The 56,124-nt window shown below is 59.0% G+C and carries 58 protein-coding genes, 1 tRNA gene and 1 other RNA gene (1 of these 60 cut by a window edge); 28 read left to right on the forward strand and 32 right to left on the reverse strand.

The genetic code is table 11. The features are described from left to right. Positions 1-52: 52 nt before the first annotated feature. From GS605_RS01390 to GS605_RS01415, 6 genes are all read left to right on the forward strand, one after another. Positions 53-925, forward strand: a complete 873-nt coding sequence (locus GS605_RS01390) for a MurR/RpiR family transcriptional regulator (RefSeq protein WP_171630773.1) — start codon at positions 53-55, stop codon at positions 923-925. A gap of 93 nt (positions 926-1,018) precedes the next feature. Next, positions 1,019-1,092 (forward strand) — tRNA-Gly (locus tag GS605_RS01395). Between the two features lie 129 nt (positions 1,093-1,221). Further along, entirely contained in the window at positions 1,222-3,042 is a 1,821-nt protein-coding gene (locus GS605_RS01400; protein WP_171722845.1) for an ABC transporter transmembrane domain-containing protein, read from the forward strand. A gap of 160 nt (positions 3,043-3,202) precedes the next feature. Next, entirely contained in the window at positions 3,203-5,092 is a 1,890-nt protein-coding gene (locus GS605_RS01405; protein ID WP_171722846.1) for an acyl-CoA synthetase, read from the forward strand. A gap of 12 nt (positions 5,093-5,104) precedes the next feature. Next, positions 5,105-6,028 (forward strand): alpha/beta hydrolase, encoded by a 924-nt coding sequence (locus GS605_RS01410; protein ID WP_171722847.1) that lies wholly within the window; start codon positions 5,105-5,107, stop codon positions 6,026-6,028. 98 nt (positions 6,029-6,126) lie between these two features. Beyond that, positions 6,127-6,930 (forward strand): methyltransferase domain-containing protein, encoded by an 804-nt coding sequence (locus tag GS605_RS01415; RefSeq protein ID WP_171722848.1) that lies wholly within the window; start codon positions 6,127-6,129, stop codon positions 6,928-6,930. 23 nt (positions 6,931-6,953) lie between these two features. Here GS605_RS01415 and GS605_RS01420 read toward each other — a convergent pair whose 3' ends face one another. The 15 genes from GS605_RS01420 to GS605_RS01490 all read right to left on the reverse strand — a co-directional run bounded on the left by GS605_RS01420 (position 6,954) and on the right by GS605_RS01490 (position 22,255). Next, positions 6,954-7,790: an alkaline phosphatase family protein gene (locus GS605_RS01420; RefSeq protein WP_171722849.1), complete on the reverse strand. Its 837-nt coding sequence runs from the start codon at positions 7,788-7,790 to the stop codon at positions 6,954-6,956. Between the two features lie 154 nt (positions 7,791-7,944). Further along, positions 7,945-9,582, reverse strand: coding sequence for an ABC transporter ATP-binding protein (locus GS605_RS01425; RefSeq protein ID WP_171722850.1), 1,638 nt, complete (start codon positions 9,580-9,582; stop codon positions 7,945-7,947). Beyond that, on the reverse strand, positions 9,579-10,394 hold the full coding sequence (locus GS605_RS01430) for an ABC transporter permease (protein WP_171630787.1): 816 nt from the start codon (positions 10,392-10,394) through the stop codon (positions 9,579-9,581). The genes GS605_RS01425 and GS605_RS01430 overlap by 4 nt, the downstream gene beginning before the upstream one ends. After that, positions 10,391-11,347: an ABC transporter permease gene (locus GS605_RS01435; protein WP_152458791.1), complete on the reverse strand. Its 957-nt coding sequence runs from the start codon at positions 11,345-11,347 to the stop codon at positions 10,391-10,393. Before GS605_RS01435 ends, GS605_RS01430 begins: the two co-directional genes overlap by 4 nt. Positions 11,348-11,362: 15 nt before the next feature. Continuing rightward, a complete protein-coding gene (locus GS605_RS01440) occupies positions 11,363-12,949 on the reverse strand; it encodes an ABC transporter substrate-binding protein (RefSeq protein ID WP_171167064.1) in 1,587 nt (528 codons plus the stop codon). A gap of 237 nt (positions 12,950-13,186) precedes the next feature. Continuing rightward, a complete protein-coding gene (locus GS605_RS01445) occupies positions 13,187-14,290 on the reverse strand; it encodes a glycerate kinase (RefSeq protein ID WP_171722851.1) in 1,104 nt (367 codons plus the stop codon). Further along, the gene (dtd, locus tag GS605_RS01450) at positions 14,290-14,727 is read right to left on the reverse strand and encodes a D-aminoacyl-tRNA deacylase (RefSeq protein WP_171722852.1); all 438 of its coding nucleotides are present in this window, start codon (positions 14,725-14,727) and stop codon (positions 14,290-14,292) included. The genes GS605_RS01445 and dtd overlap by 1 nt, the downstream gene beginning before the upstream one ends. A 42-nt stretch (positions 14,728-14,769) precedes the next feature. Beyond that, positions 14,770-15,438 (reverse strand): nitroreductase, encoded by a 669-nt coding sequence (locus GS605_RS01455; RefSeq protein WP_171630793.1) that lies wholly within the window; start codon positions 15,436-15,438, stop codon positions 14,770-14,772. A 99-nt stretch (positions 15,439-15,537) separates the two neighbouring features. Continuing rightward, positions 15,538-16,653: a TFIIB-type zinc finger domain-containing protein gene (locus GS605_RS01460; protein ID WP_171722853.1), complete on the reverse strand. Its 1,116-nt coding sequence runs from the start codon at positions 16,651-16,653 to the stop codon at positions 15,538-15,540. 7 nt (positions 16,654-16,660) lie between these two features. Beyond that, positions 16,661-16,978: a CPCC family cysteine-rich protein gene (locus GS605_RS01465; RefSeq protein WP_171722854.1), complete on the reverse strand. Its 318-nt coding sequence runs from the start codon at positions 16,976-16,978 to the stop codon at positions 16,661-16,663. A gap of 9 nt (positions 16,979-16,987) precedes the next feature. Further along, entirely contained in the window at positions 16,988-18,136 is a 1,149-nt protein-coding gene (locus tag GS605_RS01470) for an SPFH domain-containing protein (RefSeq protein ID WP_171630798.1), read from the reverse strand. A 22-nt stretch (positions 18,137-18,158) separates the two neighbouring features. Continuing rightward, positions 18,159-19,079, reverse strand: a complete 921-nt coding sequence (locus tag GS605_RS01475) for a DUF2927 domain-containing protein (RefSeq protein WP_171630800.1) — start codon at positions 19,077-19,079, stop codon at positions 18,159-18,161. Between the two features lie 49 nt (positions 19,080-19,128). Next, positions 19,129-20,319: a toxic anion resistance protein gene (locus GS605_RS01480; RefSeq protein WP_171722855.1), complete on the reverse strand. Its 1,191-nt coding sequence runs from the start codon at positions 20,317-20,319 to the stop codon at positions 19,129-19,131. Positions 20,320-20,349: 30 nt separating this feature from the next. Further along, positions 20,350-21,264 (reverse strand): 5-bromo-4-chloroindolyl phosphate hydrolysis family protein, encoded by a 915-nt coding sequence (locus GS605_RS01485; protein ID WP_171722856.1) that lies wholly within the window; start codon positions 21,262-21,264, stop codon positions 20,350-20,352. Between the two features lie 175 nt (positions 21,265-21,439). Then, complete coding sequence (locus GS605_RS01490; RefSeq protein ID WP_171722857.1) at positions 21,440-22,255, reverse strand: pseudouridine synthase; 816 nt, start codon at positions 22,253-22,255, stop codon at positions 21,440-21,442. Between the two features lie 62 nt (positions 22,256-22,317). Here GS605_RS01490 and GS605_RS01495 point away from each other — a divergent pair, with 62 nt between their 5' ends. Next, positions 22,318-22,782 carry a nucleoside deaminase gene (locus GS605_RS01495; protein WP_171722858.1) on the forward strand — a complete coding sequence of 155 codons (465 nt, stop codon included), beginning with the start codon at positions 22,318-22,320 and terminating at the stop codon, positions 22,780-22,782. Positions 22,783-22,797: 15 nt separating this feature from the next. Here the strand turns inward: GS605_RS01495 and GS605_RS01500 are convergent, their stop codons facing one another. After that, positions 22,798-23,490, reverse strand: coding sequence for a metal-dependent hydrolase (locus GS605_RS01500; RefSeq protein WP_171630810.1), 693 nt, complete (start codon positions 23,488-23,490; stop codon positions 22,798-22,800). A 60-nt stretch (positions 23,491-23,550) separates the two neighbouring features. On the opposite strand from GS605_RS01500, the gene GS605_RS01505 reads away from it, so the two are divergent. Beyond that, the gene (locus tag GS605_RS01505) at positions 23,551-24,222 is read left to right on the forward strand and encodes a ceramidase domain-containing protein (protein WP_171722859.1); all 672 of its coding nucleotides are present in this window, start codon (positions 23,551-23,553) and stop codon (positions 24,220-24,222) included. A 70-nt stretch (positions 24,223-24,292) separates the two neighbouring features. On the opposite strand, the gene GS605_RS01510 is transcribed toward GS605_RS01505, so the two are convergent. Beyond that, the gene (locus tag GS605_RS01510; RefSeq protein WP_171722860.1) at positions 24,293-24,856 is read right to left on the reverse strand and encodes a DUF4202 domain-containing protein; all 564 of its coding nucleotides are present in this window, start codon (positions 24,854-24,856) and stop codon (positions 24,293-24,295) included. 156 nt (positions 24,857-25,012) lie between these two features. Then, a complete protein-coding gene (locus tag GS605_RS01515; protein WP_170343617.1) occupies positions 25,013-25,171 on the reverse strand; it encodes a hypothetical protein in 159 nt (52 codons plus the stop codon). 228 nt (positions 25,172-25,399) lie between these two features. Here GS605_RS01515 and gatC point away from each other — a divergent pair, with 228 nt between their 5' ends. The 5 genes from gatC (at position 25,400) to rnpB (ending at position 29,106) form a co-directional block, all read left to right on the forward strand. Further along, the gene (gatC, locus tag GS605_RS01520; protein WP_117868236.1) at positions 25,400-25,687 is read left to right on the forward strand and encodes an Asp-tRNA(Asn)/Glu-tRNA(Gln) amidotransferase subunit GatC; all 288 of its coding nucleotides are present in this window, start codon (positions 25,400-25,402) and stop codon (positions 25,685-25,687) included. Positions 25,688-25,690: 3 nt separating this feature from the next. Next, a complete protein-coding gene (gene gatA / locus GS605_RS01525) occupies positions 25,691-27,178 on the forward strand; it encodes an Asp-tRNA(Asn)/Glu-tRNA(Gln) amidotransferase subunit GatA (protein ID WP_171630817.1) in 1,488 nt (495 codons plus the stop codon). 38 nt (positions 27,179-27,216) lie between these two features. Next, positions 27,217-27,921, forward strand: a complete 705-nt coding sequence (locus GS605_RS01530; protein WP_171722861.1) for a hypothetical protein — start codon at positions 27,217-27,219, stop codon at positions 27,919-27,921. Then, complete coding sequence (locus GS605_RS01535) at positions 27,872-28,582, forward strand: N-acetylmuramoyl-L-alanine amidase (protein WP_253283230.1); 711 nt, start codon at positions 27,872-27,874, stop codon at positions 28,580-28,582. The genes GS605_RS01530 and GS605_RS01535 overlap by 50 nt, the downstream gene beginning before the upstream one ends. 124 nt (positions 28,583-28,706) lie before the next feature. Then, positions 28,707-29,106: RNase P RNA component class A (gene rnpB / locus GS605_RS01540), an RNA gene on the forward strand. A 6-nt stretch (positions 29,107-29,112) separates the two neighbouring features. On the opposite strand, the gene GS605_RS01545 is transcribed toward rnpB, so the two are convergent. From GS605_RS01545 to GS605_RS01555, 3 genes are all read right to left on the reverse strand, one after another. Then, the gene (locus GS605_RS01545; protein WP_171722862.1) at positions 29,113-29,445 is read right to left on the reverse strand and encodes a GYD domain-containing protein; all 333 of its coding nucleotides are present in this window, start codon (positions 29,443-29,445) and stop codon (positions 29,113-29,115) included. 67 nt (positions 29,446-29,512) lie between these two features. Beyond that, positions 29,513-30,355 (reverse strand): DUF2182 domain-containing protein, encoded by an 843-nt coding sequence (locus GS605_RS01550; protein ID WP_171630822.1) that lies wholly within the window; start codon positions 30,353-30,355, stop codon positions 29,513-29,515. Positions 30,356-30,368: 13 nt separating this feature from the next. Further along, entirely contained in the window at positions 30,369-31,004 is a 636-nt protein-coding gene (locus tag GS605_RS01555) for a DUF1326 domain-containing protein (RefSeq protein WP_171630824.1), read from the reverse strand. 279 nt (positions 31,005-31,283) lie between these two features. Between GS605_RS01555 and GS605_RS01560 the strand changes: the two genes are divergently transcribed. From GS605_RS01560 to GS605_RS01570, 3 genes are all read left to right on the forward strand, one after another. Next, positions 31,284-31,991, forward strand: a complete 708-nt coding sequence (locus GS605_RS01560; protein WP_171630826.1) for a DUF533 domain-containing protein — start codon at positions 31,284-31,286, stop codon at positions 31,989-31,991. 127 nt (positions 31,992-32,118) lie between these two features. Then, entirely contained in the window at positions 32,119-32,286 is a 168-nt protein-coding gene (gene rpmG / locus GS605_RS01565; protein ID WP_037309480.1) for a 50S ribosomal protein L33, read from the forward strand. Positions 32,287-32,494: 208 nt separating this feature from the next. Beyond that, positions 32,495-33,001 (forward strand): hypothetical protein, encoded by a 507-nt coding sequence (locus tag GS605_RS01570; RefSeq protein ID WP_171630828.1) that lies wholly within the window; start codon positions 32,495-32,497, stop codon positions 32,999-33,001. A gap of 120 nt (positions 33,002-33,121) precedes the next feature. Here GS605_RS01570 and GS605_RS01575 read toward each other — a convergent pair whose 3' ends face one another. Together GS605_RS01575 and GS605_RS01580 are read right to left on the reverse strand one after the other, a co-directional pair. Next, positions 33,122-33,898 (reverse strand): Bax inhibitor-1/YccA family protein, encoded by a 777-nt coding sequence (locus GS605_RS01575; protein ID WP_171722863.1) that lies wholly within the window; start codon positions 33,896-33,898, stop codon positions 33,122-33,124. A gap of 184 nt (positions 33,899-34,082) precedes the next feature. Then, positions 34,083-34,292, reverse strand: coding sequence for a DUF1127 domain-containing protein (locus GS605_RS01580; RefSeq protein WP_171630833.1), 210 nt, complete (start codon positions 34,290-34,292; stop codon positions 34,083-34,085). Positions 34,293-34,416: 124 nt separating this feature from the next. Here GS605_RS01580 and GS605_RS01585 point away from each other — a divergent pair, with 124 nt between their 5' ends. Further along, positions 34,417-35,298, forward strand: coding sequence for a LysR family transcriptional regulator (locus GS605_RS01585; protein ID WP_171630835.1), 882 nt, complete (start codon positions 34,417-34,419; stop codon positions 35,296-35,298). A 6-nt stretch (positions 35,299-35,304) separates the two neighbouring features. Here the strand turns inward: GS605_RS01585 and GS605_RS01590 are convergent, their stop codons facing one another. Next, positions 35,305-36,261 carry an NADPH:quinone oxidoreductase family protein gene (locus GS605_RS01590; RefSeq protein WP_171722864.1) on the reverse strand — a complete coding sequence of 319 codons (957 nt, stop codon included), beginning with the start codon at positions 36,259-36,261 and terminating at the stop codon, positions 35,305-35,307. A gap of 339 nt (positions 36,262-36,600) precedes the next feature. On the opposite strand from GS605_RS01590, the gene GS605_RS01595 reads away from it, so the two are divergent. The 3 genes from GS605_RS01595 (at position 36,601) to GS605_RS01605 (ending at position 39,253) form a co-directional block, all read left to right on the forward strand. Further along, positions 36,601-36,972 carry a helix-turn-helix domain-containing protein gene (locus GS605_RS01595; protein WP_152458749.1) on the forward strand — a complete coding sequence of 124 codons (372 nt, stop codon included), beginning with the start codon at positions 36,601-36,603 and terminating at the stop codon, positions 36,970-36,972. A gap of 40 nt (positions 36,973-37,012) precedes the next feature. Beyond that, positions 37,013-37,804: a histidinol-phosphatase gene (gene hisN / locus GS605_RS01600; protein ID WP_171205361.1), complete on the forward strand. Its 792-nt coding sequence runs from the start codon at positions 37,013-37,015 to the stop codon at positions 37,802-37,804. A 114-nt stretch (positions 37,805-37,918) separates the two neighbouring features. Continuing rightward, positions 37,919-39,253: an 8-oxoguanine deaminase gene (locus tag GS605_RS01605; protein ID WP_171722865.1), complete on the forward strand. Its 1,335-nt coding sequence runs from the start codon at positions 37,919-37,921 to the stop codon at positions 39,251-39,253. Here the strand turns inward: GS605_RS01605 and guaD are convergent. Continuing rightward, the gene (guaD, locus tag GS605_RS01610) at positions 39,250-40,536 is read right to left on the reverse strand and encodes a guanine deaminase (protein ID WP_171722866.1); all 1,287 of its coding nucleotides are present in this window, start codon (positions 40,534-40,536) and stop codon (positions 39,250-39,252) included. The genes GS605_RS01605 and guaD overlap by 4 nt on opposite strands. A gap of 136 nt (positions 40,537-40,672) precedes the next feature. On the opposite strand from guaD, the gene mgtE reads away from it, so the two are divergent. Both mgtE and GS605_RS01620 read left to right on the forward strand, forming a co-directional pair. After that, positions 40,673-42,067, forward strand: coding sequence for a magnesium transporter (gene mgtE / locus GS605_RS01615; protein WP_171630845.1), 1,395 nt, complete (start codon positions 40,673-40,675; stop codon positions 42,065-42,067). Beyond that, positions 42,064-42,621 (forward strand): 5-formyltetrahydrofolate cyclo-ligase, encoded by a 558-nt coding sequence (locus GS605_RS01620; RefSeq protein WP_171722867.1) that lies wholly within the window; start codon positions 42,064-42,066, stop codon positions 42,619-42,621. Before mgtE ends, GS605_RS01620 begins: the two co-directional genes overlap by 4 nt. A 3-nt stretch (positions 42,622-42,624) precedes the next feature. Here GS605_RS01620 and GS605_RS01625 read toward each other — a convergent pair whose 3' ends face one another. Continuing rightward, complete coding sequence (locus GS605_RS01625; protein ID WP_224853568.1) at positions 42,625-42,852, reverse strand: DUF333 domain-containing protein; 228 nt, start codon at positions 42,850-42,852, stop codon at positions 42,625-42,627. 133 nt (positions 42,853-42,985) lie between these two features. Here GS605_RS01625 and GS605_RS01630 point away from each other — a divergent pair, with 133 nt between their 5' ends. From GS605_RS01630 to GS605_RS01640, 3 genes are all read left to right on the forward strand, one after another. After that, positions 42,986-43,801: a TIGR00282 family metallophosphoesterase gene (locus tag GS605_RS01630; protein ID WP_171722868.1), complete on the forward strand. Its 816-nt coding sequence runs from the start codon at positions 42,986-42,988 to the stop codon at positions 43,799-43,801. Between the two features lie 87 nt (positions 43,802-43,888). Then, on the forward strand, positions 43,889-45,667 hold the full coding sequence (locus GS605_RS01635; RefSeq protein WP_171630849.1) for an SLC13 family permease: 1,779 nt from the start codon (positions 43,889-43,891) through the stop codon (positions 45,665-45,667). Between the two features lie 95 nt (positions 45,668-45,762). Beyond that, positions 45,763-46,500: a YbaY family lipoprotein gene (locus tag GS605_RS01640; RefSeq protein ID WP_253283231.1), complete on the forward strand. Its 738-nt coding sequence runs from the start codon at positions 45,763-45,765 to the stop codon at positions 46,498-46,500. Between the two features lie 13 nt (positions 46,501-46,513). Here the strand turns inward: GS605_RS01640 and GS605_RS01645 are convergent, their stop codons facing one another. From GS605_RS01645 to GS605_RS01660, 4 genes are all read right to left on the reverse strand, one after another. Next, on the reverse strand, positions 46,514-48,175 hold the full coding sequence (locus GS605_RS01645; protein WP_171722869.1) for an FAD-binding dehydrogenase: 1,662 nt from the start codon (positions 48,173-48,175) through the stop codon (positions 46,514-46,516). 10 nt (positions 48,176-48,185) lie between these two features. After that, positions 48,186-49,043, reverse strand: coding sequence for a bile acid:sodium symporter family protein (locus GS605_RS01650; RefSeq protein WP_171722870.1), 858 nt, complete (start codon positions 49,041-49,043; stop codon positions 48,186-48,188). Between the two features lie 73 nt (positions 49,044-49,116). Beyond that, positions 49,117-49,851, reverse strand: a complete 735-nt coding sequence (locus tag GS605_RS01655) for a glutamine amidotransferase (RefSeq protein WP_171722871.1) — start codon at positions 49,849-49,851, stop codon at positions 49,117-49,119. Between the two features lie 16 nt (positions 49,852-49,867). Next, a complete protein-coding gene (locus GS605_RS01660) occupies positions 49,868-51,640 on the reverse strand; it encodes an SLC13 family permease (protein ID WP_171722872.1) in 1,773 nt (590 codons plus the stop codon). A 110-nt stretch (positions 51,641-51,750) separates the two neighbouring features. Here GS605_RS01660 and GS605_RS01665 point away from each other — a divergent pair, with 110 nt between their 5' ends. Beyond that, positions 51,751-52,491, forward strand: a complete 741-nt coding sequence (locus GS605_RS01665) for a YebC/PmpR family DNA-binding transcriptional regulator (protein WP_152458737.1) — start codon at positions 51,751-51,753, stop codon at positions 52,489-52,491. A 149-nt stretch (positions 52,492-52,640) separates the two neighbouring features. Next, on the forward strand, positions 52,641-53,918 hold the full coding sequence (locus GS605_RS01670; protein ID WP_171722873.1) for a permease: 1,278 nt from the start codon (positions 52,641-52,643) through the stop codon (positions 53,916-53,918). A gap of 11 nt (positions 53,919-53,929) precedes the next feature. On the opposite strand, the gene GS605_RS01675 is transcribed toward GS605_RS01670, so the two are convergent. Both GS605_RS01675 and GS605_RS01680 read right to left on the reverse strand, forming a co-directional pair. After that, positions 53,930-54,619, reverse strand: coding sequence for a nitroreductase family protein (locus tag GS605_RS01675; RefSeq protein ID WP_171722874.1), 690 nt, complete (start codon positions 54,617-54,619; stop codon positions 53,930-53,932). A 26-nt stretch (positions 54,620-54,645) separates the two neighbouring features. Continuing rightward, positions 54,646-55,539, reverse strand: coding sequence for a LysR family transcriptional regulator ArgP (locus GS605_RS01680; RefSeq protein ID WP_171722875.1), 894 nt, complete (start codon positions 55,537-55,539; stop codon positions 54,646-54,648). An 87-nt stretch (positions 55,540-55,626) separates the two neighbouring features. On the opposite strand from GS605_RS01680, the gene GS605_RS01685 reads away from it, so the two are divergent. Beyond that, positions 55,627-56,124 carry the 5' portion of a LysE/ArgO family amino acid transporter gene (locus tag GS605_RS01685; RefSeq protein ID WP_171114801.1) on the forward strand. 102 nt of this gene lie beyond the right edge of the window, so the window shows 498 of its 600 coding nt (coding positions 1-498); the start codon lies at positions 55,627-55,629; the stop codon falls past the right edge of the window.

Below are 56,124 nucleotides of genomic sequence, written 5' to 3' on the forward strand. Positions count from 1 at the left end.
CAAAATTTCAAACGAACATATTCTGTAACAAATTCAAGAAACGAGGGCGCCGATGGCCACCGTTGCCAAACTTGTCAAACAGCGGATTCAGGATGAACTGGACGATCTGACACGGTCTGAACGTCAATTGGCCTCGGTCCTGTTGCAGGATTATCCCATGGCCGGTTTGCAATCGATCACCAAGCTGGCCGCTGCGGCGCAGGTTTCGACCCCGACCGTCATTCGCATGGCGCGCAAGCTTGGGTTTGACGGGTTCCCCGACTTGCAGGATGCGCTGCGCGAAGAGGTTGCGGCGCAGATCAAAAAGCCGATCTCGAAACGGGACGCCTGGGTTGTGGATGATGAGGCAGAACATCCGACAACGCGCTTTGCCCAGGCCGTATGGACCAACATGCGCCACACGCTGGAACGTTTGGACAAAGAGATGTTCGATGCCGTCGCGCGTCTTTTGGCCGAGACAGAGCGCCATCTTTATGTCGTTGGTGGCCGCATCACGCGGTCAAATGCGGATTATCTGTTCAATCACATGCAGATCATCCGGCCCAACGTGACGATGCTGGGCAATTCGGCGAATGTCTGGCCGCAATACCTTTTGGATATGGATAAATCATCCGTTCTGGTGATCTTCGACATCCGCCGCTACGAGGCGCATCTGGAGAAGCTGGCACAGGTTGCCTCGGGCCGCGGCGTCACCGTTGTTCTGTTTACGGACCAATGGGGATCGCCGATCGGAAAGACCGCCAATTATTCCTTCCACGCATTGGTCGAGGCGCCATCCAGTTGGGATTCGACCATTGCCTTGCAGTTGATCTCGGAAACGCTGATTGCCGAAGTGCAGGAGGCGCGTTGGGAAGAAAGCAAGGAGCGGATCGAAGAACTGGAGCGGTTCTTTTCCTCGACCCGGATATTTCGCAATCAGGACTGACGGGCCGAGCCGTGTCGGAAAAATTGCGCCACTAAATTTGCCACTTCCGGCTTGACGATCCCGAAAGCATGACTTAACCAGCGCAAACCATTTGCGGGTATAGCTTAATGGTAAAGCCCCTGCCTTCCAAGCAGGCTATGTCGGTTCGATTCCGTCTACCCGCTCCACGCCTTCCCTGAAATTCTGCGTCAAATGGCCCTTTCGACCTGCCGATTGCGGTTGTGATGCTTGACCATACCTGCCGCTACCTCCAAGAAAGCGGTCACTCAGTACGGTTCAGGACACAAGGGCCAGACATGGCAAGACAAGCCGCCAGCAAGCCAACGCATATCGCCGCGCCCGGAGCTTCCGAGGAACGCGCCCGTTCAAAGAAGATTGGGGTTCTGGCCTCGCTTTGGCCGTTCATGAAACCCTACAAATTCCTGATGATCGGCGCGACGCTGGCGTTGATTCTGACGGCCAGCATGACCCTCACGCTGCCATTGGCGGTGCGGCGCGTGGTCGACAATTTCCGAATTCAGGATGGAGAGCTTCTGGATTGGTATTTTCTGGCCGCGCTGGTCATCGCTGCCGTTCTGGCCGTGGGCACCGGTATTCGGTATGCGCTTGTGACCCGTCTGGGCGAACGGGTGGTGGCCGATATCCGCAAGGCGGTGTTTGATCGGGTCATCGGTATGAGCCCGGAATTCTATGAGCGAATCATGACCGGAGAGGTGCTGAGCCGGATCACCACTGACACGACGCTGATCCAATCTGTTCTCGGCTCGTCCGTGTCCATTGCCCTGCGAAACATGCTGATGTTCATTGGCGGACTGGTTTTGATGCTGCTGACATCCGCCAAGCTGACCGGGCTGGTGTTGTTGCTGATCCCAGTGGTCATCGTGCCGATCCTTGTACTTGGTCGCCGTCTGCGCGTGATCAGCCGCGAGAATCAGGACTGGATCGCGGCGTCCTCGGGCAATGCGGGCGAGGCGCTGGGGGCGGTACAGACCGTGCAGGCCTTTACCCATGAACAGGCCAGCCGGAGGCAATTCGGCGAGATGACGGAAACCTCGTACAGAGTTTCTCTGCGCCGTATTCAAACCCGCGCGGTGCTGACCGTCATCGTAATTTTTCTGGTCTTTTCCGGCATTGTCGGCGTTCTGTGGATGGGTGCCAATGACGTACGCAATGGCGTGATGACCGAAGGTGTTCTGATCCAGTTCGTCATCTATTCGATCATCATGGCGGGTTCGGTCGCCGCCCTGTCCGAAATCTGGAGCGAACTTCAGCGTGCCGCGGGGGCCACCGAACGTCTGGTCGAGCTACTGCATGCAGAAGATACCGTGACCGACCCTGCCAATCCCAAAGCGCTTCCCAAGAACATTCAGGGCGAAATCCGGTTTGAAGATGTCAGCTTCCGCTATCCCGCGCGGCCCGATACGGTTGCACTGGATCATCTGTCGCTTCTGGTGAAACCTGGCGAGACGGTCGCATTCGTCGGGCCATCCGGGGCGGGAAAAACAACCGTGATCCAACTGATCCAACGGTTCTATGATCCGAACTCGGGCCGCGTGACGCTGGACGGTCTTGATCTGCGCGACATCAACCGGTCTGATTTCCGCCGCCACATGGCTCTGGTGCCTCAGGATCCTGTGATCTTTGCCGCATCCGCGCGGGAAAACATCCGCTTTGGCCGTCTGGACGCCTCGGATGCAGAAGTTGAGGCCGCCGCGCGGGCCGCTGCCGCGCATGATTTTATCGCGGCCTTGCCGCAAGGATATGACAGCTTTGTCGGCGAACGCGGTGTCATGCTGTCTGGGGGGCAGAAGCAGCGTATTGCCATTGCCCGCGCAATCCTGCGCGACGCGCCGGTTCTACTGCTGGACGAGGCGACTTCGGCGCTGGATGCGGAAAGCGAACGCGCAGTGCAGGGCGCGGTGGACAAGATGCGCGCCGGCCGCACGACCCTAATCGTCGCGCACAGATTGGCGACGGTTAAGAAAGCCGACCGCATCGTCGTGCTGGAGGAAGGCCGCATCGTGGCACAAGGCCGCCATGAGGATCTGGTGTCTCAGGACGGGCTGTATGCACGCCTTGCCCGGTTGCAGTTCACCGATGGTGTCGCCGCAGAATAAGAGTGACGCTCCGGCACTTGCGAATTCGCCGTAGCGTCATTCTACATTTTACTCCCCTTGAAGGCTAAGGCCTCGCTTGCGCGAGGTTCGTTTTGCTTCCATCTTGGTTGCGAACAACAAGCCCGCGCAAAACGCGGGAGAATAATACGGGAGGAACCACATGGCCTTTGTGGGTTTGGAAGACAAGAAGCGCATGGAACAGGAAATGCCGTGGGAGGATCGGGATTTGCCTGTCACCTTCCACCAGCTTTTGTCGCGCACCGCAGGGAAGTTCCCCAACCACAATGCCATGAGCTTCCAACTGTTCTCGGGCCCGACGGACAAGGCCGAGACCCTGACCTGGTCGCAACTTCTGGCTCAGGTCAACCAGGCGGCGAACCTGTTCCGCTCGCTGGGTGTGGGTGAAAAGGACGTGGTCGCCTATGTGCTGCCCAACTGCAACGAGACACTGGTCACGATGATGGGCGGCGCGGTTGCGGGGATCGTGAACCCGATCAACCCCTTGCTTGAACCGGAACAGATTGCCGCGATCCTGCGCGAGACCGGTGCCAAGGTCGTGGTGACGCTGAAATCTTTTCCGAAAACAGATGTCGCGCAGAAGGTCGAAGAGGCGGTGCGCCACGCACCCAAGGTCAATACCATTCTGGAAATCGACCTGAATCGGTATCTGACCCCGCCCAAATCATGGCTGGTGCCGTTCCTGCGCCCCAAGATGGGCGACAAGGAAAAGCTTGCCCATGCGGATTACAAGAACTTCCACACGGAACTGGCCAAGCAACCGACGAAGCTGACGTTTGAAGACAGCAAGGAAGATCGTGTCGCCTGTTATTTCCATACCGGCGGTACCACGGGTATGCCGAAGGTGGCGCAGCACAAGTATTCCGGCCTGATCTACAACGGCTGGTTGGGGAACACGCTTCTGTTTGACGAAAACGACGTCATCATGTGCCCGCTGCCCATGTTCCACGTTTTTGCGGTGCATGTGATTGTGATGGCGGCCGTATCATCCGGTGCCCATGTGGTTTTCCCGACGCCACAGGGATATCGCGGCGACGGGGTGTTCGACAATTTCTGGAAGCTGATCGAGCGTTGGAAGGTGAGCTTCATCATCACCGTGCCAACCGCGATTTCAGCCAAGATGCAGCGCCCGGTCGATGCCGATATCTCAAGCGTAAAAACGGCCTTCTCGGGCTCGGCTCCGCTGCCCGTGGAACTGTTCCGCCGCTTTGAAGAAGCGACCGGCGTCACCATTGTCGAAGGATACGGTCTGACAGAGGCCACGTGTCTGGTTTCGTGCAACCCGGTGGATGGTGAGAAAAAGATTGGATCGATCGGTATTCCGTTCCCCTATACAGACGTCAAGATCTTGCAGGATGGGCCAGATGGACCGACCGAGTGCGACACTGATCAAATCGGTGAGATCTGCATCTCGAACCCTGGTGTCTATGCGGGCAATACTTACACTGAGGCCGACAAGAACGTTAACCTGTATCACTTCGACAAGTACCTGCGCACGGGCGATCTGGGGCGCTTCGACGAAGATGGATATCTGTGGATCACCGGTCGCGCCAAGGACCTGATCATTCGTGGCGGTCACAACATCGACCCTGCCGAGATCGAAGAGGCTTTGCTGGGTCACGAGGCCGTTGCTTTTGCCGGTGCCATCGGCCAGCCGGATGCGCATTCCGGTGAAGTTCCCTGCGCCTTTGTCGAGCTGGTCGAGGGCGCGTCTGTCACCGAGAAAGAGCTGATGGATTACTGCAAGGTTCACGTGCATGAACGCGCGGCGCAACCCAAGCACATGACCATTCTGGATGAGCTGCCCAAAACGGCCGTTGGCAAGGTGTTCAAGCCTGATCTGCGGAAACAGGCCATCACTCGTATCTACAACGGTGCCCTCGAGGATGCCGGTTTGGCGGCGCGAGTGGTTTCTGTCATTGATGATAAGAAACGCGGCCTCGTCGCGCAGCTTGACGCGAACGGATCTTCGGAAGACGATGTTGCAAAAGTGCTGGGCGTATACACCCGGCCATGGGAGTGGTCTGAATAAGCCGGAGGGACAATGGACTATGAACGCCTGATCGACGAAGAAACCTGGGCGTTCATACGTCGCACGGCCGAAAGCTATCCCGATGACGCTGTCGAGCTGTCGATCGAGGATCAGCGCCGTTTCTATGACACCATGTGTCAGGACTTTCGCCAACCACGCCCGGCTGGCGTGGAAACAGAAGACCGGGCGGCCGATGGTGTTCCGGTTCGAATTTACTCTGCCGGGCAACCAACCCGAACCGTCATCTATTTTCATGGTGGCGGTTTCGTTGTTGGTGGTCTGGAAAGTCACGACGATGTTTGCGCTGAATTATGCGCCCAAACCGGGTATCGGGTCGTCGCCGTCGATTACCGGCTGTGCCCTGAACATGTGCACCCGGCACAGTTTGACGACTGTTGGAGCGCTGCGAACTGGGCCGCAAACGAATTCGGAGACCCTTTGATTTTGGCCGGTGACAGCGCCGGTGGAAATCTGGCTGCTGCTGTATCCCACTACGCGCGCGGGCGTTTGGACGGGATTCTTGGGCAGGTGCTGATCTATCCGGGCCTCGGAGGGGACCGCAGTCAGGGGTCCTACCAGGAACATGCCCAGGCCCCCTTGCTGACGCTGGACGAAATCAGGTTCTATGAAACCATCCGATGCGCGGGCGATCCGCCCCAGGGCGATCCGACCTATGCGCCATTGCAGGACAGTGACTATTCAAACCTGCCACCGACCGTGGTTGTAACGGCTGATTGCGATCCGCTGCGTGACGACGGGCAAGTTTATTGCAGTCGGATCAATGCGGCGGGCGGGCAGGCCCACTGGATCAATGAATTCGGTCTTGTGCACGGATATCTGCGCGCACGAACTGCGGTGAAACGTGCGGCCGACAGTTTTGAGCGTATTTCGGTTGCGATAGAAGCGCTGGGGCAGGGGATCTGGTCCTACGACTGATGCAGTGAATTGAAGGCTCAGGTCCTTTTGGGGCCTGTATGCCGAAAACCGGCTGGCTGTGGTAAGCTCACTCAAAATTTCCGAGGAGATCTTACCTTATGGCCGACCCCTTTCAGAACGTCGATGCCGCAGGGCCGGAATTCATCAAGCTGTTTGCGGATTCGATGGACCAGCGGCAAGCGGACCCGACGATGGAACAGATCGTTGCCGCGTATCTGGGTCACCTGAACGTCACGGATGCATCGACGGTTGTTGAGGTTGGCGCCGGTGCAGGCGCCGTTACACGTCGCATCGCATCACACTGCCACCCGGCGAACGTCATAGGTTTCGAGCCTTCGCAAGGATTTGTCTCGGAAGCCAGCACTCGGGCCAAAGAGCATTCGAACCTGACTTTCAAGGTTGCCGACGGTGCCGCGCTTCCGCTGGAGGATGATGCCGTCGATGCGGTCATCATGCACACGGTGCTCACGCATGTAGAAGACCCCAAATCGTTGGTTGCCGAGGCCTTCAGAGTGCTGAAACCCGATGGGATCTTGATCGTCTGTGACGCTGATTTCTCAAAAGCGACCTTCAGTGCTTTTCCGAATGATCCACTGGATATGTGTGCAAAGGAATTTGTACGCGAGTTTGTGACCGATCCTTTTGTCGTCGCAAAACTCAGGTCAATGATTTCCGATGCCGGACTTTCCGTGCAACATTTCGACGTGCAGAGCAGAGTTGTCTCGACACCCGAGCAGATGTTGCCTTGGGTCGACCTGACCACCAAGCAAATGTACGAGCGGGGTGATATCGGAAAAGAACTGGCAGAGGGGCTCGTAGCCGAGCACGAAAGACGTGCTCGAAACGGGTCACTTTATGGATATCAGGTGTTTGCGACAGTGGTGGCTGCGAAGGCCGCATAAGTGACCCCGAAGCTGCGTGCGCATTACCGCAGAAACGGTTCGGCCTTCATTGTCTCAGCAATGGGGGCACCCATTCGGCTCAGGATGGTCGGGGCCAATTGCAACTGGCTTATGACGGTATCTGCGTCTGGCCCTTCGGCGTCGCCGAAATAGTACAGCGCCGTTTCCTGTTGCAGCGGGCCGCGCCCGCCGTGGTGCCCACGCTCGTCCTGGCCGTGATCCGCGGTGACGATCACTTCATATCCCAACTGGCGCCAGCGGGGGATGAAAGGGGCGAGCATTTCGTCGGCGACAAAGCAAGCGTGATCCATTTCTTCACAATCGTGGAAGAAACGGTGGCCCATACTGTCCAGCGTGCAGGTGTGCAGAATGCCATAGTCCAGCCCGAAACGCAGGCACAGATTGGTCAGAGTGGCATACAGGTCGACATCGGATGGCGTCATCTGGTTGGCTTTGCCATAGCCCGTCATGCTGTGAAAACGGCCATGGTTGATCGTCGCGCTTTCGGGTTCGTCATATTCGATGTCGCGGACGTAATCGAAGGGATGACGGTTGAAGAATTGCGACCAATAGCTGTGTGTGACCGCCCCGGTCACACCACCGGCTTCACGCACCTGGCTGAACACGTCCTTGTGGTTCAGCCGGAAGACGTTTCCATTTCCGGTGCAGCCATGCTCTTGCGGCGTCACGCCGGTGTGGATCGACGCATAGCAACTGGCCGATGTCGAGGGCAGCACGGCATGCAGTTTCCAGACGCGTGCTTCTCCGCTGTCGACCCAGCCTTCGAGATTGCCGAACAGGCGGCGAAAGTTGCGATAGGGGACTCCGTCCAGAATGATAAGGAGTAGCTTGCGGTCCATGTCGAGGCCCTTCGAGAGACATTGCATTCCGGCGACCCTAAGAGATTCGACGTCCTCGGGCTGCCACTTTGCGCCTCCAATAGCAAAATCCCGACACCTGTCTTCACACAAGGTGCCGGGATTTCAAACCTTCATCGAAATGTCACGAACCGGATCAGTTGCCGGCGCTTTCCATCTTGCGATGGGCGACAACCTCTTCCAGCCAGCCCAGGTGCATTTCAGGCACCGAACTGAGCAGCAGGTCGGTATAATCGTCGAAGGGCGGGCTCAGCACCTGGCTCTTCGAGCCATAACGGGCCACGCGACCCTGATACATCACCGCGATGCTGTCGCTGATCGCGCGGACCGTCGCCAGATCATGGGTGATGAACAGATAGGCCACATCTTCGATCTTTTGCAGGTCCAGCAGCAGCTTGAGGATCCCGTCTGCCACCAGCGGATCCAGAGCCGAAGTGACCTCGTCACAGATGATCATCTTGGGCTTGGCTGCCAGTGACCGGGCGATACAGACACGCTGTTTCTGACCTCCGGACAGTTCCGCAGGATAGCGGTCGATGAACTTTTCGCCCAACTCGATCTCATCCAACAGCTCGATGATCCGCTTGCGCTTTTCGGCGCCGCGCATGTTGAAATAGAATTCCAACGGGCGGCCGATGATGGTGCCGACGGTTTGGCGTGGGTTCATTGCCACGTCTGCCATCTGATAGATCATCTGCAACTCGCGCAGATCCTCCCGAGAACGCCCCGCAAGGTCCGGCGACAGCGTGCGACCGGCAAAACGGATCTCGCCATCGCGCGGCGGCAACAGGCCGGTGATCACCCGGGCCAGCGTGGATTTGCCCGAACCGGATTCGCCCACGACCGCCAGCGTCTGCCCCGGATGAAGCTCGACATTGACGTTGTGCAGCACGTCGAAGTTCAGCCCCTTGTAGCGCGCGGTGATCCCGTCAACGGTAAGCAGCGGTTCCGGTGTGGGCTGCTTTTCTTCGTGCTCGATCGAACGCACCGAGACCAAAGCCTGAGTATATTCTTCCTGTGGGTTGTTGATGATCTGATCGGTGCTGCCGTATTCGACTGTGTCACCCATCCGCAAAACCATGATATCGTCGCTGACCTGCGCAACCACGGCCAGGTCATGGGTGATGTACAAAGCGGCAACGCCGGTGTCGCGTATGGCATCCTTGATCGCCATAAGAACATCGATCTGGGTGGTAACATCCAGCGCCGTGGTCGGTTCGTCGAACACCACCAGATCGGGTTCAGGACACAGTGCCAATGCGGTCATACAACGCTGCAACTGACCGCCCGAAACCTGGTGCGGATAACGGTTGCCGATGTTGTCAGGGTCAGGCAAACCCAGCTTTGCGAACAGCTCGCGCGCGCGGGACTCGGCCTCTTTGCGCGAAAACTTCTTGTGCTCGACAGCCGCTTCGACAACCTGATCCATGATCTTCTTGGCCGGGTTGAACGACGCGGCGGCAGATTGCGAGACATAGGCAACCTCGCCCCCGCGCAGATTCCGAATATCGCCATGCGATGATTTCAGGATGTCGCGCCCGTTGACCCAGACTTCGCCGCCGGTGATTTCAACGCCACCCCGGCCATAGGCCATCGAGGCAAGACCGATGGTGGATTTCCCAGCGCCGGATTCACCGATCAGACCCAATACCTTGCCGCGCTCGAGGTCAAAGCTGACCCCGTGCACGATTTCGATGTCATGGGGTTTCTCACCCGGTGGGTAAACGGTTGCACCGATCTTGAGGTCACGGACCTTGAGAAGGGAATCACTCATCCCCGACCTCCTTTCAGCGATGTAGTACGGTTCAGGATCCAGTCAGCCACAAGGTTGACCGAGATCGCGAGCGTCGCGATGGCCACCGCGGGGTACAGGGCCGCGCCAATGCCATACACGATGCCGTCCTTGTTTTCCTTCACGATGCCACCCCAGTCGGCCAGCGGCGGTTGAACGCCAAGACCCAAGAAAGACAGGGTAGAGATGAACAGCACCATGAAGATGAACCGCAGGCCGAACTCGGCCACCAGCGGTGACAATGCGTTCGGCAGGATTTCCCGGAAGATGATCCATGTCCGCCCCTCACCACGCAGTTTCGCGGCTTCGACATAATCCATCACGTTGATGTCCACGGCGACGGAGCGCGAAAGGCGATAAGGGCGTGTCGCATCCAGAAGGCCCATGACGAGGATCAGGATCGGGACAGTTACCGGAACGATGGCCAGAATGACCAGCGCAAGGATCAGGGTTGGGATCGACATGATCAGATCGACCGTCCGGCTAAGCGCCTGATCCGCCCAACCGCCCAGAACGGCGGCCAGAAGACCAAGCGATGTACCGGTCAAGAAGCTGAGCAATGTCGCGGCGGCGGCAATGAAGATCGTCGTGCGCCCGCCATAGATCATGCGGGTCAGCAGGTCGCGGCCGATATTGTCGGTGCCCAGCAGGTGTTCGGCGCTGGCCGGCTCCCATACATCGCCGACCACTTCTGCCATCCCGTAAGGCGCGATCAACGGGGCAGCAATGGCCACGAAGAAATAGGCGCCGGTGAATATGAGGCCAATCAGAGCCGAAAGAGGGATGTTTTTCATTTCGGATGCCTCAGTCTTGGGTTGGCGAGGATCGAGACGATATCCGCGACCATGTTCAGGCCGATGTAAACAGCCGCGAATACCACGCCGCAGGCCAGAACAACCGGCACGTCACGCTTGGTCACGGCGTCCACAAGGTACTGCCCCATGCCGGGATAGACGAACACCACTTCAACCACTACGACGCCAACAACGAGGTAGGCGAGGTTCAGCATGACAACGTTCACGATGGGTGAGATTGCGTTGGGAAAGGCATGCCGCGCGATGACCTGAAATGTGCTCAGGCCCTTGAGTTCGGCCGTTTCGATATAGGCTGATTGCATGAGGTTCAGAATTGCAGCGCGGGTCATCCGCATCATCTGCGCGAGGACCACCAGTGTCAGAACGAAGGCCGGCAGCGCAATCGCGTTCAGCTTTTGCCAGAACGACATCGAGTCGTTGATCATCGCAAGCGAGGAAAACCATCCCAGCTTGACCGAGATGTAGTAGATCACGACGTATCCGATCAGGAACTCGGGGATGGAAACCGTTGTCAGCGTGACGGCGGAAATCAGTTTGTCGGGCCAGCGATTGCGGAACCGGACAGCCAGCAGACCCAGAAAGATCGCAAGCGGGACGGATACGATTGCCGCGACACAAGCCAGGAACAACGTGTTTCCGAGGCGTTTTCCGATGCTCTCGGCTATATCAAGCTTGTTGGTCAGCGATTGGCCAAGGTCGCCCTGAACGATGCCGCCCAGCCATTCAAAATAACGGGTCAGGGCCGGGCGGTTCAGGCCCATTTCTTCGCGAAGGTTGGCCAAGGCCTCGGGGGTTGCGGACTGCCCCAGGACGGCTTGCGCGGCGTCTCCGGGAAGAGCTTCGGTCAGGCCAAAAATCAAGGCCGAAGCGCCGAACAGCAATAGAATTCCCAGCGCGAGGCGCTGGGAAACCAGTTTTATGATAGGATGCATTATCCGATGCCCGTATCAGACGAACCACATTTTGCGGGACATGTTGCCGTTCATCATTTCCTGTGTCGGGTCGCTTTCCCAACCATCCAGTTGGTTGCTGACACCTTCAACAAAATCGTTGAACATCGGGCAAATCAGACCGCCTTCATCACGGACCATGCGGCCCATCTGGCTATAGATGCCCTTGCGTTTCTCGACATCCAGTTCTGCACGAGCCGCGAACAGCAGGTCGTCAAATGCCTGAACTTTGAAACGTGTATCGTTCCAGTCCGCCGTCGACAGATACGCGGTCGAGTACATCTGGTCCTGTACCGGACGACCGCCCCAGTAAGAGGCGCAGAAGGGCTGCACATTCCAAACCTCGGACCAGTAGCCGTCATTCGGCTCGCGCTTGATTTCCAGCGGAATTCCAGCCTGGGCGGCTGTCTGTTGGAACAGGGCTGCAGCATCCACCGCGCCCGGGAAGGCGCCGTCTGCAACACGAAGGACAATCGGCGAGCCGTCATGACCGGACTTCTTGTAGTGCTCGGCTGCTTTTTCCACGCTGAACTCGCGCTGTTCGATTGTCTCATCAAACAGTGGATAGGCTGCGTTAATCGGCATGTCGTTACCGATCGAGCCATAACCGCGCAGTACTTTGTCCACCAGATCCGCACGGTTGATGGCATACTTCAGGGCCGTGCGCAGTTCGTTGTTGTCGAACGGTGCGGTATCGCAGTGCATGATAAAGACATAGTGGCCGCGGCCAGCGGTCGAGTGCACGGTCAGATTGGGTGCGCGCCCCAGCAGGTCCGCGACCTTTGGTTCAACACGGTTGATGGCGTGGACCTGACCCGATTGCAATGCAGCGGTACGCGCAGTTGCGTCATTGATAACCACAACTTCAACACTGTCGAAGTTACCAAAATCAGAGTTCCAGTGGTTCTCGTATTTTGTGAACAAGTGGCGCACACCGGGTTCGTCCACTTCCACCTTGTACGGTCCGGTTCCGATACCTGCTCCGGGATTGTCCATGCCGCCATCGGGCTGAATGATCAGGTGGTAGTCGGCCATCAGATACGGAAGGTCAGCGTTTGGCTCGGACAGAGTGACCTGGAAATTGTCGCCATCGGCTTTCATTGACTCGATGCCCTTCATGATACCAAGGGCACCGGACTTGGAGTCTTCGTTCGAGTGGCGCTGCATTGTCTTCAGCACGTCCTCGCTGGTCATGGTTTTGCCGTTGTGGAATTCGACACCCTGACGCAGTTTGAAGGTCCAGACCTTGGCATCCGCGCTGCCTTCGACGCTTTCCGCCAGGCGCGGTTCGATGGACCCATCTGGTGCAACTTCTACAAGCTGGTCACCAAACTGCTTGCCGTTCTGGAACGGAACCGAGCTGGCATAGGTCGCCGGATCCAGCGAGTTGGTCGACTCACCGCCTTGCAGACCGAACTTCAGATCACCACCCTTTTTCGGGCCTGCTGCGCGTGCTGCGTCCGCGAACATCGTGCTGGCCACGGCAGCCGAAACGCCCAGGGCCGCGGCTTTCCCCATGAATTCGCGGCGAGTCATCTTCCCGGCTGTGACCTGACCGGCCATATGCGTTATTTGTTCATTCATTGAGTGTTCTCCCTATTGAGTGGTTCCAGCCCCTTTGGGGGCTTTTTGTTGACGCATGAGTCAACGTTGGCTTATTTCCGCGAACCGGGCAAGGTTATTTCTCTTAAATACCGAAGGCCAAAGCCATCGCTTTGTTGTCCGGTGTGCGGCAATTGCTGAGTGGGTGTTCAGGTACATTCTGCATTTTCGGGTAGTTTCCGGTCGATTGCGGGCCAAAGCGGCATGATAAGCGTCAAATCATCCACGTATCGCGACAACCAGGTCCATGACGTTGGTGCCGGTTGGTCCGGTTGTCAGCAGGCCGTGCGCTTTTTCCAGGAATGATCCGCTGTCGGCTTTGTGAAGAGCGCGTTCGGCGCCATCACTCCAAGTCTTTCCTGTTATGATTCCACCCGCCGCATTTGTCGGGCCATCCGTGCCGTCGGTGCCGCCCACGATCACCGCGAGATCCGTCTGCCCCGCGATCTCTTTTGCCAAAGCAAGCGCAAGGGCTTGATTTCTGCCGCCACGTCCCGGGTGATCAGGCAAGACCACGGTCGGTTCTCCGCCAAAGATCATCACGCCCTTTTCCATTCCACGCAGCAAGGGCCCAAGACGCGCCGCGACCTGCAAATAGTCGTCGTGCAGAGACTCATCATTGATCAAGACCCTCAGCCCCATTGTTTCCGCTGCTTTGGCAGCGGCACTGCGGGCATGCGCGTTCGAAGCAACGATCCGGGTGCTGGCGGCAAAGGAATGATTGTCGGGCAATGCTCCGATTCCCGAACCGATGACGTTCAGATCGTCTCCGGGCACATCCGATATCGCCAGAACAGTGGCACGGTCTCCGGCGAAATGGGACAGCAGGCCGCCGCCCTTGATGCGCGACAGCTTGCGCCGCTCGGCATTCATTGCGCGGATATCCAGCCCTTTGGACAGCAGTTCGCGGTTCAACGCCTCGAGATCCGCCAGCGATGTTCCGGGAAGCAGGTCTTCGGCCAGGGATGACGCGCCGCCCGAGACCAGCAGCAGAACATGTGATCCGGGCCCCATCTGATCCATGGCCAGGCGCAGCGCCCGCCCGCCCGCCACGCTGCGGTCGTCCGGAACGGGGTGTGATGCTTCGATCACCTCGACCCCAGCCGGCAGGTCGTGGCCATGCCCGTCTTTGGTGACCACAAGCGTGGGGATGGCGCCGAAATGTTCCAGCGCAGCCCGCGCCATGGCTGCGGCGGGTTTGCCCACGGCCAGAATACGGTCTGGTTTCGGGACATCAGGCAAGGCGGCCAGGGTGGCCTTATACCCGCCGACGGCATCAACACCGGCCTGCCACAACCTGACAGCTTGCTTTTCAATATCCATCAATTCTCCACCCAGATCGTGACCGGCCCGTCATTTACAAGCTCAACCGCCATGTCCGCGCCGAACTGTCCGGTTTCCACCGCGATCCCCTGCGCGGCAAGGTGCTCTGCGAAGACCTTGTACAATTGCTCTCCCAACTCGGGCGGGGCCGCGTTTGAAAATCCGGGACGATTGCCGCTGGAGGTGTCCGCCGCCAGTGTGAACTGGCTTACCACCAAAGCAGAGCCTTCAACATCCAGAAGCGAGCGGTTCATCTTGCCGGCGTCATCCTTGAAAATCCGCAGTTTTGCGGCTTTCTCGGCCAATTTTTCTGCCTGTGCCTTTCTATCGCCCTGCATGGCGCAGACAAGAATCATGAGCCCGGGACCAGTTTTGCCGATGACGGTGCCTTCGACCGACACTTTGGCCTGTGTCACCCTTTGCAGCAATGCGCGCACTTGGTTCCTCCCCCGAAACGTTGAGCCTGCCTGAGCGACGGTTTAGCCGCGCCAGTCCACAAAGTCACCCAATGCCGCGCGTTCCGTACGGAAGCTGTTTGCAGGATGATCCATATCCGAATAGCCAAAGGAAATTGCGCACAGGATCAACCGGTCATCGGGGATCTGAAAATACTGATGCAAAAACGGGCTGTACGCCGCCAATGCCGCTTGCGGGATGGTCGCCACGCCCAAAGCCTGAGCGGCGAGCGCAAAAGCCGTGACAAAGCCGCCGCAATCCATTGCACCATAAGGTCCCAGCTCTGCCGGGCTTGAGATGATGGCACAATGTGGTGCGCCAAAAAGGGCGAAGTTCTGCATCATTTGCTGCGCCGATCCTTTACGGTCCCCCCGTTCTACGCCAACCGCGCGGTAGAGCGCCCAGCCGCACGTCCGGCGGCGGTCTTGATACACGCCGGAGTAGGAAACGGGAAAAGGAAGATCGGGGGCCGGCGTGCCGTTCCTGGCTTCGTTTGACATCGCGTCGCGGAACCTGTCGGTTTCGTCTCCGCTGGTGATGACCAATTGCCAAGGTTGCGCATTGCACCAGCTCGGCACCCGGGACGCGCTGGTCACGATCTGTTCGATGTCACCACGTGGCACCGGGTCAGGCCGAAAGGCGCGGCAGGAATGGCGCGCAGTCAGAAGCGTGTTCAGATCGGCCAGGGTCACGTCGTCTTCTCCTCCGGGGCAGCCGGCGGCAGGATGGGTGAGAAGCCGGGGATGTTCAAGGGGTTCCGCCGCACAGATTTTGGCTGCGGCCCCCGAAGGTCATTGCTGTCCGGTCGCCATGAGGTATCCGATGCCTGCCGCAACCAGCAGGCCAAGCACAACGGCGATCGTGACCTTGATTGCCGACCAGGGGCGTTCTCCTTGAACCCGGCCGGTCCGGCCGTTCACCACGAAACGATAGGTCTGACCGCGATACTTGTACGCCGCCAACCAGACCGGCAGCAGGATATGCTTGAACGTGACATCGCGCACATCGGTGTCCACTGCATGGATGCGTTGCCTGTCGCCCCCAATATCAAACCGCACGTCCCGCTCGATCACGCGGGCCATATAAGCGCGTGCCTCGGCATATCCATCTTTCAGCTCGACCGTATAGGCCTCGGCCCGGAAACCGGCGAGGTACTCTGGCTGGTAGGGTTCCAGAGCCGGGAGATCCCAAGGCTCCAGAGCATCCGTGTAAGCCTTGGGCAGGGACCTTGAGGCCAACACCAACACGTCGTCAAAAAACCGCGCCACCCGGCCGGACTTGGGCGTCCAGCGGACCTTGGGCACCTGTTGTTGCACCCGTTTGCCATCCCGCATGACGGTGCGGGTTTCATAGTAGACTATTCCGCGCTCTCCGCGATAGGCCGACTTCGTATCGGCGTCGAAGGTCCAGTACGGCACATAGATGCCCTGCATCCTGCGGCCCTTGCGGGCATAATCCTTCAACCCGTTCGGCGCGAACCACAGCCGCCCCAGCCAGTCGCTCATGGCTTTGTGGGCGGCGCGTTCGTCCAGCGCAAAAGGCAGAACGCCCTTCGGTTTGATATGCCGGTTCATCCCGGTGTCCGTCACGACCGGGGTGGCGCAGAACGGGCATTCCGAAGCATGGGTGTTGGGATCGAATTCAACCTGCGCTGCACAGTTCGGGCAGGACAGAACCCGCGTCTCTTCGATTTCGCTGTCGGGCAGGCGGTCGGCGATGGCAGCGTCGAAATCCAGCTCGCGCAGGCTGGCGCCGCCCCAGGTGCCGGCACCGATCGGTTCGGAATGGCCACAGTGATCGCAGATCAGCGTGCCGGATTTTGGATCGAACCGATAATCGGCGCCGCACTGGTCACACGGGAAACGATGTTCCGCGAAATCAGGCGATGGGGCAGGGGCATCCGTCATGCTACGCTCAGTCCTTGAGAGGGAAGTAGAGATAGTCCGCGCGGTCTTCCGCAGGCAGGACATGCGGCAGCATCGCGGCCTCGCAGGCCCCGATCGTCTTGAAGTTTTTACGCCCCTCAGCCAATGTCAGGCCGTGATTGGCCGCCGAAGGCTCGCGCAGGTTCGTGTCATATTGGATGTCCTCGTCCTCCCAGAAACAGATCGGGCAGATCAGGTACTGTCCACGTTCCGAAAGGGTGACATAGTCGCAGCAGGGGCAGACGAAATGCGGTTCGGGCCGCGTTCTGCGCCTGCCCTTTTTCGAACGCTTTCCAAGGCCGGCCATGCGGTGCCCTCATGCGCCGGGCGGGGGCGGAGGCAGAATGGTGAACAGCTGCGCCAGTTCCTGCACCTCACCCGCCTTCTTCCAGCCGTCCTGACCGGGCGTCCACACGTAGGTGTCGCGCGTGATCTCGCCCTCACTGGCCATGCGGCCCATCTTGGCCTTCGAGAACGGGCCGCTGGTCTGTCCGTCCACCGCAATGTGCCAGACATGCTCGACCGGCGGCGGAGGCGGCGGGGCCACATGTGCGGCCGGTTGCGGGGCAGCGGGCGCGGGCGCGCCCCACGGGCCTGACGACTGACCCGCTGCCATGTTCGACATCTGGTTCGCCATCGCCATGCCCATTCCCATACCAAGGCCAGCGCCCATGCCGCCGCCTCCGCCCGGGGAACTGGCTGCCGCCGTCATCGCCTCGGCCGCGGAATACTGGGTGAACTTGCCCAGATCCCCCGCCAGACCCATCGAGGTGCGCTTGTCCAGCGCCGCCTCGACCGCCGGCGGCAACGAGATGTTCTCGATGTAGAATTCCGGCATCTCCAGCCCATAGCCGTCCAGTACGGGCGAGACCTCGGCCGCGATCAGCTTGCCCAGATCGGCGGTGTTTGCAGCCATGTCCAGAACCGGGATGCCCGAGCCCGCGATCACTCGGCTGAATTCCTGCACGATGATGTTGCGGATCTGAAAGCTAATCTCGTCCATGGTGAACTCACCGTCGGTGCCCACGATCTCGACCAGGAAACGGGCCGGGTCCTTCACCCGGATCGTGTAGGTGCCATAGGCGCGGATCCGGGTGGGGCCGAATTCGGGATCGCGCAGCATGATCGGGTTCTTGGTGCCCCATTTCAGGTCGTTGAACCGGGTCGTGTTGACGAAATAGATCTCGGACTTGAACGGCGACTGGAACCCGTGATCCCAATGTTGCAGCGTCGTCATGATCGGCATGTTGTTGGTTTCAAGCATGTAGAGGCCCGGCGTGAACACGTCGGCCAGCTGGCCTTCATGCACGAATACGGCCGCCTGGCCCTCGCGCACGGTCAGCTTGGCGCCATACTTGATCTCGTGGCCCTCACGTTCGAACCGCCAGACCATCGTGTCACGGGTGTCGTCCACCCAATGAATGACATCAATGAATTCTCCGGTCAGAAAATCGAAAATTCCCATCTGGGTTCTCCTGTCATCGGGGTCAGAGCGGCTGCCCCATCAATTCATGTGCGATTATTCGTACAATGGGTCGCGCTTCATCAACGTCTATGCCGGGCTGCAACCGTGGGTCATACAACATCGTCAGCAGCTTTTCGTCGTGACTGGTCAGCAGGGCAAATTCGTCATCATCATTGAAAATCGAAGGCCGCGCTGCCGGGCTGTCATTGGACAGGCCAAGACCCTGAGCTATTTCTTCGTGAATGCAGCTTTGGCGGCCCAGATCCGTCAATTCGGCCCGGATAAGGGAAACGGCACGCACGTATCTGTGTGGTGAAGACGTCGTTGCCGATGCAATCACCAGGCAATCGAAATTGGCGCGTGGATTGGCCACCAGATTCAGCGAGTCCTGACTGATATTTGGGATCAGCTGTTTCAGGCGGGATACGATATAGGCGCTGTCGTCCTTGCCTGCAATAAAGACATGGAAATTGGCGTTGCGAGAGACGACGGAAACCGGATGATCGGTCAATCTGGCCAGTCGGGTGGCAAAGGACCGAACCTGATCCGCATCTTGCTGCCGTGCAGAAGGAAGCACGGAGGGCCCGAACTCGGTCTGTATGCGGACAGAGCCGAGCCACCGGCTGAGTTGCCCGTCGGTCTGACGCGAGCCAGCCGCGACGCTTTGCGTCGGATATTCGCTGTAGAACGCAATCGCTTCGAAATTCCGCGCCAGATCATCGGCATCATAGGGGGTGTCCGGACCGCCCCCATCGGTGCGTAAAAGCCCTCGCACCAGCAAATCCCGTTCAACCCGCTGATAAAAACGCGCCAGATCCTGACTTGCGGCTGACGGTGGCACATAGGCATTGGCTGCCACGGGTGCGGGTGTCGGGCGAGGTTGCGGAACAACAGATGACGTCAGGGTTTCATCGCAATTGGCCAGAGCCAAGAGCGACACCATCCCCAAGGTTCCTTTCAAGTAACCGAAGGCCCGCACGCCGATCCCGCCCTCAGCCGGGAACCGCCGTACCGGCATTGTCGCCGGTTCCGTCGCGGCGCGCTTTGGCGGCCGCCAAAGTGTCGCGCAGTTCCTTTTCCATCTTCTGCAACTCAGCCTCGGCTGCGGCGCGTTTGGCTTTGCCTTCGTCCGCAATGGCAAGGCTTTCGTTGATGGTGCCAATCAGGTCGGCATTGGCCTGCTTGACCGCTTCGATGTCGAACACGCCGCGCTCCATCTCTTGGCGGATCATCTTGTTCGATTCGCGCAGGTTGGCCGCATTCGAAGTCAAAAGCTCGTTCGTCAGGTCGTTCGCATCCCGCACCGCGGCGGCGGCTTCGGCGCTGCGTTGTATCGTAACCGCCTGGGCCAGCTGCGTTTCCCACAGCGGTACCGTGTTTACCAGCGTCGAGTTGATCTTGGTGACCAGCGATTTGTCGTTTTCCTGAACCAAACGGATCGACGGCAGCGACTGCATCGTGACCTGTCGTGTCAGTTTCAGGTCATGAACCCGGCGTTCTAGGTCGTCACGCGCCGCACGGATGTCACGCAGTTCCTGTGCCTTCATCACTTGCTGGTCTTCCGGAGCGGCCTGAACTTCGGCTTCCTTTTCAGGGATGTCGTGGCTGTCCAGCTCGGTCAGCTTCTCTTCGCCCGCAGCGATGTACAGCGCCAGTTCGTCATAAAAGCCCAAGGTCTTCTCATACAGCAGATCCAGCGATTTGATATCCTTGAGCAGCGTATGCTCATGTCCCAGAAGATCGTCGGTAATGCGATCGATCTGGCCCTGAACCTCTTCGTACTGGGCGGTAAATTTGGCAAAAGGCGCAGCCCTGCCCAACAGTTTCTCCCACCAGCTGCGCTCGCGCCGCACGTCAAGTTCACTGACCGAGAAACCGCGGATCGTGGTCACGATATTGCGCAGGCTGTCACCGGCCGGGCCGACATCCTTGTTGCGCACATCCGCAAGCATGGCCTGGCTGATCTCCTGCAACTCGGCCTGCGCGGACGAGCCGAACGCGACAATCGAATTGGTGTTGCCCATGTCGATTTCATCCATCCGCTTGCGGATTTCGGCGCTGACGGGTTCGTCGGCTTCCTCCAACGACACGACCTCGGCCTGCGGTTCGGGCAGGGCAACTGCGGTGACTTCCTGTACCAGTGTTTGGGCCTGAACTGCCTTGTTCTTGATCTCATCGGACATGGGTATGTTCCTCGCTCAAATAATGGCCGGTCAGTCCAGCCGGACGCCTTCGCGCTGCAGTCTTTCACGCAACACGTCAATTTCGACCGTCAGATCACTGCGGTCATCCAAAAGCATTTTCCGCGTTCGCGCGGCGAAATTCTGTTCCAGATCGTCCAGCAAAGCAGAGTAATCCGCAAGCGCCTGCGCATCGCGGGTTCGGGCGTAGACATCAGCAAACTTAACGGTCGCGTCGCGTGCGCCTTGCAAGTACACGGTCAGGTACTTTCTAGCACCGGCCAGATCTCGCGGGTCTTCCTCGACCGTGCGAAACAAATCCCGCGCGGTGTCCTGAAACCGTTCGACGCGGGCTTCGACCCTGCGGTCACCAGCGCGTTTTATGGCATTCGTCATTTCCGACAAGTGTTTCTCGGCATCATCGACCACGCGGGCCACGCGGTCCTGCTGAAAAGTGTCGACCCCTTCCATGCCCTTGTTCTTCATCGGATCAAGCCCGAAGGAGACAGAATGCAGAACGGTCGCTGCAACACCAAACAGCACGGGGGCCAACAAACTGACCTGCGCTGCCGCTTCAGCGTCCAGAAACTCGGACCTGTAAGACGCAAGGCCAGCGCCAAGGCCGGTGAGAACACTGGCAAATATCTTCCGCGGAAAAGCAGGACGTCGGGCGGTTTTGCGGGCATTGTACGCGGCCTCAGCTCTCAGACCTTCTCGCAGCAAAAATGCAGCCGCCGTCAGAAAACCAGCGGCGACCAGCCCCAGTGTCATGCCAATCGCGCCGTCGTTTAGGGACAGAAACACCAATGGAATGGCGGGTAGAAACAGAATATTCGCACGTGCGCCAGCGGGCTCGACCCGTGCGCCGTCAAACTGCCCCCTCGGCAGTGGGGTGTTTTCCGATTCATCCCCCTGTGGGCTGTATTTGCCGCCAAACCGCTTTGCCATGGCTTACAGACCTCCGAGCAAACCAGTGCAGACGCCAAACAACAGCACCAACAGCACAGCGTAGGCCAGTTTTTGCACTCCGCTTCCGGACATCACGCCCCCCAAATAGCAGCTTTCACTGAAAATTTAGGGTATGCGCGGGCTTAGCGCTAGGGGGAAGGTTGCCGAACCCACATCACTTACGGGGATTCTTGCCGATCAGAGGCCGTTTTCTTTTGGGCCGTGACGGGCGCTTGGCCGCGTTGCCGGGTTTGTCTTCGGCGTCCAGCCCCAGCTGGTCCCGCATGACCCGGCGACGGACTTCTTCGACCTCGCCCTGTTTCAGCGTCCCAAGCTGGAAGGGGCCGTAGGACACGCGCAACAGACGATTCACGGTAAAGCCGATATCTTCCATCGCGCGGCGGATTTCGCGGTTCTTGCCTTCGCGCAAGCCGATCGTCAGCCATGCATTTGCGCCCTGCTGGCGATCCAGTGTGACGGTCATTGGCTGGAACCGTTCTCCCTCGATCACCAGCCCCTTGCGCAGCGGTTCGAAATCCTCGTCCTTCGGGCGACCGTTCACCCGCACGCGGTATTTCCGCAACCACCCGGTCGAGGGCAGTTCCAGCTTGCGCTTGATGCCGCCATCGTTGGTCAACAGCAGCAATCCTTCGGAATTCAGGTCCAACCGACCAACGCTCATCACTCGTGGCATGTCGTTAGGCAGCTTGTCGAATATTGTATCTCGTCCTTTTTCGTCGCGGGTCGTCGTCACCAACCCGGCGGGCTTGTGATACAGCCACAGACGCGACGGTTCCGGTTCCGAGACCGGCTTGCCGTCGACTGCGATCTTGTCTTTCGCGGTCACGTTCAGGGCGGGGCTGTCGATGGTCTTGCCATTCACTGCCACGCGGCCTGCTTCTATCATGCGTTCAGCCTCGCGCCGGGATGCTACGCCAGCGCGAGCCAGGACTTTGGCGATCCGATCGCCGGGGGGTGGGGTCTTGTTCATGTCAGGGCCATACCGCATCCTGGGCGCTTGCGAAAGGCGGGTTTCTGCGGCAGTCAGGGGGCATGGTGTTCAAATCGCATATGCAACAGGCCCTGGCCGAGGCGCGCGCAGCCGCTGACCGCGGCGAGGTGCCCGTGGGGGCCGTTGTCGTCGGACCGGACGGAACGGTCGTGGCCGCGGCTGGGAACCGGACGCGCGAATTGAATGACCCCACGGCCCATGCGGAAATCATGGCCTTGCGTGTCGCCTGTGCGCAGGCGGGCTCTGAACGGCTGCCGGATCATGATCTCTACGTCACGTTGGAGCCTTGCGCGATGTGCGCCGCGGCCTTGGCGGCCACGCGCATCCGGCGGATCTATTACGGTGCGGCAGACCCCAAATCCGGGGGCGTGGCGCATGGCGCGCGCGTGTTTTCGCATGCACAGGCGCATCACGTGCCCGAAGTCTATGACGGAATTGCAGGCGAAGAGGCTGCCGCGCTTTTGAAGGCCTTCTTCGAAGCGCGCCGCCAGGACAAGCCGGGCTGACGCGCTGCGCTGTCGTCAGACGGTGATGGCTTTCATGACCTCAGGTTCGATCACGTCGACCCCGGGCAACCCGTCGATCAATGCCTGTGCGGATTGTTCCAGAATGGGGAACGTCTGGTAGTGACATGGGATGACCGTCTTGAAGTCAAAGTACCGTTTCGCGGCATAAGCGGTGGCTTTCATATCCATGGTGAAATGCCCGCCGGCGGAAAGGATTCCGATATCGGGCTTGTAGTAATCCCCCATCCATTCCATGTCGGCCATGATGTCGGTATCGCCCGAGACGTAGAGCATACGCCCCTCGGCCGCGATCATGAAGCCGACCTCACTGCCACCAGTGCGCAGACCGTCCGGTGTTGAAAAAGTCGAGCTGTGAGAGGCCGGTACCATTGTCACCATGACGCCGTTCAGGTCGACGGTGCCGCCTTTGTTGAAACCGATGGTCTCAATGCCTTCCGCTTCGCTCCAGTATCCCATCAGGTCATACTGTCCGACAACGGGGATTTTCAGGTGCTTTGCCAGAGGAAGTACATCGGCCACGTGGTCAAAATGCGTATGGGTCAAAAGAATGTGGGTCGCCCCTTCCAGCACGGCATCATGCCGATCTTCGGGCAAGACCGGGTTGCCGGTCAGCCACGGGTCGATCAACAGAACCTGCCCCTGAGTTTCTATGCGAAAACTGCCATGGCCCAGCCAGATAATGTTCATTCCGGAATTCCTCTCAAGTCTTGTCTTGGCAGCAGCCTAGCATTGGCTATGTAAATTTCCATGGACTGGATTCGAGAAATTGATGGCTATTGCGAACGCGTGTCGCCGGAGTATTGGGCCGAGCCGATCAACGCGATCACAAATGCGGCTTTTCTGATTTCCGCATGGGTCATGTGGCAGCGCGTGCGCGATCAGGACATGCCGCTGGCCAAAGGTCTGGTCGTGATTTTGGCCATGATCGGGGTTGGAAGCTATCTGTTTCACACCCATGCCCGGGTTTGGGCGGCTTTGGCGGATGTGGCGCCGATCCTGCTGTTCATATTGGTCTATATATTTGCGGTGAACCGCGACATCTGTCGCATGTCGTCCGGAATGGCGATCTGCGGTACGCTTCTGTTTCTTCCCTTTGCGGCACTTGTTGCGCCTTTGTTCCAGCTTGTGCCGGGGTTTGGCGGGTCGGCGGTTTACGCGCCGGTTCCTTTGTTGATCCTGATCTATGCGTTCCTGCTGCGGGGCCAAGACATGATCCTGGCCAAAGGGATGACAATCGGGGCCTTGATCCTGATTCTGTCGATCACGTTCCGGGCGCTGGATTTGCCATTTTGCGGGCAATGGCCGGTGGGGACGCATTTCATGTGGCATATCCTGAATGCCATCATGCTGGGATGGATGATCGAGGTGTATCGCGCAGCTCTTGTCAGGGGCCGTTTTAGTAAAGGCCCGGCGCCTTGAGGCGCGGAAGGATCGCGTGTGTCTTCCGAGCCTCATGGCAAGAAGCCAACGAAACCGCCCCGGTCCGATTCTAGTTCTGAAAGGCTGCGGCCAGATGGTCGGGCAGATCAAATTCGCTCAACACCCGAGCGCGGCCTTCGGGCGACATCTTGCAGGCCGTTTTTTCAACGATGCTCTGGATTTTCTCGGCCGAGTGTTTTGCGGCAAAGGGCTGGAAATACCATTTCAGAAACACAAAGCAGATCACGTCTTCCAACGCCTGCACTTCCGCGTCGCGCTTGATGCCTTGTTTGCGCAACATGCGCCCTGCGGCCTCGATCTGTTCTGAATCGTAACCTTCGCGGGCCATCAACCCCATGACCACGTCGGAATGGTGTTCGCCCTGCGCCTTGCGCCATGACAGATATCCAACCCGGCCTTCGGGGTATTCACTGCGGGCAAGTTTCCAACGTTCCACATGCTGCCCGCGCGCGGCGATTTGAAGGGCGTCGGAAGCATCCGGAAACAGGCGGCCCAGCTCGGCACTCATGCGTTCGCCATACAACAGTGCCGCGGGGCGGCCCTCGTCTTGGTTGGGGTCATTTGCATTGGCTGCGTCGATTGCGTCCAGAACCGCTTGTTTTTGCGCGCTCATCATCTGCTCCACTGGCTTGCCTGAACTACGAAACCTCGGCGCAGTTCTGTTCTGTATTCGACGTCATGCTAGCGGCTTGCTCAGGGATGTGCATCCTCGAAAATGCAAAACAGCCGGGTCAGAGAGGGGATATCTGACCCGGCTTGGACCTGCGCGTTACTTGGCAGGTTTAACCTGATCCTGCGTGACCGGTTCCGCGATAGGGGACGGGAAGGTCAACGTGCGTGTCAGGTTGCTTGTGTCGATACCCAAAGCCATGGCCGGTGCGGCCAAAATCGTGGCGGACAAGACTGCGGCTGTTATCAGGGGTTTCATGTTTTTCTCCGGTTTGCGTTATGTCGCATAAATAAAATGAACAGTACAGTACAGTTTTCAAGATCGATAATGAACTATTCGGTTTACTTTTTTGCATACCAGTCATTCAGTTTTGAATAGCCTCATAAGAGGGGGGGGATTCCAAACTCGGACCTGCCCAAGGCACCCCGGTCTTGCGACTGCCGCTGCAGACGGGTAAACGCCCCCTAACGTAGATGAGGGAAGCCGATGTCGATTGACCAAAGCACCGCCGCCAAAGTGGCCAAACTGGCCCGGATCAAGGTCGAGGATGACGCGCTGCCGGCGCTGGCATCCGAGTTCAACACCATCCTTGGGTTCATCGAACAGCTGAACGAAGTGGATGTGGAAGGTGTCGAGCCGATGGTTTCGGTCACACCCATGCGCCTCAAGCGTCGTCAGGACGAAGTCACCGATGGCAATCAGCAGGACAAGATTCTGGCCAACGCCCCCGACGCCCGCGAAGGGTTCTTCGCAGTCCCCAAAGTGGTGGAGTAAGACATGAGCGATCTGAACAAATTGGGCCTGGCCGAGGCCCGCGACGCGTTGCGAGCCGGCGACGTCACCTCTGTTGAGCTGACAGAAGCCTGCTTGAAAGCCATTGATGAAGCAGATGCGCTGAACGCATTCGTCCACAAGACGCCCGAGATCGCGATGGAGCGCGCCAAGGCTGCGGATGAACGGATCAAGGGCGGGGACGCTCCGTCAATGTGTGGCCTGCCGATCGGCATCAAGGACCTGTTCTGCACCAAGGGCGTGCCGTCACAAGCCGCGTCGGGCATTCTTGAAGGCTTCAAGCCGGAATACGAATCCACCGTGTCACAGCAACTGGCCGACGCAGGCGCAGTCATGCTGGGCAAGCTGAACATGGACGAATTCGCCATGGGCTCGTCCAACGAAACATCGGTCTATGGCAACGCGGTCAGCCCGTGGCGTCGTGGCAACGATGATGCGCAGCTGACACCGGGCGGTTCGTCGGGCGGGTCCGCGGCCGCTGTGGCCGCCGACCTGTGCCTTGCGGCAACGGGCACTGATACCGGCGGTTCCATCCGCCAGCCCGCGGCTTTTGTCGGGATCACCGGCATCAAGCCGACCTATGGCCGATGCTCGCGCTGGGGCATTGTGGCGTTTGCGTCCTCGCTGGATCAGGCCGGTCCGATGACCAAGAACGTCCGCGACGCCGCGATCATGCTGGAAACCATGTGCGGCCATGACGCCAAGGATTCGACCAGTGCGGACCTGGCCGTCCCGAATTTCGAAGCGATGTTGACTGGCGACATCAAGGGCAAGAAGATCGGTATCCCCAAGGAATACCGCATGGACGGAATGCCCACCGAGATCGAAAAGCTCTGGGCCGATGGTGCCGCGATGCTGAAGGATGCGGGGGCCGAGATTGTCGATATCTCGCTGCCGCACACCAAGTATGCGCTGCCTGCCTACTATGTGATCGCCCCGGCCGAGGCGTCTTCGAACCTCGCCCGCTATGACGGTGTCCGCTATGGGCATCGTGCACAGATGGCGCAGGGTGATGGCATCACCGAGATGTACGAAAAAACCCGCGCCGAGGGCTTTGGCCACGAAGTGCAGCGCCGGGTCATGGTTGGCACCTATGTTCTGTCGGCTGGTTTCTATGACGCCTATTACAACCGTGCCCGCAAGGTGCGCACGCTGATCAAGAAAGACTTCGAAGACGTGTTCGCGGCCGGTGTCGACGCCATCCTGACCCCGGCAACCCCATCGGCGGCCTTCGGTCTGGGCGAAATGACCGAAGCAGATCCTGTTCAAATGTATTTGAACGATGTCTTCACCGTGACCGTGAACCTGGCCGGACTGCCCGGTGTCTCGGTCCCCGCAGGGCTGGACACACAAGGTCTTCCGCTGGGATTGCAGCTGATCGGACGTCCCTGGGAAGAAGGCGACCTGCTCAATACCGCCTATGCGCTGGAAAACGCGGCCGGTTTTGTGGCCAAGCCCGGGAAATGGTGGTAAGCCTCGGGCAACTGAAGCACTAGACACGGAGCCAAACTATGCGCGTTTTGCTTTTGGTCCCCGCTCTTGCACTGGCAGCGGCGTGCACGGATGTCGCACCGCTGACCAGCACGGGTTTCAACACGCCTGAATACCAGGCGCAGCGCGAGGCTCAATTGGCAGGTCAGGGTGCGGCCGGCAACCCTCTGCTGGCCCCGGTCGAAGTTTCACAACAACCGCTGGGCGCCCCTGGTACGGCGCCTGTTGCCACGGGTGAAAACGCGGATATCGCCAACCAGACCGCGGCGGCATTGGCCAGCACATCTGGCCAAAACCCAGCCGCGGTTACGGCGGTTCCCGTGGCGAACACTGGCGCGATTTCGGATGAACAGGACTTTGCCGCCGTGTCCGAACGCCGCAGCATCGAATCCGACGCCGCCCGGATCGAGCAGAACCGCCAGACGTATGAACTCGTGGCCCCGACGGCAGTGCCCGAGCGCACGGCGAGCGGCCAGACAAACATTGTGCAATATGCGCTGAGCACGTCCAATCCGGTAGGTGTGCAACTCTACAGCCGCTCGGGCTTCAACCTTCAGGCCAAGGCTCAGAGGAACTGCGCGCAATTCCCATCCCCTGATCAGGCTCAGATCGAGTTTCTGTCCAATGGCGGCCCCCAGCGCGACCGCAAAGGTCTGGACCCGGATGGGGATGGTTATGCGTGTGGCTGGGACCCGAGCCCGTTCCGCAGTGCCGTCAGCAACTGACCCCCTGAACCCGATCTGGCATCCGTCACCCAATTTTGGTGAACGCCGAGATGGTCTGACACCATCCTTGATCGTGATCCATTACACGGCGATGGACAGCGCGCAGGCGGCTCTGGATCGTCTGTGCGACCCAAAGGCCGAGGTCTCGGCCCATTACCTGATCGGCAATGATGGCACGCTGTGGCAGATGGTACGCGAAGAAGACCGGGCCTGGCACGCGGGTGCCGGAGAATGGCACGGTCGGGCCGACATCAACTCTCGTTCCATAGGCATCGAGCTGGACAACGCCGGCAAGCATCCGTTCCCTGAACCCCAGATGCACCGGCTGGAACAGCTGTTGCGCCAGATAATGCACCGTTGGGCCATCTTGCCAAACGGTGTTATCGGCCATTCGGACATGGCGCCCGGGCGCAAATTTGACCCCGGTCCGCGATTTGACTGGTTGCGACTCGAGCGCAACCTGCTGGCCGCGCCCCGCGGATATGCCGCTGGTCCGCTAACTGCATCAAAGGGCCAGTTCCGAAGCCTGGCTCGGGCCGCTGGTTTCAGCGCTGATGCAGACGATGATACGCTGTTGCATGCCGTCCGCCTTCGATACCGCCCATGGGGCAGGGGGCCTTTGCAGCAAGCCGACCTTGCACCGTTGATCCCGCACACCTGATCCGCCCTTCATCTGGCTGATAATATCCCGGGGTTGAATTGGCCGCAGGCCAAGAAGGGGCTGGCCCCTTCTCTGAACCATCCACCCTTGACGCCGCCGACCGCAGAGCCTACCCAACCCACGCGCGGAGGGCCGGATGGCCGCTGGGGTCGCAAGGCCCGAGAGGAAAGTCCGGACTCCACAAGACAACGGTGCCGGGTAACGCCCGGGCGGGGCAACCCGACGGAAAGCGCCACAGAAATCAGACCTCCCGGAACCTTGGTTCAGGGTAAGGGTGAAACGGTGGGGTAAGAGCCCACCGCGCCTCTGGCAACAGGGGCGGCACGGCAAGCCCCACCGGGAGCAATGCCAAATAGGGTCCCCGCGCGGGCCGGTCGGCGCAAGCCGATACCGCCGCTAAGCGCGTCTTGGCCGAGAGGGACCGGGTTGGCAGCTTGAGCCGCGCAGCAATGCACGGCCTAGAGGAATGGTCATCGAAGGGGGCAACCCCGGAACAAGATCCGGCTTACAGGCCCTCCGCGCGTATTCCCTTACCCACCGGGCGGTGTGTACGCCCCTGTGAGCTTCGCGGCCTTCTCTGCGACCGAAACGAACTCATCTGCTGTCCAGGCACGGACCGTTTCTATGTTGGTCACCGCGCCGGATGCCGCGACAGCCATGCCAACGGCCACGGCGTCTGTCCCATCTGGGGCTTCGCTGATCACAACCACGTCGTTGCTGCCGGTTGTCATGTAGAAGGACAGCAGCCTGCCGCCGACTTTTTCCAGCAAGGCTTTTACTGGGCCGGTGCGGTTCTCGGGTTTCTGCAACATGCCTTTGACACCGGCTTGCGAGTAAGATGCGTAAGTAATGAAAATGGGCATTGATACCTCCTGTTACATCAAATCGTTTTTGGGTCTTCAAGTCAGCCGACCCCAGGGCCGTTCAAAATCAGGTGCCAGAAAACAACAGTGCCGTGATGAACCAAAGGCCAGCGCCGATCAGCGCAAAACCTGTCACCGGCACAAGCCACCGGGCCCCGGGCAGAAGCTTTTCCAGCGCGACGTACGCGGCAATTCCGACAATCCAGTAGAGGTTCATGATCCCTCCGACGAAAAGCAGCAGCATCAGTGCCCAGCAGCATCCCAGACAATACGTGCCGTGCAGGATACCGGTGCGGAATGCACCGAATGTTCCGGGTCGGTTGTGATCGGCCAGAAAACGTGCGGGGCTCTGACAGTGGCGCAGACATGCGTTTTTCAAAGCTGAAAACTGATAGGCGCCAGCCGCCAGCAGGATGCCTCCTGCGAAGACACCCGAACTAATCGTCATCATCGGCCCGTCGGACAACCCGATTTGTTCCAACCCCCATTGCAATGCGGTTGCAATCAGGCTGAACGCCCCCCAGGCCACCAGATAGCCGGATAAAAACCACAGGCTGAACGCAACCGTCCGGTGCTTTTCAGGCCCTGTCCGCTTGACCGCGATGAACAGAAGAACGGCAGGCGCAGCGCTTGGGGTCATCATGGCGATCATCATGACCCACCACATCAGAAAAATCAGCAAGGCATAGCTTGCGCTCCACGCTGCTGCCGGGCCCATTTGCATCGGGTCTCCGACAGGGCCGGCCATCCGGGTCATCTCGACCGCGGACATGTTCATCCCGACGCCAGCTATCGTGTACCAGGTTGCACCGAGGATGATCAGAAGAACGCTTCCCAGAACAATCGCGCTGTCCTGTCTCAGCAACCACTCAACCGTCCCGCCCCGGGGCGATGCGTTCTGTTTGGTCATGGGTGTTCTCTGATTATGCGCCCAAGACGCCATGGCCCGAGATGTTCAGATGCGCCAGATGAGCATGGGTTGTGTCAAAGGTCAGCCGGATCTGACCACCCGTTGTAGTCGCACTGCCTGATGCCGCCTCGGCATGGCGGTATTCAAAGCCATTCGGCAACTGTATCGACGCGCGGTGAGGTGCGCCCGATACGATATGAGGGATCGGATTGACCTCAACATCGAAAACTCCGGTAACTTTGGCGTATCCGCTGCGCTCTTCGCGGTTCCAGTCCAGTTCAATCGGAACAAACAGAGTTTCATGTTTCAAAGGCGCCATGGCGCTGAAGACATACCAGAACGTGGCCATTTCATCAGTATCCTGACCGGTCATGATTGCTTGCAACGCAGCCCGCTGTTCAGCTGTCGCGCTGTCATCAATGATCAGCTGCATCTGACCGTTGCCCTCATGAATTGGTCCCGGCCAATGATAGACCCCTGCCGCCCGAAGACCGCCCAGATCAGTTTCACCGTAGTGACCGCTTTGAATGTCAAAGACCACAACCGCCTCGCAATTGCCGTGTGACGGCAGTACGCTGAACTGACACGGGCAACCAAAGTTGCAATTGCAATTGGCCAGTTCTTCGGCCTGAATAGCCCATTCTGTCATGATAGCCCCCCCAAGAAAAGTCGCCTAAAACAACTCTGCTCGTTGCAGGTTTAACGCATTCACGCTGCCTCGGCCTTCGAGCCTGAATTCGGCTTCTTGGATGGGCGAACCTATCACGAATCCGTGATATGTACAAACAAAACCGCAAATTACATGCCTTCCTTGGGCTTTATCATGTGCCGGGCTATGGGCCGGTCGCGTTCAGGTTGAGCACGGTATTCGGGATTGCATTCGGCTGTTAGACTTTCGGAACCAATTTGAAGATATGGGAGGTTGATTATGAGCTTTATGAAAACGCTGGCGTCCGTGGCCATTGGATTTGCTGCGGCCAAGGGCATGGAAAAATATCAGAAGATGGGCGGCATGGCCGGACTGCAAGACATGATGCAAGGTGCCGGCGGTGGTTTGGGCATGGATCAGTTGGGCAAAATGGCAGAACAATTTGGTCTGCCCGGTGGCGCGTCAGGCTTGCAGGACATGATGAGCAAGATGGGGGTTGGCGGCAGCACAGCCGGAGCCGCTGGTTTGGGTGGGTTGTTGAACGCCATGCAAGGGGCTGCCAAAACTGCCAATCAACACACAGGTGACATGATGGAAACCGTGTTCGGCGGCACGCCCGCGGGTGCAGCGATGGAAGAGCAGGCAAAACTCATGCTGCGCGCAATGATTCAGGCTGCCAAGGCAGATGGTGAACTTGACGAACAGGAAAAGGAAATCATCCTGGGTGAATTGGGCGATGATGTCAGCGAGGAAGAGCGCGCATTCGTGCAAGAGCAGCTGAACGCACCGATTGACGTCATGGGATTGGCGGCTGATTCTGGTGCGCCGCTCAAGACGCAGATCTATGCAACTTCCCTGGCTGCGATCCGTCTGGACAATGCGCGCGAGGCGTCTTACCTGCGGCAATTGTCCACCGCTCTGGGTCTTTCCGACGCTGAAAGGGACCAGATTCACACGTATATGGGCGCGCCAACCTTGCCTAGTTGAACCTGCATCAGATTCCTGTGCCTGTATCATCCGATTGGCCTTGACATAGGCGGTGCAGCGCGTAAAAGCGCACGCTCATAGGAATTCAACCGAAAGGCCCCTGCCTTTTCGGACGCAGGAGATAACCATGGCGAAGCCGACGACAATCAAGATCCGTCTGAACTCGACCGCGGGCACGGGCCACTTCTATGTGACCAAGAAGAACGCGCGCACCATGACTGAGAAAATGACCATTCGTAAATACGACCCGGTCGTTCGCAAGCATGTCGAGTATAAGGAAGGCAAGATCAAGTAATCTGCCATTCCATTTGGAAATTCCGAAAAAGGGCTCTGTTGCACAGAGCCCTTTTTCAGTTCCGGTTTCCTGATTTCGGCGGACGGCAGGCTGCGACGGTCCGTTGCAGTGGCGCATCAGCGTTTGGGACAATCGCATCCCCTGCGGCTTGCTTTTTATGGGAACCTGCAAGTACGCTTCAGCAAACCGCCACAAAATGTTGACCGCCATGAAAAAAATCTTGTTATCCACAATTGCCGTTCTGACCCTAGCGGCCTGTGAAGACCCGTTTAACCGCGAAGGTGTCGGGTTTACTGGAATCGATGGCGAACCGCGCACGATTTCGGACGTACCCGGGGCCGTCGCCTTTCTGCCAGACGCGACCAACGTTCCGGCAGAGCTGGCGGAACTGCGGACAGTCACGCTTTTGAGTGATGAGGTTGACCCGTCCAAGGTGGCTTCGGTTGCAATAGACAATGGCGGGCAGACGCCAAACACTGCTGTTCAACTGCAAGGAAGCGACACAAACCTGTTCCTCAGCACTGTCAGCGTCAACGGCACCTTATTTGGTGTGCTGCGTACGCGCTCTAACAGTGTGAAGGTCGACAATTCGGTCGGTGTAGGCTTTGCGGAAGAAGCAGAGCGTTTTACCGGCTGTCTGCCGGCTGGTCAGGTCTACCGCAAAGGCACCTCGGAAAAGAGCTCGGGCTTTGCCGTTCCGCTGAATTGCAGCTAACAGATTTCTCTCTCAAGTCCAAAACCCCCGCCGAATTCGGCGGGGGTTTTTGTTTGGTTCACGGCAAACAAAAAGGCGGACCCGTAAGGCCCGCCCTTGGAAGTCGGCTATTCCGGTCGCTTATTCTCGATTGCCAAACAGTTGCAGCAGGAACATGAACATGTTGATAAAGTCCAGATACAAGCTCAGCGCGCCCATGATCGCGGCTTTGCCCAACCATTCTTGATCGCCCGAATGGGCCATTTGCAGATAGGTGTTTTTGATGTTCTGCGTGTCATAGGCTGTCAGGCCGGCAAAGATCAGTACGCCCAGAACCGAGATCGCAAAAGCCATCGCCGACGAGGCGATGAAGATATTCACGATCGAGGCGACAATCAGGCCGATCACACCCATGATCAGGAATGTGCCCATTGCCGACAGGTCTTTCTTGGTCGTGTAGCCATAAAGCGACAGACCGGCAAAGGCGATTGCAGTGATCAGGAACACCTGAATGATCGATTCACCGGTGAACACAAGGAAAATCCAGCTGATCGAGACACCCATGACCGCAGCAAAGGTGTAAAACACCAGCTGAGCAGCCGAGGCCGACATACGATTGATCCCGGCGCTAAAGCCAAAGACAAACAGCAGCGGGGCAAACATGATGACCCATCTCAGAGGCGACGCAAACAGCGAGTAACCAAACGACGTCAGATACTTGCTTTCGCTCAGTTGAGCGGCGGCTGCCGACGGATCGGTTGTGGTTGCCAGACCGGCAATTGCCCAGGCCGCTGCAAAGGTGATCAGCATGCCGACGGACATCGTGCCGTAGACTTTGTTCATGTGGGCGCGCAGGCCCTGATCAATCTCGGCGGCGCGCGCGCCGGATGCCGTCCGGATCGTGTCGAATTGTGCCATCAAAGGGTCTCCCTAGTCGTCAAGTTAGAGCGCCCCGGCAGAGCGGGGCGGTTTTCCCTCTAAATATCGGCAACAAGGGGCTGTGTTTCAAGAGATTCCGGGCGAAAACCGACTAAAACACGCAACAAAAATGCCAACAGGCGACTCACGGTCGCCCATCGCCATGAAAATATGAGAGTCACAGTTACCTTTTCCAGAATTGAGGTGCATCCCAGAAAAAGCGTTTTGCTTCTGCGGATGCTTCCTCGCGGGTGACTCCGATATCGTCCAGCACGGCGGCATCCAGCTGTGCCAGCTTTCGCCGCTGTCTGGACAGTTCGAACGCTTGTGAGATCAGGGACACCAAAGAACGTTTGGCTGGTTTGCAGGGATTATGGATTGCGAGTTGAGTCATAACGTGTCCTTTCCGAATTTTTGATGGTTTCGATGGGTGTCATCAATTTCCTTGATTGATATGGGTGAGTATGACATATTTTTAAAACGAATATTATTGATGGAACGCATAAGGAATCGTGAAGATGCGAAATCTGGACATTACAACCCTGCGATCTTTTGTGGCGGTGGCGGATCAGGGCGGTGTAACCCGCGCCGCCGGATTTCTGCACCTGACGCAGTCTGCGGTGTCCATGCAGCTGAAGCGGCTGGAGGAGCTGCTGGGCCTGGAGTTGCTGGACCGAAGCGGCAGGACAATTGCATTGACCGCATCCGGTGAGCAGCTGCTGGCCTACGCGCGCCGCATGATTGCCCTGAATGACGAGGTAATCTCAAAACTCACCGATCAGGCCTTTGAGGGCGAAGTGGTTCTGGGCGTTCCCCATGACATCGTCTACCCCGCGATTCCCCGGGTCCTGCAACGGTTCAATGCCGATTTTCCCCGCGTCAGGGTGCAGTTGGTGTCGTCCTATTCACTGCAATTGAAAGACATGTTCAAGCGGGGCGAATGTGATGTGATCCTGACGACCGAACCGTCTTCGGCCGATGGCGCAGAGACCATCGCAGAGCTGCCGTTGCGCTGGATCGGCGCGCCGGGCGGGTCCGCATGGCGCAAGCGCCCGTTGCCTCTGGCGCTGGGGCGGCGCTGCTTGTTCAGACCGCAGGTCATATCGGCACTGGATGCGGCCGGAATACCGTGGGAGCTGTCCGTGGAAACCGAAAACGACCGTACCATAGAAGCCACGGTCAGTGCCGATCTTGCGGTTCACGCAATGCTGGACGGAACCGAGGCCGCACATCTTGAACAGATCGACTCGGGTGGGGCCCTGCCGGATCTACCTGCACACATGATCAACCTCTACGGTGGCGAGCAGGGCCGGGATGCGGTTGTCGAAGCTCTGGCACAGTTGGTGCGACAGAACTTCAGATTGCTGGGCGGTACCCAGTTGCGGGCCGTGGTTGGATGATCGCGATCAGGGCGTGATCACGATCTTGCCCGTCGACTTGCGCTCTTTCAGCAACTGCATTGCATGTGCGACATCTTCAAGGGGCAGAACATGACTGATATGCGGTTTTATCCTGCCCTCAGAATGCCACTTGAACAGGGTGTCAAAACTGTTGCGCACAGCTTCGGGGCGGAACTTCAGATAGCCGCCGATATACACCCCGATCACGGTCAGGTTTTTGACCAGCAGATGATTGGCCGGAATCTGCGGGATATCGCCCCCGGCGAATCCGATGGGCAGCAAACGCCCTTCGGGATTGGTGGCCCTGAATGCGGCCTTGAACACATCCCCGCCGATGACGTCATAGACGACATCTGCGCCACCCAGCGATTTGACCCGCTCGCGCAGGTCTTCGGAAGCATCGATCAGATGATCGGCACCAGCGGCACGGGCAACGGCAAGCTTGTTCTCGCCGCGCGCCTGCGCGATGACCGTGGCGCCCATGAGCTTGCCGATTTCGACGGCAGTCAGGCCGACGCCTCCCGCTGCGCCGGTGACCAGAAGGGTTTCACCCGGTTGCAGGCGTGCCCTGTGATCAAGGGCCATGTGACTGGTGGCATATGCGATCTGGATGGCGGCGGCGTCTTCGAATCCGGTGTCGTCCGGCAGCACGATCGCACGATCCGCGTCGAATACACCGTACTCGGCCAACCCACCCTGACCGGAATAGACTGCGATCCGGTCGCCTGGGCTGAGCGTTGAAACGCCAGGCCCGACTGTATCCACGATACCGGCGATCTCCATGCCCAGGGTGAATGGGGCAGGTGGCGTGTCCTGATACGCGCCCGTCTGCATCAGCAGATCGGCGAAATTCAGGCCGCAAGCTTTTATCGCGACCCGCACCTGACCTTCGCCCGGCTCGGGTATTTTCACGTCACAAAGCTGGGCAGGCGCCCCGTCGGATGGAATGCAATAGGCCCGCATATTGTTCCTCAAGAGTTTCCGACATAGGCGCGTGTGCCGTCAGAAAAGTCAATCCGTTTGCTGCGCGGGCTCAAAAGGCACCCGATTTTGAAGGAGGATTCAGTTGCAGGAAAACGGTTCTGTAAAGGCTTTGGGTAATACAACCACAAATCCCTGTCAGGGGCGTTCGATTCAACCAGCTTGAAAAAAATCTCAAAACCGGCATTATAGATAATCAGTGCTGTAAACGGGGGGCGGTACAGTCCGTATTAGGGAGCGGTTAAGGGGAGCTCTCTAAAACTGCGATATCGGACGTCGCAAAATCCCGTGCAGATGTTTGTGTAGTATAGGAGAATACCAATGACTCATCACGTCGATGTCCATGTGGGCAAGCGCGTTCGGCATCGCCGCTGGCTGATTGGGATGACCCAGCAGCAGTTGGCGCAGCAAGTTGGTATCAAGTTTCAGCAAATCCAGAAATATGAGACCGGTGCCAACCGAATCAGCGCATCCCGCCTGTGGGACATCGCCGAGGCGCTGGATGTTCCGGTCAGCTTTTTCTTCGAAGGTCTGGAAGAAGCCCAGAAAGGCGATGCGGACAAGAAATCCGTCCCTGCCGACTTGATGGGTGACAAAGAGGCTTTGGATCTGGTGCGCTCTTACTATGCGATTCCGGAAAATCAGCGTCGCCGCCTGTTCGAGCTGGCGCGGGTTCTCAGCGACGTTGCCTGACTGACTTGACTTTGTCGCGGATTGCTCGCACCTCAGGGTCATGCAACCGACGACACAGAGCGATATCGAAATTGCCGAAGAAATGGCCGAAGCTGCGCGTGAGGCCATACTCCCCTTTTTTCGTCAAACAAATCTGGAAACTACGAACAAGCTGGCCGATGGGTTCGACCCGGTCACAGTGGCTGATCGTGCGGCTGAACAGGCGATGCGGGACGTTCTGGCGCGGCGGCGCCCGGATGACGGTGTGCTGGGCGAGGAGTTCGGCGCGCATACGGGCACCAGTGGCCGCACCTGGGTACTGGACCCCATCGATGGGACCCGCGGGTTTATCAGCGGCACGCCAACCTGGGGTGTTCTGATTGCGCTGAGTGATCAGGACGGGCCTTTTATGGGTGTAATCGATCAGCCGTATATCGGAGAGCGCTTTGTCGGATCGTCTTCCGGTGCTCACATGACCGGTCCGCAGGGCACCAGAAGAATGCAAACGCGCGATACCAGGGCGCTGGATCAGGCGACTTTGTTTACCACGTTCCCTGAGGTTGGAACCCCGAAGGACCGCGCAGGGTTTCAGGCGGTGTCCGAGCAGGTACAGCTGACGCGCTATGGAATGGATTGCTATGCCTATGCGCTTCTGGCTGCCGGGCAGGCGGATTTGGTGATCGAGGCGGGCTTGAATTCCTATGATATCCAAGCGCCGATTGCCGTTATTCAGGCGGCCGGCGGTATTGTGACCGATTGGCAGGGCGGCCCCGCACATCAAGGCGGCCGGGCCCTGGCCGCAGCAAACGCTGACCTTCACGCCGCAGCGCTTGAGATACTCCGCCAATTCTGAATTCTGTTGCCCGGCGCATCAAAGGCAACTACACCGGTGATGGCCGGTTCTTGCGCCCGTTTTCCACCGGCCGACGCACTTCTTGCATGAGACGGGCAGATGCAGGAGCGCGAAATGACGGAAACCCTACTCAAGAATGCTGATCTGATCCTGACGATGGACGAGTCCCGGCAGGAATTGTCCAAGGCCGATATTCTGGTCCGCGACGGGCAGATTGCCCGGATCGGGCAGCGACTGGAAACACAGGGTGAGGTGCATGATGTTTCAGGTTGTCTGGTGACACCTGGCCTGGTGAATACCCACCACCATCTTTACCAAACCCTGACACGGGCGGTGCCGGGCGGGCAGGATGCGCTGCTGTTTGGGTGGCTGCAAACGCTCTATCCGATCTGGTCGCGTTTCGGGCCGGAGGAAATGTTCACCTCGGCTCAGATCGGTTTGGCCGAACTGGCGCTGTCGGGGTGCACGCTCAGTTCCGATCACCTTTACCTCTATCCCAACGGCGCGCGGCTTGAGGATACGATCGCGGCCGCGTCCGAGTTGGGGATGCGGTTTCATCCGACACGCGGCGCGATGAGCATCGGCGAGAGCGACGGGGGCTTGCCGCCGGATCACCTCGTGGAAAACGAAGCCGCTATTCTGGACGACATGGTACGTGTCGTGGACGCGTTTCACGACCCGTCGGACGGGTCCATGTGCCGCGTTGGCCTTGCCCCGTGTTCACCATTTTCCGTCAGCCGCGACCTGATGCGCGATGCGGCGTTGCTGGCGCGAGACAAGGGCGTGATGTTGCATACCCATCTGGCCGAGAATGATGAGGATATCGCCTATTCGCAGGCGCAATTCGGCTGCCGCCCGGGGCAATATGCCGAGGAACTGGGCTGGACCGGTCCGGATGTCTGGCACGCCCATTGCGTTAAGCTGGACGGGGCCGAGATTGATCTGTTCTCGCGCTCGGAAACAGGCGTGGCCCATTGCCCCTGTTCAAATTGCCGCCTCGGATCGGGTATCGCACCGGTGCGGGCGATGCGCGATGCGGGCGTCAAGGTCGGCCTCGGCGCCGATGGATCCGCCAGCAATGACAATGGCAACCTGATGCTTGAGGCGCGCCAGGCGATGTTGCTGCAACGGGTCGCCAATGGTGCAGATGCCATGTCGGCCCGCGAAGCGCTCGAGATCGCGACGCGCGGCGGCGCGGATGTGTTGGGACGTCCCGATTGTGGACGGCTGATGCCCGGAAAACGTGCCGATATTGCGGTGTGGGATACCCGCGGCATCGAAAGCGCGGGCAGTTGGGATCCGGCGGCGCTGCTTCTGGCGGGGCCGATGTCTGTGAAACATCTGTTCGTCGAAGGCCGCCAGATCGTGCGTGACGGGCACATAACGACCATCGATCTGCCCCGCGTGATCGAACGCCAGAACACGCTTGCCCGGGCGTTGCAGGCCTAAGCCGCCTGTTGTCCGCCGATCCAGACCTCAGCCACGGCGCGATCATCGCCCATCATGATGGTTGGGAAGATCGCTTCCCAAACATCTTCTGCATGGGCCTCGCGCTGGGCGATGGCGGGGGTCGAGGCGAGGTCGATTACCACCAGATCCGCCTCCATCCCCTGAGCGATGTTGCCGATGCAGTCGTCCATACGCAGGCTTCGGGCGGATCCGACCGTGCCCAACCACAGCAATTGCGCCGGATGCAGGGGACGGCCGCGCAATTGGCCGATCTCGTAAGCGGCGGCCATGGTGCGCAGCATCGAAAAGCTGGACCCGCCGCCGGTATCGGTGGCCAGACCGATCCGGTGGCCATCATGGATCAGCCCGTTCATGTCAAACAATCCCGATCCGATGAAGGTGTTCGACGTGGGGCAATGGATCAAAGAGGCATCGACCTCGCGCAGCCGATCCCGTTCCCGGTCTTCCAGATGGATGACGTGGCCATACAGGCCGTTCTGGCCCAACAGGCCGAATTTCTCGTAGGTATCCAGATAATCCCTTGCTTCAGGGAACAGGGATCGAACCCATTCGATTTCATCCGTTTGCTCGCTCAGGTGGGTTTGCATGAGACAATGGGGATGCTCGGCCCAAAGCGCGCCCATGGCCTCGAGCTGTTCCGGGGTCGAGGTCGGTGAAAAGCGCGGCGTGATCGCATAGGACAAGCGGTCGACGCGATGCCATTTTTCCAGCAGGGCGGCGGATTGGTCGTAAGCCGTCTGCGCGGTGTCGCGCAGCCCTTCGGGCGCGTTCCGGTCCATGCAGGTCTTGCCGGCGACGACACGCTGCCCACGCTGTTGCGCCGCGGTGAAGAAGGCATCGACGCTTTCAGTGTGAATCGTGCAAAAACTGCACATAGTCGTGGTGCCGTGGGCGGTCGTCAGGTCCAGATACCGGTTGGCGATCTCGGTCGCATAGTCGAAATCGCCGAACTTCATCTCTTCCGGGAAGGTGTAGGTGTTCAGCCAGTCGATCAGCCGTTTGCCCCAGCTGGCGATCATTGCTGTCTGTGGATAATGCACATGTGGATCGACGAACCCAGCCATGATCAGGCGCGTTCCGTGATCCTTCGTAACCGCGTCAGGATGGGCTTTATTCAGCGCATCGGCGGTGCCGACCTCTGCAATTCGCCCGTGTTCGATCACGACCGCTTCGTCCAGCCGGGTCGCCTCGGTCGGCTCTCCGTCGAAGGGTGATCCTGTGAAACTCAGAACACGCCCTTTCAAAAGCGTCTTTTGCGCCATTTTCCCTGTTCTCCACCTGTTTGGAACCGCACACCAGCATAGGCGGACGAAAGAAGTGGGTAAATCGGCGCATTGTCATTGTTTTCCGGTAGCTGCTTCTTCTATTTAAGGGCAAATCGTAAAAAAGGGGCAGAGCATGACGACAGGCAGAGACGAAGCCGGACACGATCAGCCCCGGGATGAAGACGCCTATGCGTTGGACCCCAAGGCAGTAGCGGCGATTCTGTACGCGGTGGACATAGACGACCGCGACAAGCTGGTTGAGTTGATGGAGCCGCTGCACTCGGCCGACATTGCCGACCTTCTTGAACAGATCAATCCGTTTGACCGGGCGCGCCTGATCCGCCTGTATGACAAAGAGTTCGACGGCGACATCCTGTCTGAACTGGATGAATCGGTTCGTGAAGAGGTGATCTCGGTTCTGAACCCGGATGTTCTGGCCGAAGCCGTGCGCGAGATGGAAAGCGACGATGTCGTTGACCTGCTGGAAGACCTTGAGGAACCGCAGCAGGAAGCCATTCTGGACGCATTGGAGGTTTCCGAAAGGATCGCAGCCGAGCAGGCACTGTCCTACCCCGAGAACTCGGCCGGTCGTCTCATGCAGCGGGAAGTCGTCATGGCGCCGGAACATTGGAGCGTCGGGCAAGCTATCGACTTCATGCGCGCCAATGACGATTTGCCCGAGCAGTTCTATCATGTCGTTCTGGTCGATCCGCGCCTGAAACCGGTTGCTCAGGTGACGTTGGGCAAGCTTATGGCGGCGCGTCGTGAAGTGCCGCTGATTGATCTGGCAGAAGAAGAGTTTCACATCATCCCCGTCGATCAGGATGAGGAAGACGTGGCTTATGCCTTCAACCAGTATCACCTGATCTCGGCCCCGGTGGTGGATGCGGATGGTCGTTTGGTCGGTGTCATCACCATTGACGACGCGATGGTCGTTCTGGATGAAGAGCACGAAGAGGACATTCTGCGTCTTGCCGGCGTTGGCGACGAAAGCTCGTTGTCTGACAGTGTGGCGGCAACCAGCCGGCGAAGGTTGCCCTGGTTGGCGGTGAATCTGTGCACGGCGATTTGTGCCTCTTTGGTGATTTCGCAATTCGAGGCGGCAATTGATCAATTGGTCGCGCTGGCCATCCTGATGCCGATCGTTGCGTCAATGGGCGGCAATGCAGGAACACAATCGCTCACCGTGGCGGTGCGTGCGCTGGCGACGCGCGACCTGACAAATTCGAACGTGATGCGCGTTATCAGGCGGGAACTGCTGGTGGGGATGCTGAATGGGCTCTGCTTTGCCATCGTGTTGGGGACCGTGGGGATGCTGTGGTTCGATTCCCCGCTGCTGGGTGTCGTGATCGGGTCGGCCTTGGTCGTGAATATGATCATCGCCGGGTTCGCAGGTACGGTAGTACCGGTGGTGCTGGATCGTCTGGGAATTGACCCGGCTCTGGCTTCAGGAACCTTTGTGACAACCACGACGGATGTCATGGGTTTCTTCATATTTCTTGGGCTTGCCAGCGTGGTGCTACTGTGACCGATCTGACCGATATCAAAGCCGCAGCGCGCAAAGCGGCATTTGCCCGCCGCAAGGCCGCGTTTGATGCCCGCTTGCCGGGCGCAGCCGGGCGCTTGTCCGAGGTTCTGGCAGGCTATCGCGGCGTGCCCCTGTCAGGTTACATGCCGATCCGGACCGAGATCGACCCGGTGCCTGCGATGGCCGAAGCATCGGCTTATGGCCCGGTGGGGGTACCTGTCATTCAGACAGCCGGTCAGCCGCTGAAATTCTCTCGCTGGACGCCGGACGGTGTGCTTAAGGACGGCCCGTTCGGTGCAAAAGTGCCCCAGGTGGATGACTATTTCGACCCCGAAATTCTGATCGTTCCACTGGTCGCCTTCGACGCAAATGGTGGCCGCCTGGGGTATGGCGGCGGGTTTTATGACCGAACGCTGGAAGGTCTGCGCGCCAAACGCCCGACGCTTGCCATCGGTTTTGCTTTTGATGCGCAAGAGGCTGCGGACCTGCCGCTCGAGCCAACCGACCAACCGCTAGATATGGTTGTCACGGAAAGCCGCGTGCTGACCTTCTAGCTGCTATTGCTCGAAATGGCTGCGCAAGTAATCCCAAGCATCCACCTCGGTGCCGTCCTTCAGGATGCAGACGCCATAGACACTGCCGTCTTCGTTTTTACGAAGCTGGTAGGTCCCGTCGTTTTCAATGCAAAAGGTCGCGGCGGGGTTGGGCATGGATGTCTTGGTGCCTTCGGCAGCGGCAGCAGTTGCCGCCAAAAGGCAGCCGGTCAGAACAATTGACGACTTCACGAAGAATTCCTTCTGTATTCAAGAGACGTATCGAAACATTGCCACGGCAGAATTTGATTTCAACCCCCAAGTCTGCCGTTAATTTCACGCTTCCGCCTTGTTATTGCCAAGTACAGCCCCTACGACCCGGATCATGAGGATTCTGTTTCTTGGTGATGTCATGGGGCGCGCGGGACGCGCTGCCGTTCAGCAGCATTTGCCGCGCCTGCGCGACGAATGGCGGCTGGATTTTGTCGTGGTCAATGGCGAAAACGCGTCGAACGGCATGGGGCTGACCGGAGATCACGCCAGGCTGTTGCTCGACGCCGGAGCGGATTGCCTGACGCTGGGCGATCATGCGTTCGACCAGAAAGACATGCTGCAATTCATCGAGAAGGAACAGCGCATCATACGACCCGTCAATTTCGCCAAAGGAGCGCCGGGGCGGGGTCATCGGCTGTTCACGGCCCCGGGGGGGCGCAAGGTTCTGGTGGTTCAGGTGCTGGGTCAGGTCTTTATGAAACGCCCGTTCGACGATCCGTTCTCGGCTATCGAACCGATCCTGAAATCTCATCCCAGAGGCGGGCAGGCGCAGGCGATCATCGTGGACATGCATTGCGAGGCCACGTCCGAGAAGATGGCGATGGGGCACTACTGCGACAAACGTGCAAGCCTTGTGGTGGGAACGCATACCCATGTCCCGACGGCGGATTCCCAGATTCTGCCGGGGGGCACTGCGTATTTGACCGATGCGGGCATGTGCGGAGATTACGATTCGGTCATCGGCATGGACAAGCAGGAGCCCATGCGCCGGTTCATCACCGGCATGCCCAAGGCGCGCTTTACCCCTGCAAACGGCGAAGCCACACTAAGCGGCGTGTTCGTGGAAACCGATGATCGTGACGGAAAAGCCAAAACCGTGCGCATGGTGCGCGTCGGAGGGCGCCTGGAACAAGCCGGGCCCGAATAGTCATCGTCAGGCTTGCTCTGTCGGGCGCAATGCGTGAAACTGCATGTCATCAGGCGCTTGGGCCCGGGTTCGGACAGAATACCACGAATGAATTTCCTTTCACTGACAGACACAGGAAGCGCAGTTCTGGCGCTGGTCATCGTTGCGGGCATGTTTATCATGTTCCTGCGCGAGGTTTATCCGACCGAAGTCGTGGCCATTGGCGGTGTCTCACTGATGCTTGTAACCGGCATTCTGCCCTATCAGAGTGCGCTTGCAGTTCTGTCCAACCCGGCACCCTGGACGATTGCGGCGATGTTCATCATCATGGGGGCTTTGGTGCGGACCGGAGCCCTGGATTCGTTCACCTCGACCGCGCAAAAGCAAGCTCAGGTGAACCCGCGTGTCGCAATCGCTTTGCTCATGGGGTTTGTCGTGCTGGCCTCGGCGGTGGTTTCGAATACGCCAGTGGTCGTGGTGATGATACCGGTCTTTGTGCAAATCGCCCGCACCCTGAATGTTCCCGCGTCCAAATTGCTGATTCCGCTGAGTTATGCGGCCATTCTGGGCGGCACGCTGACATTGATCGGCACGTCCACCAACCTGCTGGTCGATGGTGTGGCCCGCGCGCAGGGGATGAAACCCTTTACGATTTTCGAAGTCACGCCGCTGGGGATCGCGCTGGTGATCTACGGCATGATCTATTTGCGGTTCATCGCGCCGAAACTGTTGCCCGAGCGGGACAGCATGGCGTCGCTGCTCAGCGACCGGTCCAAGATGAAGTTCTTTACCGAGGCCGTCATTCCGCCGGACAGCAACCTGATCGGGCGCGAAGTGACCGGCGTGCAGTTGTTCAAACGCCCCGGCGTGCGCCTGATCGATGTCATCCGGGGGGATGAGTCGTTGCGGCGCAACCTGAAAGGCGTCGAACTTAAGGTCGGCGACCGGGTGGTTCTACGCACCGAGATGACCGAGCTTCTGAGCCTTCAGCGCAACAGGGAACTCAAACGCGTGGATCAGGTATCGGCCGTTGAAACCAAGACGGTTGAGGTGTTGATCACGCCCGGATGCCGTCTGGTGGGTCGGACCCTTGGGATGATGCGGCTTCGGCGTCGTTATGGCGTTTACGTGCTGGCGGTGCACCGCCGCAACCAGAATATCGGTCGTCAACTGGATGACTTGGTGGTCAGGGTTGGGGATACGCTGCTTTTGGAAGGTGCCCCGGCGGATATCCAGCGGCTGGCGGCGGAAATGGACATGGTGGACGTCACCCAGCCATCGGCTCGTGCCTTCCGTCGCAGCCACGCACCGATTGCGATTGGGGCTCTTGTAGGGATTGTTGCCCTTGCCGCGCTGGGCATTGCGCCCATCCTGTTGTTGTCGATTGTGGCCTGCGCCGTGGTTCTGTTGACCCGTTGTATCGATGCGGATGAGGCGTTTTCTTTTGTGGAAGGTCGCCTGTTGGCGTTGATCTTTGCGATGCTGGGCATTGGGGCTGCACTGGACAGTTCGGGCGCGGTTTCTCTGATCGTCGAGGCCGTTGCGCCGGGGCTCAGTGTCTTGCCGCCATTCCTGATTATCTGGGCGATTTACCTGCTGACCTCGGTGCTGACGGAACTGGTTTCCAATAACGCCGTGGCGGTTGTGGTCACCCCGATCGCCATCGGTCTGGCTCAGGCGGTCGGAATAGATCCGCGCCCACTGGTCGTCGCGGTCATGGTGGCGGCCTCGGCGTCTTTTGCAACTCCGATCGGATACCAGACGAACATGATGGTCTATGGCCCCGGGGGCTACAGGTTCACCGACTTCATGAAGGTCGGTGTGCCGCTGAACCTGACGGTCGGATTGTTGGCGTCTCTGCTGATCCCGTTGATCTGGCCGTTATGACATCGGCACAGATTTGCCGCTTTATCCGCGGCGTACTTGTAAATGTCGGATGAACAGCAATCTTTTGTAGAAATATTACTTAAAGGGGTACTGCCATGCTGACATTCGGCCGCACCATGTTTCCTGCGGTTGCTTTCGCCACCGTTTTGAGCGGCGCATCGCTTGCCGGAACCGTCGAAGGAACTGCAACCTACCGAGAGCGTATTGCGCTTCCGCCTGACACGACCTTGTTCGTCGAGCTTCAGGATATCTCATTGGCGGATGCGCCGGCCGAAACGCTTGCCGCGCAGAGATATTCCTTGACCGGTGTGCCGGCGCAGTTCGAACTGACTTATGATGACGCATTGATTCAGGACGGGCGCAGATACGCCGTGCGTGCTTCGGTCATGCAGGGGCAAAAGCTGTTGTTCACCACGGATACCGTTTATCCGGTACTTACACATGGGGCCGAGAATTCTGCTGACCTGCTGATGATACAGGTGCAACACCAAGGTGCCGTGATGCTGGAAAACACCGAATGGGTCGCTTCGGGCCTCAATGGTGCGGCTGTCGAGACAGAGAAACGTCCTGAACTTGCTTTTGGGCAGGGCGGGGCATTTTCAGGCAGCGGAGGTTGCAACCGGTTCAGTGGCCAGGCCGAGATTTCTGACAATCGGATTGCGTTCCCGGACAATATGGCTGCAACGCTCATGGCTTGCCCACCCCCGCTGGATGAGGTCGAGCGGCAGTTTCTCAAGGCGATGCAAAGTGTCACAACCTTCGCGATGCAAGGCAACGCGCTGGCCTTGCTGGATGCTCAGGGTGAGCCGGTGATCAAAATGATGCGCAAGTAATAGGGCAGGGCTGTCACGCGATGGCCCTCGATCGTCCGGCGTTGCGACCCGAAAAGATGCAGCCGCCCAGGAAAGTTCCCTCAAGCGCGTTGTAGCCGTGATAGCCACCGCCTCCGAACCCGGCGACTTCGCCGGCTGCGAACAGGCCCGGCACAACCTGACCGTCGGCGCCGATCATCTGACTGTCCAGATTGGTCTGCAAACCGCCCAGTGTCTTGCGGGTCAGCACGTGCAGCTTGACCGCGATCAGCGGGCCATTCCTGGGGTCCAGGAACTTGTGCGGTTCGGCGGTGCGGATCAGCTTGTCGCCGCGATAGTTGCGCGCCGCCAGGATCGCCATCATCTGCGCATCCTTTGAGAACGGATTGTCCACCTGTGAATCCCGTGCTTCGATCTGGGCGCGCAGATGCGCCTCGTCGATCAGACCCCCGCCCAGATGGTTCATGCCACTCACCAGTTCGGTCAACGTGTTGGCGACGACAAAATCCCCGCCCTTTTCCTTGAACGCCTCGACCGGGCCGGTGGCTTTCGACCCCGACAGGATGCGCTGCCGGATCACTTCCTTCCAGCTGCCTGATGTGAAATCGGGGTTCTGTTCAGACCCGGACAGGGCGAATTCTTTCTTGATCACCTTCTGTGTCAGGACGAACCAACTGTATTCATAGCCGGTGTTCAGGATTTCGCGCAGGGTGCCCAGCGTGTCGAACCCGGGCAGGCAGGGGGGCTGCAACCGGTTTCCGCGCGCGTCGAACCACATCGAGCTGGGACCGGGCAGAATGCGAATGCCATGGTCGGGCCAGATCGGATCCCAGTTGCGCACGCCTTCGGTGTAATGCCACATGCGGTCTCCGTTGATGACATGGCCACCGGCCTTTTCGCTGATGGCGATCATCCGACCATCCACATGGAAGGGCACACCCGCCACCATGTCCTTGGGCGGTTCGCCCAGGCGGTCGCGGGGCCAGTTCTGGCGCACCATCTCGAAATTGCCACCGATCCCGCCCGAGGTGACGATGACGGATGGTGCATAGACCTCGAACTCGCCCACCTCGTCACGGTTGGTCTTGCCGCCGCGCGGGGCCGCGTCATCGGCCAGAACCTCGCCCGAGACGCCCTTGGCCTCGCCGTTCTGCATGATGATATGGCTGACCTGATGGCGGAACTTCAGCTGGATCAGGCCGGCGCTGACATGGTCGCGGACCCGGCGGATGAAGTGTTCCAGTACGCCGGGTCCGGTGCCCCAGGTGATGTGAAAGCGCGGGACGGAATTGCCATGCCCGTTTGCATAAGACCCGCCACGTTCAGCCCAACCCACGACCGGAAACCAGCGCAGGCCCATGTCATGCAGCCAGGGGCGCATTTCACCGGCGGCGAACTCGATATAGGCCTCGGCCCATTTGCGGGGCCAGATGTCTTCTTCGCGGTCAAACTGTGCACTTCCGATCCAGTCGCGCAATGCCAGATCGTGGCTGTCGCGGATACCCATGCGGCGTTGTTCCGGCGTGTCGACCATGAACAGGCCACCCAGGCTCCAGAAGGCCTGACCGCCCAGAAAACCTTCTGGTTCCTGATCGAGTATGATTACCTTCTTACCTCGGTCGCCCAGTTCGGCGGCGGCGGCCAATCCGGCCAGACCAGCACCGATTACGATCGCATCAGCAGTGTTGTTTGTCATAACGGTCCTTTCAGCGCCTGCGGAACCAGACAAGAAACGGCAGAACCACGGCGTACATCGTAATGCCATAAACTGCCGAGGGCAGGGCCAGCGGGCTGAACCCGCTTTCGGTATTCGTGATCAGCGCCGCCAGTGTAATGCCCAGCGTGGAGTTTTGAATTCCGGTTTCGATCGAGATCGTCTTGCACTCATTCCAGGACAGGTTTGATATCCGCGCCAGCCCGAGCCCGATGAACAGCAGGGCGATATTCAAAGAAATCAAACCTGCGCCCATGATGCCAAGATTGTCGACGAACAATTGCCAGTTCCCGGCCAGTGCCGCGGCAACGATCAGCACGAACAAAACGGTCGCGAGCGTCGACAATCCCGGCTCTACGCGGTTTGCAAACCCTGTTGCAAAGTTGCGAATTCCGACCCCGATGGCCACGGGCAGCGTTGTTATCAGAAACAATGCAACAGCCAGACCGGTGATCGAAACCTCGGGGGCTTCGTCGCCCATGAAGTGCCTGATCGACCACGCGGCCAGTATTGGCACGGTCACCATCGACAAAAGGCTGATCACGGCGGTCAGGCTGACCGAAAGCGCGACATCGGCTTTGGCGAGCTTGGAGAGGATGTTGCTGGTTACGCCGCCCGGGCAAAAACTGAGCAGCATGAAACCAACCGCGATCTCGGGGGGCAATGCAAAGATTTTGACCGTCACAAAGGCCGCGACTGGCAAGAGAACAATCTGGCTTGCCGCCCCGATGGCAAAGGCGCGTCGTCGGCTCAGGACACGACGGAAGTCTGCCACCTCCAGCCCGATGCCCAGAGACAACATGATAATGGCAAGCGACACCGGCAAGCCGACATTCAAAAGCAAATCCAAGGACAACTCCTCCCAAAGTTGCGTCAGATCAGCCTATGCGAGGGGGCAAGGCGCAGGCAACCGCGCCGTTGGGTCATTCGTATCGCCGAACGAACCGGCGCAGGATCTCGCCCGGCTGCGTGACATCGGCCGAATGGCAGTGGTCGATTAGTTTTTGCGCGTCTTCAGGCGGGAAATAGCCGTGGTTCTTGTAGATATTGATGCGCTGTTCAAAATCCCTGGCGTCGGCTTCTGGGTGGAACTGCGTGGCGTATACGTTCTGCCCCCAACGGATCATCTGGAACGGGCAGGGGTCTGACGCGACAAGGTGCACGCATCCCTCTGGCAGAGCCTGAACCGCTTCCTTGTGGCCAACGAAAGCGTCGAAGGTGGGTTCCAACCCGGCGGTCAACGGATCCTGCCGCCCCTCCGGGGTCAGGTGGCACGTGGATGGTCCGACGGGTTCGCCATACCGGGCCTTGCTGACGTCGCCGTCCAGGTAAGCCGCCAGAATGCCAAGGCCATAGCAGCAGCCCATGAATGGGTGATCCTGTGCGATGATCTGCGGCATCAATCCCATGATCGCAGCCTCGATCCGGGCATCCAGCGGGGATTTGGTCGCCGGGTCGTCACTGACGCATCCCGGTCCGCCGCCTACGATGACACCGGCATACTCCGTGACATCCAACCCTTCTGGCAGGTCGTCGCAATCCAAACGGATGCGATGCGTCTGTTCAGGAGACAACCCGCTCCGGTTCAGGATCGAGGCATATTCGGCGTCGGACGCATCTGTTTCGGGGCGCAGTTGCAGGATCAAAAAGGGTTTCATGCGCAGCCTTTACCGGTCACAGCGGCCAGAATACAAGAATGGCGGGAACAGAAACGGCTATGATCAGCACTTCCAGCGGCAATCCCATGCGCCAGTAATCTCCGAACCGATAGCCGCCGGGCCCCAGAACCAGTGTGTTGTTCTTGTGCCCGATGGGGGTCAGGAAGGCAGCCGAGGCCGCAACGGCCACGGTCATAAGGAACGGGTCGGGTGACACCTCGAGCGTGCGTGCCATCTGTATCCCGACCGGCGCGGCGACAATGGCGGTGGCGGTGTTGTTCAACACGTCCGACAAAGTCATCGTGACAACCATCAATACGGTCAGAATGGCCCAGGCGGGCAGACCATCGGTCAGCTGGATCAGGGCGTTTGCGATCAGTTCGGTACCGCCCGAGGTCTCCAAAGCGCTGCCCAGAGGGATCATGGACCCCAGCAGTACGACCACCGGCCATTCGATGTGATTGTAAATGTCGGTGATCGGCATGATCTTGGTCAGCACATAGGCAATCACGACCAGCCCCAAAGCAATGGGCAGATAGATCAACCCTACACTCGCGGCCAAAACAGCGGCGGCAAACAGACCGATGGCCAACCCTGCCTTGTCGTTTGCAGTAACGTTCAGCCCGCGTCCGGCAAGGGGCAGGCAACCCAGCCATTCCGTAACATCCGCAGCGCGGTCGCGGGGGCAGAGCAGCAGCAGGATATCGCCCGGTTCCACCTCGGTCTTGCGGACCTGTTGGGTGATCCTGCGCCCCTGGCGTGAGATGCCCATCAGAACGGTGCTTTGCCGCCAGGCCAGCCCAAGCCCTTGTGCCGTGCGACCTGTGATACGCGCGCTTTCCGGCACGACGACTTCGATCACTTCCAGCCCGTCACCCTCAGCCGTCAGCAATTCCTGCCGGCGCGTGTCCGAAAAGTCGAGATTGAGCGCCGCGCGAAACTCGTCCAGCGCTTCGGGTCGGGCTTCCAGAACCAGCGCGTCACCTTCTTGTAAAACAGCGTGCGCCGACCGGCCATAACGACGCTTGCCATCCCGGATTAATCCGATGATGGCCACGTCCGATTTCTCGGCCACCTCATAAAGCTCGCTGACCCGTTTGCCGATATGGGCGGATTCCGGGGGAACGGTCAGCTCGGCGATGTACTCGGCCAAGGTTTCCGATGTCTCGGCCTGCGGTCCGCGATTGGGGATCAGGCGCCAGCCTACCAGTGCGACAAAGGCAAGACCGGCGATCGCGGCCAGCCCACCGACCGGGGCAAAATCGAACATGTGAAACGGCTCGCCCAGTGTTTCGGCCCGGATCGACGCGATGATGATGTTCGGAGGTGTGCCGATCAGCGTCGCCATCCCCCCCAGAATAGTGGCGAAGCTCAGCGGCATCAGCGACAGGCCCACTGATCGTCCGGCCTTGCGTGCGGTCTGAATGTCCACGGGCATCAGCAGCGCCAGCGCCGCTACGTTGTTCATGAAGGCCGACAGAACCGCACCGATCCCACCCATCAGGGCGATATGCGCGCCCAGACCCCGCGAGGCATCCACCAGCGTGCGGGTGATCAGGAACACTGCTCCGGACCGGACCAAACCGGCAGAAACCACCAAAACCAGCGCCACGATGATGGTGGCCGGGTGTCCGAACCCGGCAAAGGCGTCATCCACCGGCACGACGCCCAGCACGACGCCGATCATCAGCGCGGCAAAGGCCACAAGGTCGTATCGAAACCGGCCCCACAGCAGCATTCCAAAGACTGTAATGAAAAGCGCAAAAAGAATGATCTGATCTGTCGTCATGCCGTCACCATACAAGCCAGTGATGTCGTCGCAAGCCGCTCTCTTGATCCTGCCCCCCGCAAACGTCTATATGAGCGCCGAACACGCAATCACGATGACGAGGACGCATTATGGCAGGCCACTCAAAATGGGCCAACATCCAGCACCGCAAGGGGCGTCAGGACGCCGCGCGGTCCAAACTGTTTTCCAAACTGTCGAAAGAGATCACCGTTGCCGCCAAGATGGGCGACCCCGATCCCGACAAGAACCCGCGCTTGCGTCTGGCCGTGAAAGAGGCCAAGTCGAACTCGGTTCCCAAGGATGTGATTGACCGCGCGATCAAAAAGTCCACCGCCGGTGAAGGCGACGATTACGAAGAAATCCGCTACGAGGGCTATGGCCCCAACGGCGTGGCCGTGATTGTTGAAACCATGACGGACAACCGCAACCGCACTGCGTCGACCGTGCGTTCGACCTTTTCCAAGAACGGCGGCAATCTGGGCGAGACGGGCTCGGTCGGGTTTATGTTTGAACGCAAGGGCGAAGTGATTTACCCGGCAACGGCGGGTGACGCAGACACCATTTTCGAAGCCGCTATCGAGGCCGGCGCGGAAGATGTCGAAAGTTCAGAGGATGGCCACATCATCTGGTGTGCGGATACGGATCTGAACGACGTTTCGAACGCGTTGGAAGCCGCGCTGGGTGAATCGGAATCCACCAAATTGGTCTGGAAGCCGACCACCACGACCGAGCTGGGTCTGGAAGACATGCAAAAGCTGATGAAGCTGGTGGACGCGCTGGAAGACGATGACGACGTGCAGCGTGTCACGACCAATTTCGAAGCCTCGGATGAGGTGATGGCACAGCTCTGAGTTGTTGCGGATCTTGACGGCGAAACCCGGCTCAACGGCCGGGTTTTTTCGTTTCCGGACAGTTTTGAAGAGTTGTTGGCTGAACCCTTCGAAACGCATAGGCTGGAAAAACCCGGAATTTCCGGGACAACACCACCGAAAGATCCGCGATGGATGCGACTGCTGAAAAGGCCAAGCGAAACGTGCCGGTTCTTGCTGGGCAGAGTATCGTGTCTCAGGTTGCGTGGACTCTGGGCAGCCCATCGGTGGTTTTGCCGTTTCTGGCCGTGTCATTCGAATTGCCGATGTTCGTGGCGGGCGCGCTGGTTTCGGTGCGAATGATTGGCAGCATGATTTCCGATTTCTTTCTGGCGCAATCCGTCGCGGCGAAATCGCAAAAGAAACGCGCCATTGCCCTGACCGAAGCGATCATCGGATCCTGTCTGGTTTTGGCGATGGTGGCCGCCGCGACCGGGATCGTTCCGTTGATCGCAGTGGTGTTCGTGGCGGTATTTTTCGTGATCGGTCTTGTGGACGAGGTTCAGAACCTGATGTTCACCGATCTGCTGGGCGATCATGTCCACTCGCGTTCGCGCATGGTCCTGCATTACCTGCAACTTGGGGGCGGAGGCTTGTGTGCCATCGGTCTTGCCATGCTGGTGCATCAGATCACCAGGGAAAACCCACCTTTTTCACGCCACTCAACCATGATCGGTGTATCGGTTGCGTTCTTCATGCTGTCAGGGCTTTTGATGCTGGCCATGACAGAGAATGCCCGCTCGGCGGAGTCGGCAAACAAGACCGGACCCACAGCAAAGCTGTCGTTCAAGGCCAATGCCCGGGGTATTCTGGGCATGTTCGAATACTCGTGGTTTCGGCGTTACATGGTCATGCGAATGCTCTTGGTGGCTGTTTCGCTCTCTGTCCCGTTCTTCGCGCTGATCGCGGCCGAGGCGCATCACAGCTCGGCCAAGGGACTGACTGCGATGATTGTTTCATCTGCTTCGGGCTATCTTGTGTCCGGGCCTTTGTGGCAGGTTGTAAACATGAAGTCTCATCGTGCCGTCATGGTGGTCGGGACACTGATGGTGGCCGCAACGGGCGGTGTTCTTCTGGCATTTCACGACTTGGGTATCGATCACGATGTGCATCTGCACGCGATCGCGCTGTTTGTCGTCACCGTTGCGGTGACCGGGATCAGCAGCGCACGCAAGCTCTATTTCCTGGACGTCGCGCCCAAGGAACAGCGCGTTCAGGGATCAGCCGCGATCAAGTCTTTTGCCCGTTTGTTGGCGGTGCTGCTTTCGGCGGCTCTGGCCGCGGTCGCCCATATGCACGAGGTTGCATTGGCCGTCGGGTTCATAGTCGCGGCCAGCCTGGTGGCCTGCGTGACATGCTATCTGACGATGTCGCCGGGCCGAAAGGACGCCTCTGGCACACAGGGCTGATGCGGCTCCGCCTAGAAAAAGGAAGAAATCTCGTCCAGGGGCTTTTTCAGCTTTGCAACGGACGGCACGGTCGCGGTTTCCGAGGGATGTCCAACTGCGATGATCATTGTCGGTTTCTCTGAAGCGGGCCGACCCAGCGCATCGGTCAGAAATCGCATCGGATTCGGGGTATGTGTCAATGTGCTGAGACCGGCGTGATGCAACGCCGCCAGCAGAAAGCCGGTGGCAATGTTCACACTTTCTGGCACATAGTAATTCTTGTACCGCGTCCCGTCTTCGAATTGCCCCCAGCGTTGGGCAAAGACCACGATCAGCCACGGGGCGATGGTCAGATGTTCCTTGACTGCGTTTGTCCCGATGGGTTCCAGAGCCTTGATCCATTCATCGCCCGCTGCTCCCGCGTAAAAGCGACGCTCTTCTTCCTCGGCTTCCTCGCGGATGCGCAGTTTCAGCTTGGGGTCCGAGATGGCAGCAAAATGCCAGGGCTGGTGGTTTGCACCTGACGGGGCCGTTCCCGCGGTGCGCAGGCAGGTTTCGATCACGTCACGAGCCACCGGGCGCGTGGAGAAGTCCCGAACGGTATGACGTCGCCGCATCTTTTCAAAAAAAGCCACTGCCGCGTCCTGCATGTCCGCATCACTGATCTCGCATCGGTCGGGCAGGGGAATGGGGTCATAACTGAGGGCGTCGCGCGAGAACATTGGTTCCTCCAATCGAATGAGTCTGACTATTTGCCTTGTGACGGTAGTAAAACCCGTTGCGCAGCATGCTGGACTGCCTGTGTAAGGGGTTTGAGCGCCGGGGCAAGAACCCGCCCGACCTGCCAGCTGAGCGCGATGTCCAGTGGCGCATCTGGAACGATCGGGCTCAGAAGTCCGCGCGCCATGGCGTCTTGCACAAGGGCTGCGGGGTTCATGCCCCAGCCAATTCCGGCGATTGCGGCATCAACGAACCCTTGCGAAGATGGCAGGAAGTGGAAAGGCGGTGACAGATGTTTGCCGGTGTGATGTGCGATCCACGCTTTTTGCAGACCGTCCTTCCTGTTGAAGACAAGGCAAGGCGCTTTGCTGAGGGTTTCCTCGGTCACGCCGTTCTTGAACCAGGTGTTGACAAATTCCGGGCTGGCGGTGGGCAGATACCTCAACACGCCCAGCTCAATCGCGTCGCAACCGCTCACGGTTTGTCCGCCGACAGTGACGGCGGCGCTGACCTCGCCGCGCCTCAGCCAGTCTGCAGAATGATCCTGATCGTCGATCACAAGGTCGAACAGCAGGTCGGGCACCCGCGCCATCGCGTCAATGAACCAGGTGGCCAGAATGTCGGCGGGTACCGCAACGCGAACCCTTGCGGACCCGGGTTCTTGTACCAGAGCCAACTCCCGTGCCAGCTGCGCCTCGAGCAGACCGACATCTTCAGCGTAACGTGCGATGCGCTGCCCGGCTGGCGTTCCGGTGCAAGGGGTTCCCCGATGGATGAGCGAGGCGCCCACGCGATCCTCCAGCGCTTTTATCCGCTGGGATATCGCCGAAGGGGTTACAGCCAGTTCCGCCGCCGCCGCATCAAAGCTGCCATGGCGTAGAATGGCTGACAAAGCGGCCAATTGGTGAGGATCCAGCAGCATTAGCAAAACTTATCTGAGGGCAACATCTTTAATTTGATAGATCGCATCGCGGCCAATAGTCAACGCAAAGGCAACGCAGGAGATACCATGCCTACATCCGTGATCGCCGGTTTCGCGCTGGGTTTCAGCCTGATCCTCGCCATCGGGGCGCAGAACGCCTTTATTCTGAGGCAGGGCCTGCGGCGCGAGCATGTGTTTTTTCTGTGCCTGACCTGCGCGGTGTCTGATGCCATCCTGATCGGAGCAGGCGTAGCAGGTTTTGGCACACTGGCACAGGCCGCACCCTGGTTCGAAACCGTGATGCGATACGGTGGGGCGGCATTCCTGACCTGGTATGGCTTGCGCAGTCTTCGGTCGTCCTGGCTGGGTGGTTCGGTGATGGAAATCGGCAATGGCAAGCGAACCAGCCTCAAGGCTGCGCTGCTGACGGTTTTCGCGTTCACCTGGCTGAATCCGCATGTATATCTGGATACGGTCGTGCTGATCGGCTCGATCTCGGCCCAATATGACGACCGGCTTGGTTTCGCCCTCGGCGCGATGACATCCAGCTTTGTATTCTTCTTTTCGCTTGGCTATGGGGCAAGC

Origin of the sequence: Ruegeria sp. HKCCD7559, from assembly GCF_013110575.1 — a bacterium.
In the GTDB taxonomy this organism is placed as follows: Bacteria; Pseudomonadota; Alphaproteobacteria; order Rhodobacterales; family Rhodobacteraceae; genus Ruegeria.

Coding starts and splice junctions, on each gene's coding strand:
- GS605_RS01410 (WP_171722847.1), top strand. CDS start 5,105: ATGGACTATGAACGCCTGATCGACGAAGAAACCTGGGCGTTCATACGT.
- GS605_RS01675 (WP_171722874.1), bottom strand. CDS start 54,619: ATGTTCTCGCGCGACGCCCTCAGTTATGACCCCATTCCCCTGCCCGAC.
- GS605_RS01585 (WP_171630835.1), top strand. CDS start 34,417: ATGCGAAATCTGGACATTACAACCCTGCGATCTTTTGTGGCGGTGGCG.
- GS605_RS01470 (WP_171630798.1), bottom strand. CDS start 18,136: ATGGGAATTTTCGATTTTCTGACCGGAGAATTCATTGATGTCATTCAT.
- gatC (WP_117868236.1), top strand. CDS start 25,400: ATGTCGATTGACCAAAGCACCGCCGCCAAAGTGGCCAAACTGGCCCGG.
- GS605_RS01415 (WP_171722848.1), top strand. CDS start 6,127: ATGGCCGACCCCTTTCAGAACGTCGATGCCGCAGGGCCGGAATTCATC.
- GS605_RS01445 (WP_171722851.1), bottom strand. CDS start 14,290: ATGGATATTGAAAAGCAAGCTGTCAGGTTGTGGCAGGCCGGTGTTGAT.
- GS605_RS01660 (WP_171722872.1), bottom strand. CDS start 51,640: ATGACGACAGATCAGATCATTCTTTTTGCGCTTTTCATTACAGTCTTT.
- GS605_RS01670 (WP_171722873.1), top strand. CDS start 52,641: ATGGATGCGACTGCTGAAAAGGCCAAGCGAAACGTGCCGGTTCTTGCT.
- GS605_RS01665 (WP_152458737.1), top strand. CDS start 51,751: ATGGCAGGCCACTCAAAATGGGCCAACATCCAGCACCGCAAGGGGCGT.
- GS605_RS01680 (WP_171722875.1), bottom strand. CDS start 55,539: ATGCTGCTGGATCCTCACCAATTGGCCGCTTTGTCAGCCATTCTACGC.
- GS605_RS01560 (WP_171630826.1), top strand. CDS start 31,284: ATGAGCTTTATGAAAACGCTGGCGTCCGTGGCCATTGGATTTGCTGCG.
- GS605_RS01465 (WP_171722854.1), bottom strand. CDS start 16,978: ATGGCCGGCCTTGGAAAGCGTTCGAAAAAGGGCAGGCGCAGAACGCGG.
- GS605_RS01635 (WP_171630849.1), top strand. CDS start 43,889: ATGAATTTCCTTTCACTGACAGACACAGGAAGCGCAGTTCTGGCGCTG.
- GS605_RS01490 (WP_171722857.1), bottom strand. CDS start 22,255: ATGAACAAGACCCCACCCCCCGGCGATCGGATCGCCAAAGTCCTGGCT.
- GS605_RS01530 (WP_171722861.1), top strand. CDS start 27,217: ATGCGCGTTTTGCTTTTGGTCCCCGCTCTTGCACTGGCAGCGGCGTGC.
- GS605_RS01430 (WP_171630787.1), bottom strand. CDS start 10,394: ATGAAAAACATCCCTCTTTCGGCTCTGATTGGCCTCATATTCACCGGC.
- GS605_RS01425 (WP_171722850.1), bottom strand. CDS start 9,582: ATGAGTGATTCCCTTCTCAAGGTCCGTGACCTCAAGATCGGTGCAACC.
- GS605_RS01505 (WP_171722859.1), top strand. CDS start 23,551: ATGGACTGGATTCGAGAAATTGATGGCTATTGCGAACGCGTGTCGCCG.
- mgtE (WP_171630845.1), top strand. CDS start 40,673: ATGACGACAGGCAGAGACGAAGCCGGACACGATCAGCCCCGGGATGAA.
- GS605_RS01630 (WP_171722868.1), top strand. CDS start 42,986: ATGAGGATTCTGTTTCTTGGTGATGTCATGGGGCGCGCGGGACGCGCT.
- GS605_RS01435 (WP_152458791.1), bottom strand. CDS start 11,347: ATGCATCCTATCATAAAACTGGTTTCCCAGCGCCTCGCGCTGGGAATT.
- GS605_RS01555 (WP_171630824.1), bottom strand. CDS start 31,004: ATGACAGAATGGGCTATTCAGGCCGAAGAACTGGCCAATTGCAATTGC.
- gatA (WP_171630817.1), top strand. CDS start 25,691: ATGAGCGATCTGAACAAATTGGGCCTGGCCGAGGCCCGCGACGCGTTG.
- GS605_RS01480 (WP_171722855.1), bottom strand. CDS start 20,319: ATGTCCGATGAGATCAAGAACAAGGCAGTTCAGGCCCAAACACTGGTA.
- GS605_RS01590 (WP_171722864.1), bottom strand. CDS start 36,261: ATGCGGGCCTATTGCATTCCATCCGACGGGGCGCCTGCCCAGCTTTGT.
- GS605_RS01640 (WP_253283231.1), top strand. CDS start 45,763: ATGCTGACATTCGGCCGCACCATGTTTCCTGCGGTTGCTTTCGCCACC.
- hisN (WP_171205361.1), top strand. CDS start 37,013: ATGCAACCGACGACACAGAGCGATATCGAAATTGCCGAAGAAATGGCC.
- GS605_RS01405 (WP_171722846.1), top strand. CDS start 3,203: ATGGCCTTTGTGGGTTTGGAAGACAAGAAGCGCATGGAACAGGAAATG.
- GS605_RS01595 (WP_152458749.1), top strand. CDS start 36,601: ATGACTCATCACGTCGATGTCCATGTGGGCAAGCGCGTTCGGCATCGC.
- GS605_RS01495 (WP_171722858.1), top strand. CDS start 22,318: ATGGTGTTCAAATCGCATATGCAACAGGCCCTGGCCGAGGCGCGCGCA.
- rpmG (WP_037309480.1), top strand. CDS start 32,119: ATGGCGAAGCCGACGACAATCAAGATCCGTCTGAACTCGACCGCGGGC.
- GS605_RS01440 (WP_171167064.1), bottom strand. CDS start 12,949: ATGAATGAACAAATAACGCATATGGCCGGTCAGGTCACAGCCGGGAAG.
- GS605_RS01475 (WP_171630800.1), bottom strand. CDS start 19,079: ATGGTGTCGCTCTTGGCTCTGGCCAATTGCGATGAAACCCTGACGTCA.
- GS605_RS01545 (WP_171722862.1), bottom strand. CDS start 29,445: ATGCCCATTTTCATTACTTACGCATCTTACTCGCAAGCCGGTGTCAAA.
- guaD (WP_171722866.1), bottom strand. CDS start 40,536: ATGGCGCAAAAGACGCTTTTGAAAGGGCGTGTTCTGAGTTTCACAGGA.
- GS605_RS01655 (WP_171722871.1), bottom strand. CDS start 49,851: ATGAAACCCTTTTTGATCCTGCAACTGCGCCCCGAAACAGATGCGTCC.
- GS605_RS01390 (WP_171630773.1), top strand. CDS start 53: ATGGCCACCGTTGCCAAACTTGTCAAACAGCGGATTCAGGATGAACTG.
- GS605_RS01535 (WP_253283230.1), top strand. CDS start 27,872: ATGCGTGTGGCTGGGACCCGAGCCCGTTCCGCAGTGCCGTCAGCAACT.
- GS605_RS01420 (WP_171722849.1), bottom strand. CDS start 7,790: ATGGACCGCAAGCTACTCCTTATCATTCTGGACGGAGTCCCCTATCGC.
- GS605_RS01485 (WP_171722856.1), bottom strand. CDS start 21,264: ATGGCAAAGCGGTTTGGCGGCAAATACAGCCCACAGGGGGATGAATCG.
- GS605_RS01575 (WP_171722863.1), bottom strand. CDS start 33,898: ATGGCACAATTCGACACGATCCGGACGGCATCCGGCGCGCGCGCCGCC.
- GS605_RS01400 (WP_171722845.1), top strand. CDS start 1,222: ATGGCAAGACAAGCCGCCAGCAAGCCAACGCATATCGCCGCGCCCGGA.
- GS605_RS01510 (WP_171722860.1), bottom strand. CDS start 24,856: ATGAGCGCGCAAAAACAAGCGGTTCTGGACGCAATCGACGCAGCCAAT.
- GS605_RS01515 (WP_170343617.1), bottom strand. CDS start 25,171: ATGAAACCCCTGATAACAGCCGCAGTCTTGTCCGCCACGATTTTGGCC.
- GS605_RS01570 (WP_171630828.1), top strand. CDS start 32,495: ATGAAAAAAATCTTGTTATCCACAATTGCCGTTCTGACCCTAGCGGCC.
- GS605_RS01500 (WP_171630810.1), bottom strand. CDS start 23,490: ATGAACATTATCTGGCTGGGCCATGGCAGTTTTCGCATAGAAACTCAG.
- GS605_RS01550 (WP_171630822.1), bottom strand. CDS start 30,355: ATGACCAAACAGAACGCATCGCCCCGGGGCGGGACGGTTGAGTGGTTG.
- GS605_RS01460 (WP_171722853.1), bottom strand. CDS start 16,653: ATGACGGATGCCCCTGCCCCATCGCCTGATTTCGCGGAACATCGTTTC.
- GS605_RS01605 (WP_171722865.1), top strand. CDS start 37,919: ATGACGGAAACCCTACTCAAGAATGCTGATCTGATCCTGACGATGGAC.
- GS605_RS01645 (WP_171722869.1), bottom strand. CDS start 48,175: ATGACAAACAACACTGCTGATGCGATCGTAATCGGTGCTGGTCTGGCC.
- GS605_RS01580 (WP_171630833.1), bottom strand. CDS start 34,292: ATGACTCAACTCGCAATCCATAATCCCTGCAAACCAGCCAAACGTTCT.